The 57,671-nt window shown below is 48.5% G+C and carries 47 protein-coding genes, 7 tRNA genes and 1 riboswitch (1 of these 55 running past the window's edge); of the genes, 11 read left to right on the top strand and 43 right to left on the bottom strand.

The genetic code is table 11. The features are described from left to right. Positions 1–1,168, bottom strand: the 5' portion of a protein-coding gene (locus tag ACFQZE_RS00270; protein WP_379352440.1) for a sensor histidine kinase. The gene continues 581 nt to the left of window position 1, outside the view; 1,168 of the gene's 1,749 nt are visible here — the first part of the coding sequence; its start codon is at positions 1,166–1,168; its stop codon lies beyond the left edge, outside the window. A 329-nt stretch (positions 1,169–1,497) separates the two neighbouring features. Here ACFQZE_RS00270 and ACFQZE_RS00265 point away from each other — a divergent pair, with 329 nt between their 5' ends. After that, on the top strand, positions 1,498–3,096 hold the full coding sequence (locus ACFQZE_RS00265; protein ID WP_379355427.1) for a catalase: 1,599 nt from the start codon (positions 1,498–1,500) through the stop codon (positions 3,094–3,096). Between the two features lie 107 nt (positions 3,097–3,203). Then, positions 3,204–3,479, top strand: coding sequence for an HPr family phosphocarrier protein (locus ACFQZE_RS00260; RefSeq protein ID WP_379352438.1), 276 nt, complete (start codon positions 3,204–3,206; stop codon positions 3,477–3,479). On the opposite strand, the gene ACFQZE_RS00255 is transcribed toward ACFQZE_RS00260, so the two are convergent. From ACFQZE_RS00255 to ACFQZE_RS00195, 13 genes are all read right to left on the bottom strand, one after another. Further along, complete coding sequence (locus tag ACFQZE_RS00255) at positions 3,476–5,266, bottom strand: sensor histidine kinase (RefSeq protein WP_379352436.1); 1,791 nt, start codon at positions 5,264–5,266, stop codon at positions 3,476–3,478. The two genes, ACFQZE_RS00260 and ACFQZE_RS00255, sit on opposite strands and share 4 nt — an antisense overlap. Before the next feature lie 11 nt (positions 5,267–5,277). Beyond that, complete coding sequence (locus ACFQZE_RS00250) at positions 5,278–6,858, bottom strand: response regulator (protein WP_379352434.1); 1,581 nt, start codon at positions 6,856–6,858, stop codon at positions 5,278–5,280. A 36-nt stretch (positions 6,859–6,894) separates the two neighbouring features. After that, on the bottom strand, positions 6,895–8,571 hold the full coding sequence (locus tag ACFQZE_RS00245) for an extracellular solute-binding protein (RefSeq protein ID WP_379352432.1): 1,677 nt from the start codon (positions 8,569–8,571) through the stop codon (positions 6,895–6,897). A gap of 187 nt (positions 8,572–8,758) precedes the next feature. Further along, entirely contained in the window at positions 8,759–10,435 is a 1,677-nt protein-coding gene (locus tag ACFQZE_RS00240) for an extracellular solute-binding protein (protein WP_379352430.1), read from the bottom strand. 80 nt (positions 10,436–10,515) lie between these two features. Then, complete coding sequence (locus tag ACFQZE_RS00235) at positions 10,516–11,376, bottom strand: carbohydrate ABC transporter permease (RefSeq protein WP_379355425.1); 861 nt, start codon at positions 11,374–11,376, stop codon at positions 10,516–10,518. Positions 11,377–11,444: 68 nt separating this feature from the next. Further along, the gene (locus ACFQZE_RS00230) at positions 11,445–12,428 is read right to left on the bottom strand and encodes an ABC transporter permease (RefSeq protein ID WP_379352428.1); all 984 of its coding nucleotides are present in this window, start codon (positions 12,426–12,428) and stop codon (positions 11,445–11,447) included. Between the two features lie 549 nt (positions 12,429–12,977). After that, positions 12,978–13,202, bottom strand: a complete 225-nt coding sequence (locus ACFQZE_RS00225) for a helix-turn-helix domain-containing protein (protein WP_006040330.1) — start codon at positions 13,200–13,202, stop codon at positions 12,978–12,980. A gap of 130 nt (positions 13,203–13,332) precedes the next feature. Continuing rightward, a complete protein-coding gene (locus ACFQZE_RS00220; protein ID WP_379352426.1) occupies positions 13,333–14,013 on the bottom strand; it encodes a class D sortase in 681 nt (226 codons plus the stop codon). Position 14,014: 1 nt separating this feature from the next. After that, on the bottom strand, positions 14,015–14,449 hold the full coding sequence (locus ACFQZE_RS00215; RefSeq protein ID WP_379352424.1) for a GtrA family protein: 435 nt from the start codon (positions 14,447–14,449) through the stop codon (positions 14,015–14,017). Beyond that, a complete protein-coding gene (locus ACFQZE_RS00210; protein ID WP_379352422.1) occupies positions 14,442–15,443 on the bottom strand; it encodes a glycosyltransferase family 2 protein in 1,002 nt (333 codons plus the stop codon). Before ACFQZE_RS00210 ends, ACFQZE_RS00215 begins: the two co-directional genes overlap by 8 nt. A 29-nt stretch (positions 15,444–15,472) precedes the next feature. Next, complete coding sequence (locus tag ACFQZE_RS00205; RefSeq protein WP_379352420.1) at positions 15,473–19,279, bottom strand: phospholipid carrier-dependent glycosyltransferase; 3,807 nt, start codon at positions 19,277–19,279, stop codon at positions 15,473–15,475. Positions 19,280–19,471: 192 nt separating this feature from the next. Further along, positions 19,472–20,200: a YhcN/YlaJ family sporulation lipoprotein gene (locus ACFQZE_RS00200; RefSeq protein WP_379352418.1), complete on the bottom strand. Its 729-nt coding sequence runs from the start codon at positions 20,198–20,200 to the stop codon at positions 19,472–19,474. 118 nt (positions 20,201–20,318) lie between these two features. Next, positions 20,319–20,897 (bottom strand): hypothetical protein, encoded by a 579-nt coding sequence (locus tag ACFQZE_RS00195; protein WP_379352416.1) that lies wholly within the window; start codon positions 20,895–20,897, stop codon positions 20,319–20,321. 227 nt (positions 20,898–21,124) lie between these two features. Between ACFQZE_RS00195 and ACFQZE_RS00190 the strand changes: the two genes are divergently transcribed. Further along, positions 21,125–22,135, top strand: coding sequence for a ketoacyl-ACP synthase III (locus ACFQZE_RS00190; protein ID WP_379352414.1), 1,011 nt, complete (start codon positions 21,125–21,127; stop codon positions 22,133–22,135). A 55-nt stretch (positions 22,136–22,190) separates the two neighbouring features. Here ACFQZE_RS00190 and thiO read toward each other — a convergent pair whose 3' ends face one another. The 10 genes from thiO to moaA all read right to left on the bottom strand — a co-directional run bounded on the left by thiO (position 22,191) and on the right by moaA (position 34,393). Continuing rightward, complete coding sequence (thiO, locus tag ACFQZE_RS00185) at positions 22,191–23,321, bottom strand: glycine oxidase ThiO (protein ID WP_379352412.1); 1,131 nt, start codon at positions 23,319–23,321, stop codon at positions 22,191–22,193. Then, complete coding sequence (locus tag ACFQZE_RS00180; RefSeq protein WP_379352410.1) at positions 23,321–24,118, bottom strand: thiazole synthase; 798 nt, start codon at positions 24,116–24,118, stop codon at positions 23,321–23,323. The genes thiO and ACFQZE_RS00180 overlap by 1 nt, the downstream gene beginning before the upstream one ends. A gap of 4 nt (positions 24,119–24,122) precedes the next feature. Then, positions 24,123–25,022, bottom strand: coding sequence for a thiamine phosphate synthase (gene thiE / locus ACFQZE_RS00175; RefSeq protein ID WP_379352408.1), 900 nt, complete (start codon positions 25,020–25,022; stop codon positions 24,123–24,125). Further along, positions 25,006–26,148, bottom strand: a complete 1,143-nt coding sequence (locus ACFQZE_RS00170; RefSeq protein WP_379352406.1) for a ThiF family adenylyltransferase — start codon at positions 26,146–26,148, stop codon at positions 25,006–25,008. Before ACFQZE_RS00170 ends, thiE begins: the two co-directional genes overlap by 17 nt. After that, complete coding sequence (thiC, locus tag ACFQZE_RS00165; RefSeq protein ID WP_379352404.1) at positions 26,141–27,898, bottom strand: phosphomethylpyrimidine synthase ThiC; 1,758 nt, start codon at positions 27,896–27,898, stop codon at positions 26,141–26,143. Before thiC ends, ACFQZE_RS00170 begins: the two co-directional genes overlap by 8 nt. Before the next feature lie 185 nt (positions 27,899–28,083). Continuing rightward, a riboswitch (TPP riboswitch) is annotated at positions 28,084–28,186 on the bottom strand. A 45-nt stretch (positions 28,187–28,231) separates the two neighbouring features. Continuing rightward, a complete protein-coding gene (ytvI, locus tag ACFQZE_RS00160; protein WP_379352402.1) occupies positions 28,232–29,263 on the bottom strand; it encodes a sporulation integral membrane protein YtvI in 1,032 nt (343 codons plus the stop codon). 24 nt (positions 29,264–29,287) lie between these two features. Then, positions 29,288–30,445, bottom strand: a complete 1,158-nt coding sequence (yfkAB, locus tag ACFQZE_RS00155) for a radical SAM/CxCxxxxC motif protein YfkAB (protein WP_379352400.1) — start codon at positions 30,443–30,445, stop codon at positions 29,288–29,290. A 126-nt stretch (positions 30,446–30,571) separates the two neighbouring features. Beyond that, positions 30,572–31,690, bottom strand: coding sequence for an HD-GYP domain-containing protein (locus ACFQZE_RS00150; protein ID WP_379352398.1), 1,119 nt, complete (start codon positions 31,688–31,690; stop codon positions 30,572–30,574). Between the two features lie 154 nt (positions 31,691–31,844). Then, a complete protein-coding gene (locus ACFQZE_RS00145; protein ID WP_379355423.1) occupies positions 31,845–33,284 on the bottom strand; it encodes a bifunctional metallophosphatase/5'-nucleotidase in 1,440 nt (479 codons plus the stop codon). A gap of 110 nt (positions 33,285–33,394) precedes the next feature. Then, the gene (gene moaA / locus ACFQZE_RS00140) at positions 33,395–34,393 is read right to left on the bottom strand and encodes a GTP 3',8-cyclase MoaA (protein WP_379352396.1); all 999 of its coding nucleotides are present in this window, start codon (positions 34,391–34,393) and stop codon (positions 33,395–33,397) included. A gap of 101 nt (positions 34,394–34,494) precedes the next feature. On the opposite strand from moaA, the gene ACFQZE_RS00135 reads away from it, so the two are divergent. The 3 genes from ACFQZE_RS00135 (at position 34,495) to ACFQZE_RS00125 (ending at position 37,458) form a co-directional block, all read left to right on the top strand. Then, positions 34,495–35,229 (top strand): molybdenum cofactor biosynthesis protein, encoded by a 735-nt coding sequence (locus ACFQZE_RS00135; RefSeq protein WP_379352394.1) that lies wholly within the window; start codon positions 34,495–34,497, stop codon positions 35,227–35,229. 18 nt (positions 35,230–35,247) lie between these two features. Further along, positions 35,248–36,285, top strand: coding sequence for a ThiF family adenylyltransferase (locus tag ACFQZE_RS00130; RefSeq protein WP_379352392.1), 1,038 nt, complete (start codon positions 35,248–35,250; stop codon positions 36,283–36,285). Between the two features lie 111 nt (positions 36,286–36,396). Next, a complete protein-coding gene (locus tag ACFQZE_RS00125) occupies positions 36,397–37,458 on the top strand; it encodes an HD-GYP domain-containing protein (RefSeq protein WP_379352390.1) in 1,062 nt (353 codons plus the stop codon). 190 nt (positions 37,459–37,648) lie between these two features. On the opposite strand, the gene sufB is transcribed toward ACFQZE_RS00125, so the two are convergent. The 6 genes from sufB to ACFQZE_RS00095 form a co-directional block, all read right to left on the bottom strand. Then, the gene (gene sufB, locus ACFQZE_RS00120; RefSeq protein ID WP_379352388.1) at positions 37,649–39,046 is read right to left on the bottom strand and encodes a Fe-S cluster assembly protein SufB; all 1,398 of its coding nucleotides are present in this window, start codon (positions 39,044–39,046) and stop codon (positions 37,649–37,651) included. A gap of 5 nt (positions 39,047–39,051) precedes the next feature. Further along, on the bottom strand, positions 39,052–39,480 hold the full coding sequence (gene sufU, locus ACFQZE_RS00115; RefSeq protein WP_379352386.1) for a Fe-S cluster assembly sulfur transfer protein SufU: 429 nt from the start codon (positions 39,478–39,480) through the stop codon (positions 39,052–39,054). Further along, a complete protein-coding gene (locus tag ACFQZE_RS00110; RefSeq protein ID WP_379352384.1) occupies positions 39,467–40,693 on the bottom strand; it encodes a cysteine desulfurase in 1,227 nt (408 codons plus the stop codon). Before ACFQZE_RS00110 ends, sufU begins: the two co-directional genes overlap by 14 nt. Beyond that, a complete protein-coding gene (gene sufD, locus ACFQZE_RS00105) occupies positions 40,690–41,997 on the bottom strand; it encodes a Fe-S cluster assembly protein SufD (RefSeq protein WP_379352382.1) in 1,308 nt (435 codons plus the stop codon). Before sufD ends, ACFQZE_RS00110 begins: the two co-directional genes overlap by 4 nt. Positions 41,998–42,018: 21 nt before the next feature. Next, positions 42,019–42,798: a Fe-S cluster assembly ATPase SufC gene (sufC, locus tag ACFQZE_RS00100; protein ID WP_379352380.1), complete on the bottom strand. Its 780-nt coding sequence runs from the start codon at positions 42,796–42,798 to the stop codon at positions 42,019–42,021. Between the two features lie 141 nt (positions 42,799–42,939). Further along, positions 42,940–43,524, bottom strand: a complete 585-nt coding sequence (locus ACFQZE_RS00095; RefSeq protein WP_379352378.1) for a DUF1802 family protein — start codon at positions 43,522–43,524, stop codon at positions 42,940–42,942. 155 nt (positions 43,525–43,679) lie between these two features. Here ACFQZE_RS00095 and mtnK point away from each other — a divergent pair, with 155 nt between their 5' ends. Both mtnK and mtnA read left to right on the top strand, forming a co-directional pair. Beyond that, positions 43,680–44,900 (top strand): S-methyl-5-thioribose kinase, encoded by a 1,221-nt coding sequence (mtnK, locus tag ACFQZE_RS00090; RefSeq protein ID WP_379352376.1) that lies wholly within the window; start codon positions 43,680–43,682, stop codon positions 44,898–44,900. A gap of 24 nt (positions 44,901–44,924) precedes the next feature. After that, positions 44,925–45,980, top strand: coding sequence for an S-methyl-5-thioribose-1-phosphate isomerase (gene mtnA / locus ACFQZE_RS00085; RefSeq protein WP_379352374.1), 1,056 nt, complete (start codon positions 44,925–44,927; stop codon positions 45,978–45,980). 105 nt (positions 45,981–46,085) lie between these two features. On the opposite strand, the gene ACFQZE_RS00080 is transcribed toward mtnA, so the two are convergent. Beyond that, positions 46,086–46,391 (bottom strand): YunC family protein, encoded by a 306-nt coding sequence (locus tag ACFQZE_RS00080; protein ID WP_379352372.1) that lies wholly within the window; start codon positions 46,389–46,391, stop codon positions 46,086–46,088. A gap of 163 nt (positions 46,392–46,554) precedes the next feature. On the opposite strand from ACFQZE_RS00080, the gene ACFQZE_RS00075 reads away from it, so the two are divergent. Then, the gene (locus ACFQZE_RS00075) at positions 46,555–47,037 is read left to right on the top strand and encodes a hypothetical protein (protein ID WP_379352370.1); all 483 of its coding nucleotides are present in this window, start codon (positions 46,555–46,557) and stop codon (positions 47,035–47,037) included. A 48-nt stretch (positions 47,038–47,085) separates the two neighbouring features. Here the strand turns inward: ACFQZE_RS00075 and ACFQZE_RS00070 are convergent, their stop codons facing one another. Next, positions 47,086–48,984, bottom strand: coding sequence for a putative bifunctional diguanylate cyclase/phosphodiesterase (locus ACFQZE_RS00070; RefSeq protein WP_379352368.1), 1,899 nt, complete (start codon positions 48,982–48,984; stop codon positions 47,086–47,088). Positions 48,985–49,137: 153 nt separating this feature from the next. Then, the gene (locus ACFQZE_RS00065; protein ID WP_379352366.1) at positions 49,138–49,521 is read right to left on the bottom strand and encodes a DUF423 domain-containing protein; all 384 of its coding nucleotides are present in this window, start codon (positions 49,519–49,521) and stop codon (positions 49,138–49,140) included. Between the two features lie 62 nt (positions 49,522–49,583). Here ACFQZE_RS00065 and ACFQZE_RS00060 point away from each other — a divergent pair, with 62 nt between their 5' ends. Then, entirely contained in the window at positions 49,584–50,054 is a 471-nt protein-coding gene (locus tag ACFQZE_RS00060; protein ID WP_379352364.1) for a hypothetical protein, read from the top strand. Positions 50,055–50,115: 61 nt separating this feature from the next. On the opposite strand, the gene ACFQZE_RS00055 is transcribed toward ACFQZE_RS00060, so the two are convergent. Beyond that, a complete protein-coding gene (locus ACFQZE_RS00055) occupies positions 50,116–53,244 on the bottom strand; it encodes an AAA family ATPase (protein WP_379352362.1) in 3,129 nt (1,042 codons plus the stop codon). Continuing rightward, positions 53,241–54,419 carry an exonuclease SbcCD subunit D gene (locus ACFQZE_RS00050; RefSeq protein ID WP_379352360.1) on the bottom strand — a complete coding sequence of 393 codons (1,179 nt, stop codon included), beginning with the start codon at positions 54,417–54,419 and terminating at the stop codon, positions 53,241–53,243. Before ACFQZE_RS00050 ends, ACFQZE_RS00055 begins: the two co-directional genes overlap by 4 nt. Before the next feature lie 196 nt (positions 54,420–54,615). On the opposite strand from ACFQZE_RS00050, the gene yhbH reads away from it, so the two are divergent. Then, entirely contained in the window at positions 54,616–55,779 is a 1,164-nt protein-coding gene (yhbH, locus tag ACFQZE_RS00045; protein ID WP_379352358.1) for a sporulation protein YhbH, read from the top strand. Positions 55,780–55,827: 48 nt separating this feature from the next. Here the strand turns inward: yhbH and pdaA are convergent, their stop codons facing one another. The 8 genes from pdaA to ACFQZE_RS00005 all read right to left on the bottom strand — a co-directional run bounded on the left by pdaA (position 55,828) and on the right by ACFQZE_RS00005 (position 57,537). Next, positions 55,828–56,700, bottom strand: coding sequence for a delta-lactam-biosynthetic de-N-acetylase (gene pdaA / locus ACFQZE_RS00040; RefSeq protein WP_379352356.1), 873 nt, complete (start codon positions 56,698–56,700; stop codon positions 55,828–55,830). A 202-nt stretch (positions 56,701–56,902) separates the two neighbouring features. Continuing rightward, positions 56,903–56,979 (bottom strand) — tRNA-Pro (locus ACFQZE_RS00035). Positions 56,980–56,985: 6 nt separating this feature from the next. After that, a tRNA-Gly gene (locus tag ACFQZE_RS00030) sits at positions 56,986–57,060 on the bottom strand. A 7-nt stretch (positions 57,061–57,067) separates the two neighbouring features. Continuing rightward, positions 57,068–57,143 (bottom strand) — tRNA-Thr (locus ACFQZE_RS00025). A 33-nt stretch (positions 57,144–57,176) separates the two neighbouring features. Continuing rightward, positions 57,177–57,253 (bottom strand) — tRNA-Met (locus tag ACFQZE_RS00020). 10 nt (positions 57,254–57,263) lie between these two features. Further along, a tRNA-Glu gene (locus tag ACFQZE_RS00015) sits at positions 57,264–57,338 on the bottom strand. Between the two features lie 29 nt (positions 57,339–57,367). Beyond that, a tRNA-Ser gene (locus tag ACFQZE_RS00010) sits at positions 57,368–57,455 on the bottom strand. Between the two features lie 6 nt (positions 57,456–57,461). After that, positions 57,462–57,537, bottom strand: a tRNA-Asn gene (locus ACFQZE_RS00005). Between the last annotated feature and the right edge of the window lie 134 nt (positions 57,538–57,671).

The following is a 57,671-nucleotide window of genomic DNA, read 5'->3' as shown; positions in this document are numbered from 1 at the left end:
TGGAATTAAACAAGCTGTTAATCTCGTCCGTATACGTCTCTTGAGCTTCCCGCACCGCTTTATCCCTCGATTGCTTGTAATAGCGCATGGCTACAATAGCCGCCATAAGACTCGCGAAGGTCAGCATAAAAATAATGATGCCCAAATCCAAAAATTTCTGGTTCAGCTTATTTTGGATAATGCCGTAATCGGTAACGATGGAGAGAACGTAGCTGTCAAGCTGCTCGCCAAACTCGTCCGTAATGCTGATTCCCTTCTCTTCAACGAATACTGGAATAAACATCTTGTTGACATGACGGCCGTCTACCTTTTCAACAAAGGAGACCATCTCTTTCGAAGCATACGCTTTGCGAACGGATTCAACGTCGCGTTCCGATTTAATGTTGTATGTACCATACAGATGAGGGCGCTGAACGAGATGCTCCTTCGGATCGCCGTATTTGTCCTTCGACCATTTGCCATCGGGAAACGTTCTCGGGTTGAGCAAAGCGATTTCCAGCAAAGAATCGCCCCTGCGCACCAATTCGTCGATCAGCCTCTCGACGCCGGTAATTTTGTTAAACTCCTCTTGACTTGTCGTATATTCAATGTAAGGGTCGATAATATAATTGGTTGTTCCGTCGTAGTAATAGCCCCATTTGTAAATTTTATTTTTTTCCGTGGACGACACTTCGAACGGACCGCTCCAAAAATGCTCCATCTCTTGGCCGAGCCACTTGTCCTTAATTTCGCCGCCATCCAGCAGCGCATTGAAAATACGATGCCAAGGATCCCATGTTTTGGTGCTCGTGCCGGGCTGGCTTGGGTCGGACGAACGGTAAATAATAATATCGCCTTCTGCCCGCTTCATTAAACTAATGTGGGCAATGCCCAGCTTCTCGCTTAATTCGGCCAACTGCTCGTTAGTCACTTTTTCAATATCGGGATCAAGCGCATATTGCGCTGCTATGGCCGCTGCCCGCAGCTCGCGGCTGATCTGCTCCTCGTAATGCTCCGCCCCCATGCGGGATTGCTCAACGGCGCTTTCAATTTGCTGACCGAGTCTAAGCATCTCTTCTTTATGATCGTTTTCCAACGTTTGTTTGGTCAGAAAATAATAGATGGTATTGTTAATTAAGATCAACGCAATCACTATACTGATTGCTATAAGCCATATATTGCGCTGCATGTACTACCTTTTGCCCCTTTATGGTCAATTACCCGCCGCCCTGAATCCATGAATGGCATCGACTCAGGCTTAACGGGATTGCTGTCATTGTATCTTCTGCATTCGGCTGACCGCCGCTATTCATCCATTCACTCCTCTTCATCCATTATTTATGAAAAGAAATTCAGCACAATCATATCATAAAGCCCACCCTCAATGAGCCTCTAAGATGAATTTCCCCCCTTAAATTTAGAATAATAACCGCTTTTCCGCCCATACTACAAGGGACATATTGCCAACTTTAAATAAAGGTGGAATCAGACCCTGTGACAGGTAAGAAAAACGAGGAAATTGAACCCGCAAGCCATTCCGATCACTACGCCCCAGGTGAATCAGATGAAACATTGACGAACCGCCAAGGTCATCCCATCACCGACAATCAAAACATAAGAACGATAGGAAGCCGCGGTCCTTCTACGCTAGAAAACTACCACTTTATCGAAAAAATAACCCACTTCGACCGCGAGCGAGTTCCCGAACGAGTCGTACATGCCCGTGGAGCTGGCGCACATGGCTATTTTGAAGCTTACGGCAAGCTTGGCAACGAGCCTATTGCCAACTTTACAAGAGCGAAGCTTTTTCAAAAAGCTGGCGAGCGCACACCCGTATTTGTACGGTTTTCCAGCGTTGTTCACGGAGGCCACTCTCCCGAAACGCTTAGAGATCCGCGAGGCTTCGCAACGAAATTTTATACGGAAGACGGCAATTGGGATTTGGTCGGCAACAATTTAAAAGTGTTTTTTATACGGGACGCCATCAAATTTCCCGATATGGTACACGCCTTCAAGCCTGACCCTGTGACGAACGTTCAAAGCATGGAAAGATTTTTTGATTTTGTATCCCAAACGCCCGAAGCTACTCATATGGTTACGTTTTTGTTCTCTCCTTGGGGAATTCCGGCTAATTATCGAGAGATGCAAGGGTCCGGCGTGAATACATACAAATGGGTGAATGAAAAAGGGGAAGCCGTCTTAGTCAAATATCACTGGGTCCCGGCTCAAGGTATTCGCAATCTGACGCAGGAGGAAGCCGAAACGGTGCAGGCCAAAAACTTCAATCATGCTACTCAAGATTTGTATGAAGCGATAGTTCGCGGTGATTTCCCGGAATGGGAGCTGCAAATTCAATGGATGAGCGATGATGAGCACCGCGAGCTTGATTTCGACCCACTCGACGATACCAAGCTGTGGCCGACAGAACTGTTTCCGATGCTGCCCGTCGGCAAAATGATTTTGAACCGCAATCCCGAAAATTATTTTGCCGAAGTAGAGCAAGTCGCATTCGGGACGGGCGTACTCGTAGACGGTCTGGATTTCTCCGATGACAAAATGCTGCAAGGCCGAACGTTTTCGTACTCCGATACGCAAAGATACCGGGTTGGCAGCAATTATTTGCAGCTTCCGATCAATGCGCCTAAAAAACGGGTGGCGACCAATCAAAGAGACGGCAACATGGCTTTTTATGTCGATCTTGCACCCGGTCAAAATCCTCATATCAACTACGAACCTTCATCCTTAGGAGGATTAAAGGAAGCGAGCCGCTCTGGCTTGCCGCATGAGCCGGAATATAACGCGAAATTGACGCGGCAGCCGATCGATCGGCCTAACAACTTCAAGCAGGCGGGAGAAACGTACCGCAGCTTTGAGGCATGGGAGCAAGAAGATTTGATCGCTAATTTGGTCGATGCCTTAAGCACTTGCACCCCTTTTATTCAGGAACGGATGATCCATCATTTTACCGAAGCGGATGCCGATTATGGAAGACGAGTGGCGGAAGGACTCAGAGTTGCCGGCACAAAGGCCGATGAGACTGAGCATGTAGGTACGTTTCCTGCGAACGAAGGGATAGAAATCTCCTCAGAGCTAGGCCATTCTACAGACGGATACTAGTACTATAGCGCCTTAACCATGTTACGGGATCTAATGGGTTTAAAAGACCAACAGATCCCGTAGCGCTGTTCAACGCAGGCATCTCCCAACGAGAGAGGACAGACCGCTTGAAAAAAACGTATACCATTAGAATTCCATTCGGGCTCCAGCCCAGTCCCGCCTTGCGGATTGCTCGTACGGCGAGAACCTTTCCGCAAGCCGTTACGCTTGAAATTAACGGCAAAAGCTATGATGCCAAAAGCCTTGTCCATCTGTTGTCAGCAGGCGCCAAATGCGGAGATATCGTAACCGTTAGCGCGGAGGACGGACAAGCGGCGCAAACGGTAGTCGAAGAGATCGGCACTGTTTTGACGACTGTGAAGCCCCCCGGTTACTCTCCTTAATGGTTCTCATTAAGCTCTTCTATTTGAAAGAGCTTTCTTTTTCTGGCGGGAATACGAATGTTGACGGATGTGCCGACGCCAACCCGGCTAAAAATAGAGACTCCGTATTGTGAACCGTATTGCAATTGAACACGCTGATGAATATTTCTAATGCCATAACCTGTTTCACTCTCATTAGAGGTGTCCATAATTTCCTGAATGCGCTCTTGGCGAACACCAAGTCCGTCGTCGATAATGCGGTACAAGATGTCGTCTCCAACTTTTTCGGCGACAATTCGGATATGAATCCGGTCCCCGCTCCAGGCATGTTTGAGGCAATTTTCGATAAAGGGCTGTAAAATAAGCTTAATGGTCTCATATGGCCAAATGTCTGCCGAAATATCAAAAGTGACTTCCAACCGATGGCCGTATTTTACTTTTTGGATATCTAAATAAGCATTGGACTGTTCTATCTCCGAGTGAACGGGAATAAGCGTCTTGCCCGAGTTGAGCGTCAGCCGATAAAATTTAGCCAGCTCCACGACCATCTTTTGGAGCTTTTCATTTTCTCCAAACTTGGCCAATCGGTTAATGGAGGACAATGTATTGTACAAAAAGTGCGGATTGATTTGCGTCTGTAGCATCTCCAGCTCCGCTTCCTTCTTTTGCAATTGAGTCAAATACACCTTTTTAATGAGCGCCTCGACGTCTTCCCCCATCCCGTTCAGCGCCGTCGCAATTTGAGAAAACTCGTCCTTTCCCTTATATGCAATGCGCTTATGCAAATCTCCGTCCCGGAACGCATTCAGCACAGACACAAATTTGGTAATCCGCTTGGAGAAATAGCGGGAAATAAATACGCCCATAAACGTAAAGAAAATGAAACAAAGAATACAAACACCGATAATAAAAGCTTGCACTCTCTCCGCCTCTTGCTTAATAATCGTGAGCGGGACGTACGCCTCTATCGTCCAATTTTGCTGCGGCATCGCCTCTTCAAGCGGTAAGTAATCACGAGAGTTCGTATAATCAATGGATTCCGAAGGCAGCGATCCAGAGGAAAAAATGACTCTGCCCGTCTGATCTTTTACCGCAAGCATGGAGCCTTTGCCAAGCTTTTCGTAATCGATGCTTGCGAACAACTCTGAAATACGGACGCTAAAGCGCATAAGAGCTACTTCTTTAATATCAAGCGGATCACTCAAATCGACGATTCGGCGAATCATGGAGATCCGGTTTCCTTCCCGATCTTCCTCAACCTGCTTCCAAACCATCGTTTGACGATATTGTTCCTTCGGAAACAGCAAATACCACGCTCTGCTTTCGATATCATTCATATGGTATACGTTGACGATTTGATCCACTGTGCCGATGTCTTCTTCTTTGTTGTATTCCTTATAGGACTCGTTAATAAATTCGTTTTGCAAATAGACGGACAAGATCAAATTCAGGCTAATGGATTTAGCCGCACTATTCAGCTTGGGAAGGATCACTCCCGTATAACTGGCATGCATATCGCCATCCGGCGCAATCTTTTTCAAGTTTTCTACGAACAACTCTTCATCATATAAAGTTGTAGAAATTCTCACTATATCATCCGTTTTGTAAGCCACATTGTCCGTAATTTGTTTAAGCGTCCCTTGCAAATTCGTTCTCGTCTGTTTTCTCATAGATGAATCGTACATGGTATGGGTCACGTAACCGTTTACCGAAACCAGCACCACGATAAACACCAGGTAGGAGAGCATCAGCTTGTATCCGATCGGCAAATATCCGAGACGCTTCTTTTTTTCCCGGATTGGTTTCATCTGTGCCTCCATTATTGTTCTTTTTTCCGGTATTCCAACGGGGTCATGCCGAATTTCTCTTTAAATTGCCTGCTGAAATAAGGCAAATACCGATATCCTACCTGATCAGCAATCTCATAAATTTTCATATTCGGCTGTTTCAGCAGCTCGCATGCCTTCTCCATCCGAATTTGAACGAGCAATTCATTGAACGTATGTCCCGACTTCTCCTTAATCAAGTAGCCCAAATAGCTTGGCGAAAAGGAGAAATGCTGCGCAATATCTTTTAACGTAATATTTTCGCTCATTCTCTCCCGGATCGTCTTCATGACGTTTCGGATAAATTTGCTGTCCTTCGTATTATGCTTCTGATGAAGCCGTTCTGAAATTTCAAATACGCGGTGTACAAGCCATGAGCGAATATCGCCAACCGTTTCAAATTGCATAAGAATATCCAAATTGCGAATATCCATTCCGAGCAGCTCAAATAGGTCTTCATTCATTGCGGTTAAATATTGATCCAGCTTCCAAATGATATAAGAGGAAAGATTATGCACGGTAAATTTGGATCTCAGTCCAGCAACAGATTGAAATAAATTTTCAAACTCGTCATAAATGAGCACCAGCTCATAGTCTTTCATAGCTTTCATTAAAGCGTTCATGCGCGCATCCAGCATACGTGCATCAAGCATGCCTGGCTCCGCGCTTACTTCTTCATATTTGATGATACCGCCTTTGCCCAAAAACATTTTCCCCTCGACCGCTTGAATCGCCTGCTGATAGGAGCCGTGCAGCTTATCAATACTTTGAACAGGAGAACCGATACCGGTCGTCACTTTTACATCCAGTCTGCGCTGTGCCGTTTCCAGCAGATGTTTTACCTTTTGGTCGATATTTTCGTCTTCAAGCAGCAAAGCAATCCGGTGAGACGATAATTTGCAATAAGGAACAACCCCCATTTGACGTACCGCCTCGTTCAGCTGCTGCAAAAAAACACGAGAAATTTCATGCTGGGACGATGTGCTTCTGCCCGCTCCGGTACGGGACAAGCCATCCAGCTCCATTACGGCCGCACGAACCGGCCAGTTCATTGCCTTTAAATTATGTGAAGCAAGCAATCTCGACATAAATTCCTGATCCGTTGTATCTTCACCTTCGAACAATCGCTGCAGCAATTCACTTTTGGCTATTGGGATCATATGCTGATACGCTTCTTCTACCTCGCGCTGCTTGCACTCTTCGTCCAAATCGCGTTTTACTTTCATCAAAGAAGCGACAAGCTCGCTGTCGTCCATCGGTTTAAGTACATAATTGTACGCTTTAAGCGAAAGAGCCTGTTGGACATAACTAAACTCTTGGAATCCGCTCACAAAAATAATGCGCATATTCGGCTTGCGCTGCAAAGCAATACGAGCCAGTTCAAGTCCAGACATATAAGGCATGTTCACATCGCTGACCAAAATATCAATGGGATGCTGATTCAACACCTCGCATGCCGACAAAGCATTATTAACGCTGCCTTTTACCTCCATGCCCAGCTCCGACCAAGGAATAAACTGCTTCATTCCTTCCAAATCCAATTCTTCATCATCCACCAACAGCACGTTGTACATGAAAATATCCCCCCAGAATCATTCATGCGTTGCTAGTTACCCGTTGTTCAGAATTGCTCTATTCTCATGCCATCTTTCTGTAATAAAGTCTAAATAGATTTGAAAGCCTTCTTTCATGGAATCCTCATGCGCCTTATCCAGAATGGCCAGAACTTCGGAATCGGTCGAACCAAACATCGCTGCCGACCTGGCCGCCAGCCAAATATCTTTAATTCTTCTTAAAATATGGCCTTCTTCAGAGCTCGGGTCAGGAATAAGGTTGATGAAAGCCGTCGCATCGCCTTGCGACTTCCATGTAATTTTGTCCTGCCAGTAAGTAGCCCAATTACGCTGCTCTTCCGGTAGTGCCGATTCGAATTCGCTTTTGGTCTTATCCAAATATACCGTATTGCCAACCCACATCATCTTCCCAGCTACTGCCTGAATTTCCGTCAGCTCATCTTGGTCGGTACCGTAACGGCTAGTAAAGTTAGGTGTGATGCCATCCTCTTTAAACCCATTCCAATATCCATCAGCACCTGGTGGCCCCCACATTTGAACTGCAGAGCCTTCCGGCCCCGTCATCCAGTCCAGCATGGCGAATATCGCTTCCGGATTGTCGGCCCCGGTTGTAATAGCCGATACATTCCAGCCTAATAAATTGTATGTACCTGGAAATATTTTACTCTTGTCAAGCCCTTGCTTGTAGATAGGCTCAATAAAAGCGTAGCCGTCATCCGGGCTCGTATCCCGAATATGCGCATCCGCCGGCATAACAAACCGGACGGGATCGGCGCTTGCATATACGGCTACTCTGCCTTCCATCAGCTTTTCGCTAATTTGATCTTCCGTTTGCGTTAGCACATCCGATTTGATTAGCCCTTCTCTCATTAACTTGGCAATATACAAGGCCGACTCTCTAAATCCTTCGTCCTTATATATGGAAGTCAGCTGATCCTCATTAACGACAGAGTAAATTCGGGTAAACCCATAATTCTCCTCTTTAAATGAAGAAAACAGCTGGTCAATGCCGTTGCCTTCGTTGGCCTGCCCTGTTTCAAATGGAATAACGTCAGGATAATTGACTTGAACAAGCTTCAAATAAGTATAAAGATCGTCCGTAGTCTCGAGCTTGGGCGAGCCAAGTTCGCGATATATCTTTTTATTGATGACAAAACCTGCATTTCCGTAAGGTCTATCTGTATAATAATTCGGAAAATAATAAATTTTCCCATCCGAAGATTCCAATAATTTGAGCACTTTTTCGCCGGCCCATTTTTTGAAATTGGGGTATTTATCAATATAATCGTTAAGCGGCACAAGCAAACCCGCTTTTTTCATTCGCTCGAAATCGGAATCCCGATCCCCCCAAATCACATCTGGGAGAGAATTGCTCGCTATCATTTGCTGCAGCTTCTGACGAGCCTTTCCTTCGGCGCTTATTCCTTTTACATTTATTTTAAGGTTATCTTTAATCCATTTGGATGAGGGATCCGCCCCCCATGTCGGCATAGAATAATAACCGTAATGTCCATAAAAAGTAACATTCAGCGGTTCTTTACCAAGCATGTACAGCCCATCTTCAGAATAGACATCCGTTTCGGGCACATCACTTGGCAAAACCTCTTCCCTAGTTCCAATCACCGATGTGTCGACCATGCTGCATCCCGTAAACAAAGTAAAAACTAGCCCAAATAACAGCAACTGCAGGAACATTTTTCTATGCTTGTTCACTGACTTGTGCCCCCCCGGTTGATTGGTAGAATTGACCCTTAATGTCCTAATGATACCAAATATATAAAAATCAATATATAGAAAAGATCGTTTAAAGCAAAAAATATAGAGACATCCCAACGGAGTTCGGGGAAGAATCCGTTGGGATGCGCTCCATTTCTTATTAAAGTTCAATAAGGATTAGAAATTAGTTCAGACCAAGAATTTTACGTTTTTCTTGCCATGCTTGAGTACGGAATTCAAGCAAATCGTTGTAGCCAAGGTCTACAGCGTCTTTTTCAGCTTGATCCAAGATCGCGTCTACATCAGCTTCGCTCTTAGCTTGAGTGGACTCAGCCAATTTTTGCAAGAATAGATCGGAAATGCTTTGCTGAATGTCACCGATATCGCTGTCTGCAGGAGGAGTCAAGTTTTTGTACTCCGTAATGTCGATACCAGTAGGCCATGTCACTTCACGTTGGTACTTCGCTTGCCAGTTTTGCTTGTCTTCTGGCAGGCTTGCTTCGTAGCTGCTCTTCGCAGGGTCGATGTATGCTGCGTTACCTACGATCATCATGTTAAGGTTGTCTGTTTGAATTTGAGCAACTTCAGCTGCATCGTATTGATCTGTAAAGATTGGAAGATCTCCGTTGAAACCTTTCCAGTTTTTGCCTTCTGGACCAAAGAACTGAAGGTTCATGCCTTCTGGACCAGTGTACCAATCCAAGAATGCGAAGATTTTTTCTGGATCTTTTGCTTTTTTAGTAATTACAGCAACGTTCCAACCAAGACGGTCGTTACCACCTGGGTGAATTTTGTTTTTGTCAAGACCTGGCTTGTGGAACGGCCAAGTTACGAAATATCCGTCTTCTGGATTTGCTTTGCTCAGCTCAAGGTTACCTTTGTTCGCTTTGTCCGTTACGTTGGCACTTGCGTATACAGCAACGCGGCCAGTAATAACTTTCTCTAGAACTTGGTCGTCCGTTTGAGTGAACGCGTCTTGAGTCATCAATTTTTCTCTGTACAGCTTGTTAACAAATTTTTGCGATTCGCGGAAAGTTGGATCCGTGAAGATGGAAGTCAACTTGTCGCCGTTTGGTACTGCAAGAAGCTGTCTGCCCAAGGAGTCGTACAATGCGCCTTCTTTAAACGCTGTGTACAATACGCCAACGCCTTGGCCGTCTTCTGCGCGGTCTGTTTCAAACGGGATCACTTGATCGCCATATTTTTCTTTAACTTTTACAAGGTAGCTGTAAAGATCGTCAGTTGTTTCAAGCTTAGGAGATCCAAGCTCTCTGTAGATCTTTTTGTTGACTGCGTAGCCGGCAGTATTCGTCGAGCTGTTTGTGTACCAGTTCGGGAATCTGTACAGCTTGCCGTCAGGATGACGGAGAAGGTCAAGCTTTTCTTTGCCAGCCCATTTCAGAAGGTTCGGGTACTTTTCAAGGTACTCGTCAAATGCAACCAATTGGCCGTTTTCATACAGACGGTCGATGTCTTGGTGGAAACGGTCAGCCCAGATTACGTCTGGAAGGTTGCCGCCCGACATCATTGTCGTCATCAATTCAGTGTTGCTTCCGTTAGCTTGGACAGGAACGATGTTCAGCTTTTTGTTTTCTTTCAGCCATTTTGTAGCAGGATAATCATCCATGCCCAAGAAATCTACCCAGCTGTAGTGAAAGAAGAGAGAAAACTCCAACGGCTCGGAACCAAATTCCCATGCTGTTGTTTCTGGAGCTGCAGACGAGCCTGCATCTGCGCTTGCGGACGGTGAAGTGGAAGCAGATGGTTCCGATTTGTTGCCGGAATTGCTGCACGCCGACAGGATCGTCGACAGAAGCAGTACCGCCGATACGATCAGCAGTAGCGACTTGCTCTTCTTCATTTCTTTTACCCCTCTCAAATTGTAATATATATGTCCAAAGCGGTATCCGCCTTAAACCGAGATGAATGTTTCGCCAAGGCCTACTCTTTCAAAGAACCTACCAATACGCCTTTAACGAAGTACTTTTGTACAAACGGGTACACAAGAATAATTGGAAGGGTGACGACCATCATCGTCGCGCTTACGAGCGACTTGGTTGTGATTTGGGTCGCGTTCTGAATCCGTGACAATGTTCCTGAATCCAGTCCGCTCAAATCCCTCAAGTTTGCGTTGAGCATCCGCTTCAATATGGTTTGAACTGGCAGCAAATCAGGGTTTGTAATATAAATACTTGGTACAAACCAGTCATTCCAATGAGCAATTGCTGTGAACAAACCTAGCGTCGCGATAATGGGTCCAGACAACGGCAGCACGAGCCTGAAATATACGCCCCAAGTGCTGGCACCGTCGATCGCTGCGGATTCTTCCAAGCCGGCTGGAAGGCTTTTGAAGAAGGTTCTGAAAATAATCATATTCCACACGCTGATTAAGGCCGGGATAATGAAAACGAGAAAGTTGTTAAATAATCCCAAGGAACGAATCAACAAAAATGTTGGAATGAGTCCGCCGCCGAAATACATCGTGAAGATAAAGATGAACATGTACGCCTTGCGCCCCATCAAATGAGATTTCGTCATCCCGTAAGCGAGCAAGGAAGTAAAGAAAATTGCACCAATCGTACCTATAATCGTCCGGTAAGTGGAGATAAGAAAACCGTTGAGCAATTTCTCGTCTTTAAATACGACATTATAGTTTTCCATTGTGAATACCCTTGGCCAGAACGTAACGCCGCCTTTTGCCGTATCGATGCCTACGTTAAAGGATACAGCGACAGCGTTCCAAAAAGGATACAGTGCAGAAAAAGTAAGCAGTGTCAACAGCACATATATCGAAATGATCATGATTCGGTCACTTATTGCGAGTCTCTTCAGTCTCAACGCCAGTCAACCTCCTGTTTGAATAAATTGTCCTACCACAAGCTGTTTCCGCTTGCGCGACGAGCGATATAGTTCGCCATGGTCAGTAAGCCGACACTGATAATCGCCTTGAACAAACCAACCGCAACCGCAAACGAATATTTTTGGTTCTGCAAGCCGACTCGGTACACATACACGTCGATGACGTCCGATACAGGCCGCAGCAGCGGATTTTCCGCTAGGATCAAAATATCCTCAAATCCCGCATTCAACAGGTTGCCCATCGCCAAAATCATGAAGATCAGAATAACCGGCATGATCGTTGGGATCGTAATCAAATAGATTTGTTTAAATTTGCTTGCTCCGTCGATATCGGCAGCTTCGTACATATGCGGATCTACGCCGGCAATAGCGGCCAAATAAACGATGGAGGCAAATCCGATTTCTTTCCAGACGTTAGTTGAAACCAGAATCGTCCAGAAGTAATCCTTAATGGACAAGAAGTTTACAGCTTCGTCAATGGCGCCTATGCTTTTCAGCAAAATGTTAACGCTACCATTATCTGTGGAAAGCAAGGACATTACGAGGCCGCCTACGATAACCCAAGACATAAAGTGCGGCAAATACGTAATCGTCTGAACGAACCTTTTAAATACCATGTGACGTACTTCGTTAAGCATTAGCGCCAATATAATTGGTGCAGGAAATCCAATAACAAATTTCAGTAAACTGATGACGATCGTGTTTCTCATAATCGTATCGAAGTTCGGGGCATTAAAGAAGGCTTCGAAATGTTTAAATCCAACCCACGGATTTTCAAAAATTCGATGTGCTGTGAAAACGTTGTAATCCATAAAAGCAGTTAAAATTCCGTACATCGGGATGTAAGAAAACACAATAACTAGCAAAAGTCCCGGCCACACCATGAGCTGAACATCTATTTGCTTCCAGAATCGCTCGAAAGCGCTTTTTTTTCTAGTCAGCCCTTGCTGCGGCGGCGTCGATGCATACTGCTTGTTCGTCGTTGTCTCCGACATGTTTCTCCTCCTATTGTTAAGTATGGACTCAGCGAGCCGTCTCTCCTCGATTTACATTCATTTTACCGAAGGGACTGTAACGAAACGATATAACAGAAACCCGATTTCTTATAAATCGACATGAAGTTCATTTTGCAAAAATGATACTTATCCACGTTTTCATACAAGTATTACGGAAGTGCATCAAAGTGGACAATTTACCCGTCCTTCGGAATATAAAAAAGCCGCAATACAAGCGGCTTTTTCTGGTCTTTTTTTTCATGCTGCAGTATAGACAAACAAACAAATAGACCGCTTATGGCTATGCGGTCTTTATTACTTTTGATAGATTGGCATGGATAAAGAGAGAAAGTTCTGACAATTAATTGGAAGAGCTATCCGTATTAAATTTAAAATCTCCAAGATTATTATCATTTTTAATTCGCTTTTTGACACTGAACTCAAAAGAAACAGACAGCATATTGCTATGCTGTCCACAACCTTTTTTATAGATTGGCATGTAGAAAGGGCAAAAGCCCTGACAAACGAGAATGGAGAGACCTAATTATGTTAGATTTGCAACTCCCCAAGCTTAATCAGCTCGACAACCGCTTGCGAACGACCTTTTACATTTAATTTTTGCATGACATTCGAAATATGGTTGCGAACGGTTTTCTCGCTGATGAATAATTGCTGAGCGATATCTCTAGTCGTTTTGTCTTGGACGAGCAGCTCGAATACCTCTCGTTCACGATGTGTCAATAAAAACTTGCTCTTATGGTCGCTTCCCTTCAATGTTTGTCACCCCTCCTTGCTCGGGTTTTTATGGTATAACAAGGGCAAGGGATACAGTCAACTTATCATATGAAGGGGGCGTATCGATGGTGCTGAGTATGAATAAAATGGGCGCTTTAGAACCGCAAACTTATTTCATTTCGGCATGCACAATGAGACGATGGGTCGGATTGACGACGGGATCGCAAGTGATCAAAGTTAGACGTTTGTCCGTTTTATTATAGTTAAGCACGGATACATCCGTCGGCTCGACGATGGATACTTTAGTTACGGTATAAGTAAACGTTTTGGCTTTCGTATCGATAACAATTTTGTCTCCGACCTTCACCTCGTTCAGCCGGTTGAACAGCTTGCCTTTGGCCCTCATCCGGTGCGCGGCGATGGCGGCATTGCCGACTCCGCCGATGGGCGTCGTCTCCTTCAAATGCGCTGCGGCATACTTCATGTTTTTTTGCGTTGCCCCTTCAAGCACAGGCAGCTTCAATTTGATGCTCGGAATTTTGATCGTTGCGATTGCATTCAGCTTAGGCGCTTCTTGAGTCGGTTCAGGAGCTGCGGAAGGCTCCTCTGAAGCGTTCTCCTGAGTCGTAGGTACGGTTCCCTCCGAATTACCGGGCTCTTCCGCGAACAACGTCGTAAGTCCGTCGTACTGCTCCCTGGCCCCTTGCTCCGCCGTCTCGTCCGCCATCGTTTCTTCCCACTGCGCCATCAGCTTTTCCTGCTTCTTGTTTTCATACCATTCACTGGCCATGGGATATAAAATAATGGCAACACCGACTAATACCAAAATATAAGCCGCAACCTTCTTCATGTCATCCCCCCGATTCAGCCGCTTTTTTGCTTACAAATACCCATTTTTTGCTGCCGTAAAAGTTTAAAAAAACGATAAGTCCCGTGACGACCGCTTTTGCGGCCATTTCGGACAATCCAAACAGCTCTGTTGCAATCGATAGCAAAATAATCGACAGCGTCAGCATCGCACCGTTCCAGAGTAGAAATCTGAGCTTCCTGCTCCACGATTCCGCCCTCGTTTCCGGCCTGCCCGCCGTACGAAACGTAATAGCGCTGTTCATTAAATAACTATTGGTCATTCCTGCGCCATATGCCGCCAGTTGAGCCGCCGCATAATGTACGTTAAAGGAAATCAATAATGCAAACATACCGATATCAATTGCTGTATTCAGCAGCCCGATCAAGCTGAATTTCATAAATTGCGCCATCCAGGCGCGCTTGCTGCCTTCAAACATATTGTTTTGTACGCTCCGTTTTGTCTTTTTCGTAGGTTTGGCCCTCTTCAGAATCAGGATAACCTGTCACTTCCCTAACGATATAGAGGGGCCTGTCTTTCGACTCATCATAAATGCGTCCGATATACTCTCCAATTACGCCAAGCAATATTAAAATAATCCCGTTAAACAACAAATTGAGCGCCACAATCGTCGTCCAGCCCGTCTCCGTCGTTTCCGTAAAAAGGCGTTGATAAAGGACAACGAGCAAATACAAGAAGCTGCCGAGGGACAAAAAGAAACCTAAAAAAGTGGCAATTTTGAGCGGCTTATAAGAAAAGCTCGTAATGCCGTCCAGCGCAAACCCGATCATCTTTTTCAGAGGGTATTTCGTTTCGCCGGCAAACCGCTCTTCCCGAACGTACTCCACGCTCGTCTGCCTAAAGCCGATCCAGCTGATCAACCCCCGCACAAAGCGGTTTTTTTCCTTGAGGCCGCGCAGCACGTCGCAAACTTTGCGGTCAATGAGCCGGAAATCCCCCGTATCCAAAGGAATATCGACATTGGTCATGCTCCGCAAAAGACGATAAAAGGCCTTTGCCGTTATTTTTTTAAAAAACGTTTCGCCCTTCCGCTTTAATCTACGCCCATAAACGACTTCATAGCCTTCCCGCCACTTCTCGATCATGGCAAGAATGACTTCCGGCGGGTCTTGAAGATCGGCGTCGATGACGACGATCGCATCTCCGCGAGCATAGTCCATCCCGGCGGAAATGGCGATTTGATGACCGAAATTGCGGGAGAAATCGATGAGCCTTACCTTTTTGTCCGATGCTGCAACCGCATGCATCAGCTCCATCGTCCGATCCCGGCTGCCGTCGTTGACGAATATTAATTCGTACCGCTCGTTAGTTGTATCCATCACTTGCTTCAGCCGGCCATACGTATGCTCGATTACGGCTTCTTCATTGTACATCGGAACGATGATGCTGTATTTGACATCACTCGGGCTCATAATCATGCTCCTAACATTCGAATTTCGATTTAAAACACCCAGCTCGGGAACCAGCGCAGCCATATATCGACGTACCATGCCGGCACAGTCATGCCGGAAAGCGCGGGATAAAACAGCACAAACAATGCGGCGGCGGCAGCCATAAACCCATTCCGTATTTTTGAAAATGCCGGTTTGCGCTCTTCCATCCGCTTAAAGATATACACAATACACAGAATCAAGAACGGAACCATCGCAAAATAATGATAGAGGAAGGTTTCCCTTGGAACAAGCATCCACGGCACATACTGGGCGAAAAACGCGATCCATACCATATAGACGCTTTTATCCTTGCGTTTGATGCTTCCCCATACCGTAAGCAATACCATAAAAATGCCGACCCACCAAATAAGCGGGTTGCCCATCGCTACAATGGTCGATTTCATCCCGGCGGCAAGCTCGCTTCCGGAATAGTACCAGACCGGCCGCTTCATAAACGGCCATTCCCACCACGACGATGAAAACGGATGGGAAGAAACGAGGTTGCTATGGTAGTTGTACATATTGACTTGGTAGTCGATCAGCGCTTTAAGCGTATAGCCGCCTTCCATCACCGAAAGTACGGGAATATAAGACAGAGCGTAAATACCGGCCGGTACAGCCAAATAAAACAGCAAGCAAGACAACAGCGTAATGACGGTATATTTCGGGAAGACGGAAACGATACGCTTCAGCGCAGCTTCGTCAAAGCCGCCCCCGAGCCCGCCGTCCTGTTTCAGCAGCCGTTTTGCCGCCAAATATTGTTTCATTCGGTCCCATAAAGATAGGAACAGCATCACGGCAAGGCCCGCTCCTCCATAGAGCACAATCCATTTGGAAGCGACGCCGAGGCCAAAAAACAGTCCCGCAAGTCCCAGTGGTACTAGTGTCGCCATTAGTTTATCCTTATAAAAATTCATTGCAAAATATTTGTTCATAAAATAGAACATCAACATAATAAAAAATACGCCGTACACGTCGATAGTTGCTATTCTGGTTTGCGTAAAATGCATAAAATCGACGGCCAACAGTCCAGCGGCGAGCGCTGCATAAGCGGTACGGCCAAATATCCTTTTGGCCATCAAATACATGACCGGAATCATGGCGATGCCGATCAGAGTGCCCGCAATCCGCCAGCCAAACGGATTTAAGCCAAATAGCTTAATGCCAATTGCCAAAATGATTTTCCCCAAAGGAGGGTGAGTATTTTCATACGCCACAATTCCTTCAATATGCTCGTAAGCAGTCCGGGCATGATAAATCTCATCGAAATAGCTGCCCTTCATATAATTGTGATTGTAGATCATCAATTGCTGCTCATCAAACAGCTGTGAAAGCTTCCCGCGCCTAGGCTCCGCATTTTCTTCGTCTACGACAGCCGCGATAGGGAGCGGGGTTTTACTTCCCGTTTCATAAAATGCCAGCTCATGCATCGAAAAACCAGGCTCCGTTACGGTCAGCTTCACATAACGCGCCTCTTGGGCGATTTTTTGGCTTTTCCATGAAAATACCGCCACATGGCTGTTGTCTACTTCAATCGGATTCGTCCACTCGCCTGGCGACAATCCAAATTCATATTTGTACTTTCCGGTTCCCACCCCGCCAAAGCTTGTAATACGCTCCAGCGACTTGGCCTGGCCTAAATCCACATAAAAGCTGTCACCGGTACTGTCAGGCTGCCAGACCGTAACGGGTCCTTTTAACGAACCTAAGCCTAGCAAAGCGACAATGGCGTATACGGCCGTTATGCTTCCCATCCATATCCAGTCCGCACGTCCCAGTCGGAAGCGGCTTCTCCGCTCCGTCTCTCCTGTTCCCGTTCGGAACGGCTCCAACGTTTCCTCGTCCAATAGACGCTTGTCCTCTTGCCCTATAACAGCAAGCGCGACAGTCCTCCCTTTCGCATACCGGTCATAGCCGATATAGAGCATGTAGAGGAATAAAGCTAGATTGGTAATCGCAACAAGCAGGGAAACGCCATCGGCGGGTACATTTGTTGTTGTTTTGCTGTAAGCCAGAACATAACTCATATTGATAAAGTTCGTAATGGAGAAACCATAAAATAAATGAAGCAGTCTACGGTCTGCCGATTGTATAAATGCAAATAAGCTCAGCAGAATAACCGGGAACATGTAGCGCTCATGCATTTTCGTCACAAACAGGAATACGACGGAGATCAAAATCATAGCGGCAAAAAAGGAACGATCGCCTTCTTTCCCCCCTCTTTTGCCAGCAAAAGAATACCATATGGCTAATACAACCGCGGCCAAAATAAATACATTGCCCCACTGGCTATAGCTCAGGAATAGAAACCCTTCCGTTAACGGCTTCCAGTTGCCTCCAGTCAATGTATATAGGTTAAATGCGTTAAGCGTCGCATACGGATATGAGGACAATGTTCCGCTGTATAGCTCATAAAGTCCTTTTAGCCCGCCATGCGTCCAAAAAAACGGCAGCGCCAGCAAAATAAACGTCGCAAAACCGTAATAGGCGCTTACCGCTACATCCTTCCACTTCCTGTTCGCCCATAGAGCGACCAGCAGCACCGGCATAAAAATAAACGCCTGCGGCTTAATAAGCGCCGCAATCGCATACCATACCGACGCTCTGCCGAAACGGCGTTCAGTTATACCAATGATGGCCAGCACTAGCGGCAGCGCAAACACCGAATCCACTTGCCCCCAAGCTGAAGAATCCAGGATGACCGCAGGATTGAACAACCAAACGGCGGCTAGCCCGAACGCAACGGATGGCGCGAACTTTTTGAGCGCAGTTCGATACAGAAGCGCAGCGGCTCCAAGATCAGCGGCAATTGCAGGCAGCTTGTACAGCAGCATCGCCGCATCGCCATCGAGACCAAGCATATTTTTGAGATGACCAAGTACAAAAAGAATATAAATATATCCCGGCGGATAATCGACAAAGATGTCCGTATGATAAAAGTTAGAGAGGCCGACATTAACCGCATGATCGGACCAGGACATAAACAAAGCGATATCGTTGGCGTAACCGCCATGGGAGAGAGCGATGTACAAGCGCAGTGCCAAAGCCGCGGCAAAACTTCCCGCTAGCAGCAATGGAAGCGAGCTTTTTCGAGAAACTAAGCCAAACTGCTCTTTAAAGCATTTAGTATAAATAATTGCAAACAACATCGTAAATAAAACCGCGTACAAAAGTGTCGAGGCGATAGATACTTTCTCAGGCTCTCCCTCCACCTGACTTTCGACAGTTGTCTCCACCAGCGAAAAAACTTCCGCTCCGTCCGGGGCGGACGAAACATTTTCAACCGTTAAGGAATCAAACCAGGCTTTGCCCGAGGTCACGCTGCCGTATCCACCAAGGCTTGCCCCAACGGTCAGTTCTGTTTGTTTTTTACCCGTTTTTCCATAAAACTCAAGATAAGACCAAACCCCTGCCGTATCGTGTATTTGCGGATAATGAACAGCAACCCCGTCCACAAAAAAATGAGCTCCCGAAGCGGCTGTATTTAAACCTTCTGTTTTTATATAGCCGGAAATCCGGTAAGTACTGTCGGCCTTTACTTTAATCGGCTGGACGAACCGGGCGTGATTATCTCTTAAATTATGTATATAAGCGGATTGTTTCCCGGAATAAGCGACTTCCTGGTCGATGCCGTAATCGGTTGCGTCCCTGTCCTGAACCCACGCTTCGGTATTCCAGCCGTCCGGCATGGAATTGTTCGCCCCTTCAAAATCTCCGTTGACCAGCATATTGTCCGCCGCATTTGCCGCCAATCCCGGAACAGCTAGAAACAAAACGAATAGAAGCATGGCTGTACGGAGGAATCCTTTGCTCATTTTCATCACATTTCCTTTCAATACCCGATAACTTGTCTTTATTAACAGCTCATAATCACTTTATCGAATGCACCCCACGAGGTCAATGAAATTAACAAAAATTATGTTAGACGATTCCAATTTCCAAACGGGAACTTAAACATCGAAAAGCCGGCCGGCATTCGTTGCCGGTCGGCTTGCATTCGGCCTATTTTATTGAAGCAAACCAGATCGGCGCACCTTTTTGTTTTGCAATGTTTCCGTATTTTTATTGACGACCGGAAACACTCTTTCGGCGAGCGCATTAAATTCCATAATATAGTTTTGCACGGGATAACCGAGCTCCGCATCGTTCATATACGCGTTCATCCGGCCGACAAACTCAGGATTGGCGGATATATAAATATGTTCTGTTTGCGGCCTGTGTTCCCTAATCACTTTTGCAATTTTAGCTTCCAGCTCCGGCGTAAGCTTATTCTCTCCTGTCGATAAGCTGCTCATCTTTTTCCCTGTAGCTGCGCCGTCTTTTCCGAATAAACCGATGTGGGTCCGGCTCATTTCTTTAGAATGAGCCTTCGGCTCGTATTGATCCAAAGAAACGGCAACATAAGCGTTTCGATCGGCCAACATAACGGAAGACGACTTCATTTCCCGAATGCCCATTATTTGGTCCCCGATTTGCCTGCTCATTTCAAGCCGGTTATTTTTATGAGAACCGATGGCATTAGTATGGTTAAGGGACTTGCCGGTTACCCGGTTTTTTTCATTCAACCCGTCGTCCGCTACTCGTTTGTCCGTAATCATATTTCCGCTCGAATTGTATTTTATTGCGTTTGACCTTATATTTTTGTTGCCCAAATCGCCCTGATATTCCATTCCGCAGCCGCCAAGCATGAATCCGATCAGCGCCATCGCCGTCAAAGCCGCCCAGTTTGCCCGCATTTCATAGCCCCCTTTAACGATATCGTACTTGCTTATCGTTAGCTACAACATGCGAGGCTATTCAGCTTGGAAACCGTCAGATTGAAGGCGGAATGGATTGGGGGCTGTTGAAGTACAGTTACCCGCCTTGCTGGTCTATAACGATACCTTCCTTGGATAAACCTCTAATGATGAATTCCTCTCCTATTTGCAAAAAGTACCTTTTCCCTTCACTCGAAATGATCGTTGCTTTTTTGAAGGGATCTGTTTCGTTTGTTTTTGTTTCCATTATTGCAATTTCATCATTATTGATTTCACCGTAAACGACATAGAAGTGGTGTCTTACTTTACCTTGCTGATTAGCATCAAAAAGCCTTTTCACATACATAGTAAAATTAGGGTTCTCGTAATGATCCCAGCCGCTAGGACCGATATTTTTCCATCCCTTTTTTTCATCCCCCACAAAAAAAGAAACTCCTAGCGCATCGTAATCGGCAATCGGGAATGACTTGCGGTCTGGCTTCGTTGTATACATGACAACCGTTACTCCTTCAACCAGTTGGGTATGAACGACGTCTTTTGTTTCGTAAGGAATTCCTTTATGAACAGCTTCCTCAAAGCTGTCATAGTTGCCGAGTTCAAAATCAGATAAGAGCAGCCACCCTATACTAATGACGGCAATGATCAAAACAACCGCGATGCCGTACCGCTTCTTCATCCCAGTCTCCCTTCACTCTCAATAAAAGATTTATGGCTGCACATGAGAAGTGACTACATTAAAATAACGCAGCTAGATACGTAAATGTTGCTTTTTCCGAAAATGGCCCCTCTATCACATTCAAACTTCGTCTTCATTGCTTTTATTGACAAGAGCATGAGCTTTCATTATGATTAGTATCAAGTTTTAGTATCTGGTACTAATTATAATGAAATGAGGTGCTTTTAATGACGCTTGATTTCAACCGTTCCATCTCCTCCAACTCAATCATTACAGCAATCGGCTCTTACGTTCCCGAGAAGAAACTTACGAATGAAGATTTAGAAAAAATGGTCGACACATCAGACGATTGGATCCTTCAACGAACAGGAATTAGTGAACGCCGGGTCGCGGCTGAGCATGAATTTACATCCGACCTTGCCATAAGCGCTGTTAAAAATATGATGGAGAGCTACGGCTGCCAAATAAACGACGTCGATTACATTATCGTAGCCACTTCCACTCCTGACACCATATTCCCAAGCGTGGCGGCTAGAGTCCAAGCAATCTTCGCGATTCAAAACTGCGGGGCGATTGATATTAGCGCAGCATGCGCCGGTTTTACGGCAGGCCTTCAGCTTGCGAATGGGCTAATCTTGTCCGGCGCTTACCGAAAAATACTAGTTATAGGCGCAGAAACTTTGACTAAAATAACGGACTACACCGATCGAACCACTTGTATTTTGTTCGGTGACGGAGCGGGCGTGGTATTGCTTGAGCGCGCGGAGGACGGCAAAGGCTCCTTGCTTGCCTCTTATTCCTCTACCGATGGGAATGGCGGCCACCACGTTTATTTAAGCCATTTGTCTGACGCTATCGGCTGTCATTCTATTTCAAGCAAAGGCAAGCTGGTGCAAAATGGCCGAGAAGTTTACCGCTGGGCGGTCAGTCAAGTTGCGGAAGGGGTAACCGATTTGCTCGCTCGAAGCGGCCTAACCGTGGAAGAACTGGATTGGTTCGTGCCTCATAACGCCAATCAACGCATTATTTCTGCCATTTGCGAACGGATTGGCTTTCAAGAGGAAAAGGCGCTCTCCAGCATAGCCCACTACGGGAACACTTCAGCAGCATCCATACCGCTCGCTCTTCACGATGCCGTACGCGAAGGCAAAATAAAAGCCGGGCATACTATGCTGCTTCATGGTTTTGGGGCAGGGCTGACACAAGCGGGCGTCGTGCTTCGTTGGCATTTGGCCTAATAAAGAGGATGTCCGCACTGCAACATGCAGCTTCGGGCATCCTCTTTTACAATATTTAAGCTAATGCAAGTGTAAATCGATCCGGCGAAAAAAGGGTTGGCGTTATGCCACGATCCACGCCCTCTAACATATCTCCAACCATTTTGGATGTAACGGGACTAAGCAAAATGCCGTTTCGATAATGTCCGGCTGCCATCATAATAGTAGGATCGCCCAGTACTCGCCCAATAAGCGGCAGTCCATCAGGTGTAGCTGGACGAAGCCCCGCCCAACGACAAGCCGTTCCTTTGGAGGTCAGCCCAGGAAACCAGCGGTCGCTTGCGCGAAGCAGCCGATTGATGCCCTTTTCCGTCACATCCGTCACGAATCCGGACACATCCTCGGAAGCGCCGCATACAATTTGACCGTTGCGTTTCGCAACCCAATACGCCTGACTGGAAAACACCATATGCCGGATGTCCTCCGAGCCTCCCGGAAAGGAACAAATTTGGCCTCTGATGGGATGGACCGGAATGTGGATGCCAAGCCAGCGCTCGAACTGACCCGACCAGGCTCCTGAACAGAAGACGGCCAGATCGCCGCTAACGGCATCCTCTAACCTTTCCATACGTACCGTTGCGCCCGAGAAGCCATGGACGGTAATTTCCTGTAGCGAGCCCGCCTGTTCATAAATGACCACCCCGCGTCTCCTGCAAGCCGCCTCCAACGCGGCAACCAAAGCAGGTGCAAACACATGGCACTCATGGGGCGAATAAACAGCCGCAAATGCTCGGTTTGCCAATGCGGGCTCCAGCAGTCCAAGCCGACTTCCCTCCACTATTTCCGCTCCTGCGCCCCATTCATTTTGCCAGCGAATTCTAGATTGTGCAGGGAGCAAATCGGCTTCATGCTGCAACAGTCCGATGCTTCCGCTTGGCGACCATTCCGCCGATATGCCAGAGCACCGTTCAATTTCGTTTATCCACTCCGGATATAAATGCAAACTTTCCCGGCATAGATGGAAAAAGGAATCCGGCTGGTCGGTATTTTCCGAGTAGGGCGCCAGCATTCCCGCGGCGGCTCCCGAAGCCTGACCGCCCAGCTTTCCCGGCTCCAACAGCGTTACATTAAAGCCTCTACGCGAAGCCTCATAAGCGCAAGATAGGCCGATAATGCCGCCGCCCAAAACAACGACTGAGCTTGCCATTAGACATGGCTCCAAAGCGATCCCGCTTCATCGCTGCTTGCGGAGGCGTATCGTTTTTTCGGAATACGGCCGGCTTGATAGGCCAGTCTCCCGGCCTCGATAGCCAGCGCGAATGCTTTTGCCATAGCAACCGGATTCATTGCCTTAGCGATCGGTGTGTTGGCTAATATCGCCGAAGCGCCGAGCTCCATCGCCTCCGCCGCATCCTTCGGGGAACCAATTCCCGCATCCACAATAATCGGCACTTTCGCTTCTTCCACAATAAGAGAAAGCGAATACGGATTAAGCAGCCCCAGTCCCGTACCTATTGGAGACGCGCCCGGCATGACCGCAGCAGCCCCCGCTTCCTCCAGCCGCTTGCACAAAATAGGATCGTCAGACGTATAAGGTAGGACAACGAACCCTTCCTTCGCAAGACGTTCCGTCGCTTTGAGCGTTTCTATCGGATCGGGCAGCAGCGTGCGCGGACTGCCGCTAATCTCGATTTTGATCCAATCGCCAAGCCCCGATGCACGCGCCATCCTTGCAATCCGCATAGCTTCGTCAGCCGTTCGCGCACCCGATGTATTTGGCAAAAAGTGAAGCTGCCGATCCATTACGTGCTGAAGGACAGAATCGTCTTCCACTTCCTCCAAATTGACTCTTCTAATGGCAAAGGTGATCACTTCCGTCCCGGAAGCGGCGACGGCTTCTTTCATAACGGCGGGACTTGGAAATCTGCCCGTCCCGAGCAAAAATCTCGATCGGAGCGGTATGCCGCCAATGTTGAGACGATCGGCATTCCCATCTCGCAACATGTCTTTAGCCTCCCCCAACAAATTGAATAAGCTCGACTTTCGCATCGCTTACGAGCTTTGCCGCGCGCCATTTGGTCCGATGGACGATGATGCCGTTTAGCTCTGCCACTATTCGTTTGCCGCTTTGCCCCAGCTCATCGATAAGAGAATCCAAATCGTCTGCCGTCGTCTGCCGTTCCTGCCCGTTTACCCAAATCGTTATGGAGGGCCCGGCAGTTGCCCGTGCATCGCCGATGCCAAAAGGATCGACATTGCCGCTGCTGTAGCCACTTTTTCTAATCGCTGCCAAAAATGAACGACATGTCCCCGCAGGGTCTTCGGAGGCTACAATGGCCGAAACGGCGCAAATCCGCCTCGCGCCCGCCGCTAGCACTTGATCGACATTGCTGAGCGTAATGCCACCAATCGCAACAAACGGTATGCGAATACGGCGCGCCGCCTCCTCTACAAAAGAGGTCGTGACAGCGGAGCGTCCCGGTTTCGTATCCGTCGGGTAAACGGGGCCTACGCCGATGTAATCCGCTCCGGCTTCCTCCGCTGCCAGCGCTTGAGCGATATTATGAGTGGAGATGCCGATAATTTTCCCCTCGCCCATCATCTCTCTCGCTTCCTCGATGGAGAGATCCTCTTGGCCCAAATGGACTCCGTCGGCATCCACTTCAAGTGCGATATCGGGATAATCGTTAACGATAAAAGGCACATCGTACCGCCTGGTCAATTGCCGCAGTACTTTCGCTTCCTCAAGCACTTCCTTGCGAGAGCCGGTTTTATTTCTAAGCTGCAGCATTCCGGCTCCGCCAATGAGCGTCTGCTCCATCACCTCGGCAAGCGACCTGCCCCTATGATGGTTTGCCGCCGTAATGACGTATAATTCAAAATCCCGCCAGCTAACGCACGCCGCCATAGCTCTCCTCCCTTTCATCCGTCCGAGCTAACTTGTCGATCTCTACAACATGACTTAAACATACGCTTAGCGCCGCATCCGGGCTGGACACTCCTTGCACAAGCACCCTGCCGTCCGGGAACAGCACCAGAGCTTCATCATCGTTTAAATGAACCTTTAACAAATAACGGTTGCTTGTCAGGTCCATTCCTAGCTGTATATATCGTTCTTTGAGCCGTTCCAGCTGAAGAGGCGTGCCTAGCGACACTTGATAGGAGTTTCTTCCGCATAAGGCAACCGGGAGGGACGGGGGCTCGCTTTGCACCGAAACATCTTGCCCCTGTTCGACAACACGACGAGTTCTCCCGGCTGGAACGTCCGAGTCCGGTGAACATTGCGGGCAACCCTCTACCGGAGACGGCAGTCGACTTTCCTTCCAGCCAAAATGCCATAAATCGAACGATACCCACGTTCCGCGCATTGCAGCCCGATTGCCGCTCAGCCATTTTAAAGCTTCAATCGCCTGAAGCGAAGCCGCCGTTTCCACCGCTGGAGCGAGTACGCCCCTTATGTCGCAGCTGTCGCCGTCCCCTCCATCCTGTTCGTCTCCTATCAAGCATCGCAGACAAGCTGTTGTTCCAGGCACGAGAACAGCACTCATCCCTTCCGCTCCAGCTACCCCTCCATATACAAATGGAATGCCACTTCTATAACATTCATCGCTGAGGAGCAGCCTTGCGGCGGCATTGTCCGTACCGTCGAGCACGATGTCCGCCTGTGCCAGCAGTATCCCCGCATTATGGCGGTTAACGTCCATAACATGCGGGATAATGGCAACTTCGCTATTAATGGAACGAAGCTTCTCCGCTGCGGCAACAGCCTTTGGAATGGCGGCCAGCGCATCCGCCTCGTTAAACAGCGTTTGCCTTTGCAAATTGCTAGGTTCGACGAAATCGCGGTCCGCAACGGTTACGCTCCCCACTCCCGCCCTTACCAAATGCTGAGCTAGAGATGCGCCAAGCGCCCCGCAGCCGACAATAACCGCTTTTGCCTCCCGCAGCTTCTCTTGTCCTTCGTGCCCGATCGGCGGAAATTTGGTTTGTCTCGAATAGCGATCCGGCCAATGGGCAGGGCCGCCACTAGGCATAGATGGAGCTCCCCGCCGCTTTAAACGCGTCGGATTTCTCTTTCAGACCCGCTTCAATCGCTTCTTTCGTTTCCAGTCCATTCTGAGCTGCATATTCCCGAATATCCTGCGTAATTCTCATACTGCAAAATTTAGGGCCGCACATGGAGCAGAAATGGGCCGATTTGGCCGCCTCCGCCGGCAACGTCTCATCGTGATAAGCCATCGCGCGCTCCGGATCAAGCGACAGGTGGAACTGATCCCGCCAGCGGAATTCGAACCGAGCTTTGGACAAAGCGTCGTCGCGCATTTTGGCACGGGGATGTCCTTTTGCCAAGTCGGCGGCATGCGCTGCGATTTTATACGTAATGACCCCTTCTTTGACATCCTCTTTGTTCGGCAAGCCCAAATGCTCCTTCGGCGTTACGTAACAAAGCATTGCCGTACCAAACCAACCGATCATTGCCGCACCGATGGCCGATGTAATATGATCGTAGCCCGGCGCAATATCGGTCGTTAGCGGCCCAAGCGTATAGAATGGCGCTTCGTCGCAAACGGCGAGCTGGCGAGTCATATTTTCCTGAATCAAATGCATCGGGACATGGCCCGGTCCTTCAATCATGACCTGCACATCGTGCTTCCAAGCGATTTTGGTCAATTCGCCAAGCGTATCCAGCTCGGCAAACTGCGCTTCATCGTTTGCATCCGCAATCGATCCCGGCCTGAGGCCGTCCCCAAGCGAAAACGAGACGTCGTATTGCTTCATGATGAGGCAAATTTCCTCGAAATGCGTATACAGAAAATTTTCTTTATGATGGGCAAGACACCAGGCAGCCATAATGGAGCCGCCGCGAGATACGATTCCTGTCACTCGTTTGGCAGTTAACGGAATATACCGAAGCAGCACGCCGGCATGAATCGTAAAATAATCGACGCCTTGCTCCGCCTGCTCGATGAGCGTATCGCGGAACACTTCCCAGCTTAAATCCTCCGCTTTGCCGTTTACTTTCTCCAGCGCTTGATAGATTGGAACCGTGCCTACCGGCACAGGCGAATTACGGACGATCCATTCCCTAGTCGTATGTATGTTTTTGCCGGTAGACAGATCCATAATCGTATCCGCTCCCCAGCGCGTCGCCCAAGTCATTTTTTCAACCTCTTCCTCAATGGAGGAAGCAACGGCGGAGTTGCCGATATTGGCATTGATTTTGACATGGAACGCACGTCCGATAATCATCGGCTCGCTTTCCGGATGGTTAATATTTGCCGGAATTATGGCACGGCCCGCCGCTATCTCGTCGCGGACAAACTCGGGAGCCATTCCTTCACGAATCGCAATATATTCCATCTCCGGCGTAATGCGTCCTTGCCTCGCATAATGAAGCTGAGTCACATTGCTGCCTTCCTTGGCCCGCAGCGGCGTCGAACTCGTTTTTGGAAACAGCTCCGCTCCCTTCGAAGCGGCCTTCTCCATCGTTTGAAAGCCGTTATCCTCCGGACGAATTTCGCGGCCGTCGTAACGCTCCACATCTCCTCGTTCAATTATCCAAGCTTCGCGAAGCGGCAACAAGCCGGCCCTAACATCTGCCGTGTACTCTGTATCTGTGTAAGGACCGCTGGAGTCGTATACATGCACAGGCTCATTAGGCAGCGTTTCGCCGTTTCTCCCTTGGCTTTCCGTCAAAGCGATTTCGCGCATCGGTACTGCGATTGAAGGATGAGACCCCTTCACATATACTTTGCGGCTTCCTGGCAATGGGGTTGTAAGCATAACAAAAAACCTCCCGAATGGAATATTGGAAATTCCACCTGGAGGCATACTCAGTCATATTGGAAAAGTTAAGGACGCTGCAAATCTGCTGCATTCGTAATTTGCAGTACCAGTTCCTAGGGAGCGGCATACGGCAAACGAAGCTTATGATCGCAAACGCTTGATTCAGCCGCAAACCTACAACAGGCGGCCGATTCCCACTTTCCTACGCTGGCATGACCCAGATCAGGTTCAAAGGGACCAAAGCGAATGCTTTATCTCAGCCTTGCGGCGCCCCTAGTGGATTTCCTTGTTAGACTATAACGCCAGCGAATCGTCGCTGTCAATCCTTTTTTACAATCGTATCTTGTTTTGGAAAAGGCCCGCTTTTCTGGCAGCCATATAAACAATGACAACAAGCGGTCCAATAAAGACGCCGATAACGCCGACCAGCTTAAAGCCTACATAAAGGCTGATCAAAGCTGGAAGCGCCCCGATTCCAACGGAATCTCCCAAAATTTTCGGCTCAACGATGCGCCTGAATACAGTAATAAACACGAACAAAATGATGAGCCCGATGCCCGTAAATAGATCGCCTGTCAAAATCAGATAAGACGCCCAAGGCACAAGGACGGAGCCCGTACCCAATATAGGCAAAATATCGACTATAATAATGAGCAAAGCGATCGCCATCGGATATTTAATTCCTAAAATAAGCAGGCCTGCGAGCGAAATAACATACGTCATCGCACTCAAAATAATTTGCGACCGAAGAAAACCAAAAATCGATTTTCTCAGGTTGTCCAGCACCTGATCCACTTGCGGACGCGATGACTCTTCAAAAAACGACAGCACCGAAGCTTTCATCGTATTGAGGCTGAAGCTGAACATGTAGACCGCCACCAAAAAGACGATAAAAAAGATAAACATGCCCGGCAAAGTGGAAGCAAACGTCACGATAGTGGTCGACAGCTTTCCAACCATCGCCGTAATCGTATCTGTCAATTTAAGCAAATATTGCTCGAAAGTCGCCACTGCGTCGGGAGGAAGATTTTGATATAGGCCTCTCGCATCGACAAGCAGTTGATCGACAAACTGATTCGCATCTTCAAAAAACTTCGGCACCTTTTGGAAAAAGGCGATGAGCTCGGCTACAATTTTGATGCCAAGAAGCGCAATTAAGCCAAGCAATATAACCGTAAACAAGGTGCTTGAAATGACGGATGCAACAAGCCGGTTAAACTTGAACCGTTTCATCAGGAAACCGTTAAGCGGCTCCAAAAAGATCGCGACGACTAGCGCCAGCAAAAACGGAGCCCCTACCGTAAACAGCAAGTAGATCAGAAATAAGCCGACTGCGATCAGTACGATAGTCCTTATAGACATGCGTTACCCCTCCTCCCTTTACTACTATTCAAGTATGGCGCTGCGCATGTGGAAATTAACATCGTTGTAATACATATCTTTCACAAGCAGGTTCGGTCCGCAGCATGAGGCCGCAGGACAATGGCAATTGACGCTTTGCGCGAGGGAATGGCCCAGCCATCTGTCGAACAGCTCGTCCAGCTTCGAATCCGCAATATTGCCGAATGCGGGAACATCGGAAAAATCGGTCACATATACATCTCCGGAAAATAAATTGACGTTCAGCCGGTTTCGACCGTCTGGGTCGTTGCGGACCGTCACATTGTTCTCGCGCGCAAGCCTTGTTAGCAAGCGGCGTTCTTCCGAATCGTTGCTGCATTGATAAAAAGGCAGCGTGCCAAAAAGCATCCAAACCGACGGGTCCCGCGTATCAAGCAGCAGTTCAATCGACTTCCGCATTTGCTCCCTTGTGATGACAGGCAAATCTTTTGCAAACGAGCTCGGGTACATCGGATGCACCTCATGACGGGCACAGCCCATCTCCACAATGAGCCGATGGATTTCGTCTATTTTGTCGTGCGTGCGATAGTTGATCATCGATTCCGCGGACACAAGCACCCCGGCCTGACTAAGCCTTTGCGCATTTTCAATCATCCGGTTGTACAGTTTGGCTGCCGCGTCGCGGGAAACATGATGACCGGCTTTGGCGAATCCGACCTGATGGAAATCGTCTGCGTTCGTATAGTTGAACGAAATATGCATCACGTCCAAATAGGGCGCAAGCCCTTCATACCGGCTATAAGGAAGCGTGACATTGGAATTGATTTGCGAACGGACGCCGCGGCCGCGCGCATATTGAAGAAGGGGAACCATATAATCCTTAACCGTTCGATCGGAGAAGGTTGGCTCGCCTCCTGTAATGCTTATCGTTTCCAGATGCTCGACTTCTTCGAGCCGATTGATCATGTCCCGCACGGGGATTTTGTCCGGCTCAGTCATTACAAGCGTGTCGCCTACAGCGCAATGCTCGCATCTCATATTGCATAGATTGGTCACAGTCATCTCCACGCTGGTCAAACGGTGTTGTCCATACTGCCGGAGCGATCTTATCGGGTCCCATGGATCGTTCGTCGGGGAGAGAGGGGTAAGCTTTGAGGTCTCTTTGCTTTCGGTCAACTCATTTTTAAAATCTAGCATGTTCATTCATTCAGCACCTGACTTCATAATCTCATAATAACACTTATCTTTTATTGTAATGTCAGACGGGCCGGGAAGCAAATCCAAACGCATAAAAAAAGAGCCAGTAATCGGCCCCCTTCATATTCTCTCTTATATGCCGGATACTAGCGGCACTTCGTTTTCTTGGTCATTGACCCCAACGATCATAACCGTAAGCTGCTTGGACAAGTCGACCTCGTAAGGAATTTTCAGCTCCTCGCCCGCTTCGTTGTACAATACTCTTACGATCGGACGATGCGGATAGCTGTAATTGAGATCCACGACGACGCCTTTTTCACCTGTTTGCAAAGTAACCGTAATTCCAATAGGGTAAATGGCTACCTTATCGCGGAACAGTTGGAGCATACGCTGCTCGTAAAGCGTTCCCGTCCCCGCATACAATCGTTCCATCGCATCATGAGGAAGAATAGGGGAACGATACACCCGGTTTGTCGTCATTGCGTCGTAAGAATCGACCAGACCGATCCATTTGGCATAATCGTGAATCTCGTTGCCTTTAATGCCTCTTGGATATCCGCTGCCGTCAAGCCGTTCATGGTGCTGAAAAGCGCAATGCGCTACGATCAAAGGCAAATTAGGCTCGTCTTTCAGCATTTCAAATCCGATTTGCGCATGGCCTTTCATTAATTCGAACTCGTCCGTAGACAGAGAGCCCGGTTTCTTCAGCACATCGGTTGAAATTTGCGTCTTTCCGATATCGTGCAACAGCGCTCCCATTCCGAGAGTCATCACCTCGTCGCGAGAGTAGCCGTTTGCCATTCCAAGCAAAGTCGTATACACGCACACATTCAGCGAATGCTGGAACAAATAATGATCCACCGTTCCCATGTTCATCAGCATAATCATCGCTTCTTTATGATTGGACAAATCATCGATAATGGAGCTCATCAATTTTCGAAAAGGCTGGGCGATATAAGGGTAAGTAACACCCTTCTTGTTTCTCGGACGATCCATCATATCGCGGAAGCTCGTGCGAATTTCTTTGATGGCCATTCTGAACGTATCCTCGCTAATCAAGGTTGGCGCCTGTATATCTTCCGTCCGGGCATCTTCTATATATACATATTGAACGCCGCATTGCTCCAGCCTTGCAATTAGACGCGCCGTTAGCTCCATATGTTTACCGAGTAGGACGATGCCATCTTCGGAAAAAATCTTTTTGGCGAGCTTCATCCCTGGCTCGCATTGCGAAATGGGCAGCAAACGCATCGTCTCGGTCCTCCCTTTATGACTTCTATACTATATACATCGGAGCAAACCGCTTGTAATGTTAATTTACGTGAAAAACGACAAAACCGCAACCATTTTATACTAATTTTCCGACAAAAACCGCCATTTTCTCCCCTATTTTGTTCACACAAATTTAATTGGTCAACCATCTCGGGATAAGGCAGTTTTGCAGCGTTTGTTCACTCGCCAGTTCAAATGCGACGACATCTCTTAAAAATTCGGGCATAAAAAACTGAAAGCTCTCGGCATCGGCAAGCGATTCGTATCCCGCCCTAAAGCTGAACATGTCAATCGTTCCGACGGAATAAATTCGCTCCTCCCGCAACGGCTCTCCCCCGACCAAAACGGATTCGATTTTGCTCATGGGCGGATGGTCAAAGCGGCAATTGATCGTCAAACCATCTACGGCAAGCGTGCCAAGCCAATCTCCTCGAAAGCCGTAGCCTCTGAGCGGCTTATGTATGTATTCGTCAAGAAGCGATTGTTCGAGGGCGATTTTTAATTGACCGCCTGAAATTCGCATTAAGCAAGGATTAACCGGCGAAGGACACAACGCATGCAGCTCTCCAGCCGTCACGTCGCCGGCCGCCAGTCCTCCGAGCATCTGTCCCGTATTGACCAATCCGATTTCCGCTCCCGTCCAGCGGCGAAGTCCGGCCGCCATCAAGTTGCCAAGCGGAGATTCACGCTCCAGCTTGAACGTGAGGGGATTGCTTAAGCGAGCAACGACCTTTTGCAGCCGCTGCTTTCCCGTCTCCTTGTACTTATGAATAACCGCCGCCGCTTCATCCCGCTCCGGAAACGCTCCAGTCAGGATACATTCCGCCGAAATAGAAGGCGACTTTTGCCCCGGTTCGAAGACAATGACAATACGTCCAACGTAATCACCGTATTTCCCGGCAGCGCAAATTGTCGTCTCTCCTATTTGGATCGGTTCCTCCAGCAAATGGTGGGTATGGCCTCCCAAAATGAGGTCAATGCCCCTGACTTCCTCCGCCATTCTTCGATCCGAAGGTAGTCCTAAATGAGACATCACCACAACCAGATCGCATTCCGATCTGATCTTGTTCACTTCCTCTTGAATAACGGGCACAGGATCGACTGTAGACCAACCAAGCAGCGAATAGAACTCATGGAAATTGGCCGTCGCTCCAATTATGCCGATTCGGATGCCGTTTTTTTCAATGAAGTGATGAGCCTTCATCCAGTCGGGACGCTCTCCCGTCTCCTTCCATTTCATGTTCGCGCATACAACGGCAAAACAAGTCTGTGAGCGATAAAGTTCGGTGAGTACATCGGAAGAATAAGTAAGTCCTTCATTATTGCCCAGCGTCACCGCTTCATAACCCGCCTCGCAAAGCAGCTCAACGTTGACCAAACCTTCGCTGCCTTCCGTCTCCATGCGCATACGATCCAGATGGTCGCCGATGTCGAGAGCAAGCACACGGTCTGCTCCCCATACTCGTCTCTCCTCCGCAATAATCGTTGCGATCCGGGCGGCATTTTCAAGACGGCTATGGATGTCATTGCTATGCAAGAGCACAATCTGCGCTCGCTCGAAATTGTTCACCATCACCCCACGCCTCCCATTGCGGCATTTCACCGTTTTCCGCCAATTTTATATTCGTGAAACGAAAGCTCCGCTTGAAATGCGCACACCTGCGCGTACGCCTAAGCAGAAGCTCAACCTCCGATTTGGGACATTCTTCGATCCGTTGGGACATGGCTTAACTCGCCGTTTGCCAATTTGGCCGCCATTTCATGATTTTCCGGCTTAATGTCCATTGCCTTGGCAAACATATCAAGCATTGCACTCCGATCGCCGAGAGCGCTCTTTACATTTAGTTCATCCACCCAATACAGACAAGGCTTCAAGTTGCCGTCAGCCGTTAGTCTTAACCGGTTGCAGCTTTTACAGAAATGATCGCTAATGGGATGAATAAGACCAAACGAGCCTATGCCGCCTTCCATCGTCCAATCTTCAGACGGCCCGTTTCCTTGCATATCATGGCGCCTTGAAATGCGGTAATGTTCCTCCGCCACTTCCAAAACACGCGTTAAGGGCAAATACGATTTCCGCCAATGATCGTCGGCATGACCGATCGGCATATATTCAATAAATCGGATATGAAGAGGCTGCTCGTAAGCCAGTTTCAAAAACTGGGCAATCTCATCCTCGTTAATTCCTTTCAATAGAACACAATTCAGCTTAATGGGATGAAAGCCAGCCTTTGCCGCTTCCTCAATCCCTTCCATTACCCTTCTAAGCTCACCTCGTCTTGCGATAAAAGCGAACCGTCCCGGGTCCAAAGTATCGAGGCTGATATTGACCCGGTTAAGGCCGGCTGCTTTAAGCGCTGCCGCTTGCTTCGCCAAAAAGATACCGTTTGTCGTCAAAGCTATATCTTCTATGCCGGGAATACGGGACAACCTTGCGATCAATTGATCCAGCCTCGGCCGCACCAGCGGCTCTCCGCCCGTAATTCTAAGCTTGGAAATGCCTAAGGAAGCACCTGCCTCCACCACTTCCACGATTTCATCATAGCTGAGCAAATTGGACGGTTCTTCAAACTCGACTCCATCCTCCGGCATGCAGTACACGCAGCGCAAATTGCATCGATCCGTCACCGATATGCGCAAATAATTATGACTTCGTCCGAATCGGTCCGTTAACGCTGACATGGCTTGCACTCCCTTCATTCGTACCTCTTAGCATAACATTTTTTTTCGATCTATGGTATTCTAGAGTCATCCCTTCCATTACATACGAGAGGTTCCACTCCATGAACTATAATTGGAAAATCAAACTATTTGCCGGCCTCCAAGAACGGCTTGGAAGCCGCGAGCTGCTTCTCACTTTAAGCGAAGAAATCGTGAGCGCAGCCGAGCTGAAAGAACAGATCATTAGCCTGTTTCCCGAACAAGCCGCGCTCGTCCGCGTCTCTTTTGTTGCGCGGAATCACTCTTATGCACCGGATGAGCAGCCGCTTCATGTAAATGACGACTTGGCCTTGCTCCCGCCGGTATCCGGCGGAGAGGAACGCAGCCGCGATCAAATAAATACAGAACAACAGCTTTATACAGTGACAGAGGAGCCTATTGTGTCGGATGAAGTTCTGAATAAAATCATCTCGCCAAAACATGGCGCTTCAATCGTGTTTGTCGGTACGACTCGGGAATGGACGAACGGACAGCAAACCGTGCGGCTGGAGTACGAGGCTTACGAGCCGATGGCGGTTGCAACCATGCGACAAATCGGCAATGAAATCAATGAGCGCTGGCCGGGTGCCTTATGCGCCATCAGCCATAGAGTAGGCGTTGTGGAGCTAGCCGAAATTAGCGTCGTTATCGCAGTATCCGCCCCCCATCGGGAAGGCTGTTACGAAGCTAGCCGCTACGCTATTGAACGGCTCAAACAAATTGTTCCCATTTGGAAAAAGGAAGTTTGGGCGGACGGCTCCCAGTGGATGGGCCATCAGCAGGGACCTTGGAACCCTACTGAGTCTATAACGGACTAACCGGAAGGAGCTTGCGCCATGAATCAGCCTCATGAAAGATATTCCAGACAGATCCGATTTACCCCCATTGGCGCAGTCGGTCAAACGAAATTAGCGGAAGCGAGAGCTGTCGTTATTGGCATGGGGGCGCTAGGCTCTGTGCTCGCGCAGCATTTGGTTCGCTCCGGCGTTGGCTTTGTCCGAATTATCGACCGCGACATTGTCGAATGGAGCAACTTGCAGCGCCAGATGCTGTATACGGAGCAAGATGCGATGGACATGCTTCCCAAAGCGGATGCAGCCGCGGCCAGACTGCGCGCTATCAATAGCGAAGTCGACGTACAGCCTATCGCAGCTGATTTGTCTTCGCTCAATGCCGAGGAATTGTTGGATGGCGCAGACCTCATTTTGGATGGCACCGACAATTTCTCCGTTCGGTATTTAATCAATGACTACAGCGTTAAATATGGCGTGCCTTGGATTTACGGAGGCGCTGTTGGCGCTTCCGGCATGACGATGACAGTTGTTCCGGGCGATACTCCCTGCTACCGCTGCTTGTTCCCCGAACATCCACTGCCCGGCGCAGCCGACACTTGCGAAACGGCAGGCGTTATATCTCCCGTCATCGACGTCATTGCTTCCATTCAAGCAACGGAAGCATTAAAACTTTTGTCTGGCCGGCGGGAAACTCTGCATCGCACTTTAATGCAAATTGACCTATGGAGCCACAGCTGGTTGCCTTTGGCGATTTCGAATTCCCGCCGCCTGGACTGTCCGACCTGCGCGTTGCATCAATTCGATCATTTGTCGCAAAGGCGCCTAGAGCCTATTGCTGCAGCGCTATGCGGTCGACAATCCGTTCATATCACTCCCGCTGTTTTGACGGAGCTTCAATTGGAGGCAATGGAAAACCTTCTGTCCAATGCAGGTGAAGTGACCCGGAACGCCTTTCTTTTAAAGCTTAAAATGTCTAGCGGCATGACCTTTGTTTTATTCCGGGATGGCCGCGCTATCATTCAAGGGACCGAGGATTCGACAAAAGCAAGATCGATTTATGCTGAATTATTAGGTATTTAGCATCATTTATAAGTACCTCATATTGCCATTATGACAATAGATTGCTACTATTAAACATTATAAAAGCTATATACAATTGTTTTGATTGAAATAATTATTAGAGGTGTCTCTATGAGGATTCATGTAACTGATTTGCTAGACGGAGACCAATTGAGCAGCGATATCTTTAATAATTACGGGCTGCATGTGCTCTCCAAGGGAACAAAGCTGTTCAAAACCGAAATTTCTCGATTGCTCCAACATCAAATTGATTACGTAGAAATTGAGAACCGCATAGAACCATCTATGGAGCTAGAAGGCCGCACACTGGAATCTACCGTAAATCCAAAATGGCTTCCTAAAGTGCAGCCGATCTACGAAAACGCTGTCAAAAGCTTCGAAAGCTTTTTTTCTACTGCTCTAGAGACGGGAATAGTTAGCGACAACGACGTTACGGCAGTGCTTCAGCCGCTTCTAAACAACTTGCAGCTTGAGCGGGATGTCGTCTCCATGCTCTTGCTCCTTAATACGCAAGACAATTATACGTATCAGCATTCCGTTCAAGTCAGCATGTTGTCTTATTATTTGGCGACATGGCTCGGTTACACGCAATCCGAAGCAGCTATGATCGGCAAAGCCGGTTTCCTGCACGACATCGGCAAATGCAAAATTCACGATGATATTTTAAATAGGCCGGGCAAACTTTCAAACGAAGAGTTTGAGGAAGTGAAACGCCATACGATCTACGGCCATGATATTATTATGGAATCCTTTAACGACACGACGCTTGCAATCGGCGCTTTGCAGCATCACGAGCGAATGGATGGCAGCGGCTATCCGCATGGGCTTAAAGGCGATGAAATTCATCCCATTTCCAAAATTATCGCTGTCGTCGATATTTACAGTGCCATGATTTCCGCCAGGGTTTACCAGAAAGAACGCGATTTGCTTTACGTTCTTCGCGAGCTGCACCGCCTTAGCTTTGCGGAACTCGACCCTATCACAACCCATACCTTTATCAAACATATGATTCCGAATTTTATCGGCAAACATATTCAGCTCAGCAATGAGCAAATGGGATTAATTGTGATGACTCATCCAACCGAGTTTTTCCGCCCGCTTATTCAAATTGGCGATGAGTTTATCGATATGACGCTGGAACGCGATTATGAAATCAAACATGTTTATTTATAAAAGTTGAATTTGAAAAAATGCCGCTGTGCTCATATTGAGCACAGCGGCATTTTTTCAATAGTACTCGATGTTAGTCGGGCGCATCCAAAAAAAGATGCCCTTTACCTGTACAGCCCAATTAATAAAATAATGTGGGCCAAACATGGGCAAGGGCATCCTTAACCTTTCAAAATCTCCGCAAAATGAACGATTAACCGATACTGCCTTCCATCTCGAACTTGATGAGGCGGTTCATCTCAACCGCGTATTCCATCGGAAGCTCTTTCGTAAACGGCTCGATAAAGCCCATTACGATCATTTGCGTTGCCTCGTCTTCAGAAAGACCGCGGCTCATCAAATAGAAAAGCTGATCTTCGGAAACTTTGGAAACAGTCGCTTCATGCTCGAGTGTAATGTTGTCGTTGAAAATCTCATTGTAAGGAATCGTATCCGAAGTGGACTCGTTATCCAAAATGAGCGTATCGCATTTGATGTTCGCTTTCGCTCCGTCGGAGTTGCGTCCAAAGGAAGCCAGACCGCGGTAAGTAACCTTGCCGCCATGCTTACTGATGGACTTCGACACGATCGTGGAGCTAGTATCCGGCGCCAAATGCGTCATTTTTGCGCCTGCGTCCTGATGCTGGCCTTTACCCGCTACTGCGATGGAAAGCACCATGCCTTTTGCTCCGCGACCACGAAGCACTACAGCCGGATACTTCATCGTCAGCTTGGAACCGATGTTGCCGTCGATCCACTCCATTTGAGCGTTTTCGTCAGCTACCGCACGTTTTGTAACGAGGTTGTAAATGTTCGGTGCCCAGTTTTGGATCGTCGTATAACGAACGCGGGAATCCTTTTTGCAAAGAATTTCTACAACCGCGCTGTGCAACGAGTTCGTGCTATAGATTGGAGCCGTACAGCCCTCTACGTAGTGCACAGAGCTGCCTTCGTCCGCAATAATAAGCGTACGCTCGAATTGGCCCATGTTCTCGGAGTTAATACGGAAATAAGCTTGCAAAGGAATATCGCATTGAACGCCTTTTGGAACGTAGATGAAGCTTCCGCCCGACCAAACCGCGCTGTTCAAAGCCGCAAATTTGTTGTCGTTTGGAGGAATGATCGTTCCGAAATATTCTTTCATCAGTTCCGGATATTCGCGAAGCGCCGTATCTGTATCCGTGAAGATAACGCCTTGCTTCTCAAGATCCTCTTGCATGCTGTGGTAAACAACCTCGGACTCGTATTGAGCGGATACGCCTGCAAGGAACTTTTGCTCCGCTTCAGGAATACCCAGCTTATCGAACGTTTCTTTAATTTCTTGCGGCACTTCTTCCCATGTTTTTCCTTGTTTTTCGGAAGGCTTTACATAGTACTGAATGTCGTTGAAATCAAGATCGTCGAGATCGCCGCCCCAACGCGGATTTTCCATTTTGTAAAACTGCTCAAGCGATTTCAAGCGGAACTCAAGCATCCATTCCGGCTCGTTTTTCATTTCGGAAATCGTACGGACGATTTCAGGCGTCAGACCTTTTCCCGATTGGAAAATGGCCTTATGCTCGTCACGAAAACCGTATTTATATTCTTCCATTTCCGGCATCGATTTTGCCATTGTGCTCACATCCCGTTTTCATTTTCGATCCCTTTGCGCAGCGCGTTCCACGCCAGTGTGGCGCATTTGATGCGTGCAGGGAATTTATTTACACCCGACAATGCTTCAATATCTTCGTTCTCCTCGAACTCTACCGGCTCGCCCTTCATCAGAGCGGAAAACTTCTCCGCCATTCGAATCGCCTGTTCAAAAGAACGACCTTTCACAGCTTCCGTCATCATGGATGCGGAGCTCATGCTGATGGAGCAGCCTTCCCCCGTAAACTTAGCATCGATCACTTTGCCGTCTACCACTTGCAGCTGCAGCGAAATGCGGTCGCCGCAAGTCGGATTGTTCAAGTTGATCGTTACCGCATCGTCCGCGAGCGTCCCTCGGTTGCGAGGATTTTTATAATGATCCATTATGACTCTGCGATACAAATCATCCAATTGCATAACCGAAGAACTCCTTTGTTTGAATTAGTGCGTCAGCCAAACGGTCGACGTCCTCTTCGGTGTTGTATAGATAAAAGCTTGCTCTAGCCGTAGCCGAAACATTCAGCCATCTCATAAGCGGCTGGCAGCAATGGTGGCCTGCTCTAATCGCGATCCCTTTGGAATCGAGCACCGTTGCGACATCATGCGGATGAACGTCTTCCAGATTGAAAGTGACGAGTCCTACCCGATTTTGCTTCGGACCGTAAATCGTAATTCCGTCGATGGATGTCAGCTTATCGTAAGCATATGCCGCGAGCCGCTGCTCATGACGGTCGATTTCCTCCATGCCGATGCTCTCCAGAAAATCGATTGCCGCGCCAAGTCCGACTGCCGCCGCGATCATCGGCGTTCCGCCTTCAAATCGGTAAGGGATTTCCTTCCAAGTCGACTCATACAAATCGACAAAGTCGATCATCTCGCCGCCGTACTCGATAGGCTCCATATTGTTCAACAACGATTTTTTCCCATAAAGAGCGCCAATGCCTGTCGGACCGCACATTTTGTGACCGGAAAACGCATAAAAATCAGCGCCTAAGTCCTGTACGTCGACACGTTTATGCGGTGTGCTCTGCGCGCCGTCCACGACCATAATGGCTCCGTTTCGATGCGCGATTGCCGCAATTTCTTTAATGGGATTGACAACTCCAAGCACATTGGAAGCATAAGTGACGGATACAACCTTAGTATTCGGCGTAATCGTACTTTCTACATCCTCTAGCGAAATCGTGCCGTCAGGCTGCAACGGAATATATTTCAGCGTAGCTCCAGTCGCCTTGGCGGCTTGCTGCCAAGGGATCAGATTGCTGTGATGCTCCATAGGCGTAATGACAATCTCGTCGCCTTCGCCGCAGACCGATCTAGCGTAACCGGAAGCTACCAAATTTAGAGCGGTAGTCGTTCCTCTTGTAAAAATAATTTGCTCCGGCGTTTCCGCGTTCAAAAATGCGGCTACCTTCGCCCGAGCGCCCTCATAGGCGTCCGTTGCCCGGGAGCCAAGCGTATGAACGCCACGATGGACGTTCGCGTTATCGAGCTCATAGTAACGTTTCACCGCATCAATGACGGAGCGCGGCTTCTGGGAAGACGCCGCGCTATCCAGATAAACGAGCGGATGCCCGTTTATCTCTTGATGCAATATCGGGAACTGCTCCCGTATCGCATTTATATTCATCCTTCAAGCTTCCTTTCGAGCAGGCGCTGAAGCTGAGTCCGAACCGCCTCGACCGAAATTTCCGATACGACCGGAGCCAGAAATCCATAAATAATTAAACGTTCAGCGTCTTGCTTGCTTATTCCTCTGGACATCAGGTAATAAACTTGCTCAGGGTTGACTTGGCCTACGCTCGCCGCATGTCCCGCCGTAACGTCGTCCTCGTCGATCAGAAGAATCGGATTGGCGTCGCCGCGCGCTTTAGGGCTCAGCATAAGCACTTTCTCTGTCTGCACGCCGTTCGCCTTAGTTGCGCCGTGTTCGATTTTCGTGATGCCGTTAATGATCGCCGAAGAAGAATCCTTCATCACCGCACGAGTGATCATGTTGCTGTCCGAGCTCTTGCCAAAGTGGACGGCTTGAGTCGTCAGGCTCATTTGTTGAGCGTTTTTGCCAACACTGATTACTTTCACATCCGATGTAGAGCCTTGACCGTTCATAACGGACTTCGTATCCGACAGCGTATTGCCATCGTTGAGATCGCCGAGAATCCATTCTACGCGGCCATCGTTCTCCACTACGGCGCGGCGAACCGTCATGTCGACGCCGCTTGCTCCCAAGGAATGAACGGAACCGAAACGAACGAGCGCTCCCGGCTTAACGAATACTTCCACGATCGACGGCTGTACGAACTCGCCGCTTACCGCTTCTTTGTCCGATACGACGCAGTCGACGTAAGTGACGCGGCTGTTGGCATCGGCTACGATCAAAATATGAGGAGCGAAAGTAGCTTCCGCACGGTCATTGAACAGAATCGCTTGTAGCGGCAACTCGACTTCCACGTTTTTAGGAACATAGACGAATACGCCGCCGTTCCATAGAGCCGCATTCAATGCCGTAAGCTTGTCTTCATCCTTTTTGATCGCTTGGAACAAATACTGTTGAACGAGTTCGCCATGCTCTTTGCATGCCGTCTCAAGGTCTGTAAAAATTACTCCTTTGGCCGCAAGCTCTTCGGACAACTGCTTCCATACAGCGCCGGAATTGCGCTGAACAAGCAAGTTTTCCGTTCCTTCCGACACCAGTTCCTGCACAGTGGCAGGTAGCTCTGCAAGCGAACTTACCGCCGCAGGAGCCTCATAGTTTCCGACAGCCGTTAAATTCCAACGCTCGATGCGAACCTTCTCAGGCTTCGGCCAAGCGATCGTGCCAGCCAGCTCGGCAGCTTCGCCGCGCAGCGCTACGAGCCAATCCGGCTCGCCTTTGCTGCGGGCAATCGCTTCTGCGGTTGCACGGTCAGTCGGAGTGGTTAGTTGTGTACTCATTTCAAATGCCCCCTTCTCCGATTATGCCTGGCCAACCGTTTCGTCAGTAATGCCAAGTTCTTCTTTCACCCAATCGTAGCCTTCGTTTTCCAAGCGCTGTGCGAGCTCAGGACCGCCGGATTTAACGATGCGGCCTTGCATCATCACGTGTACGAAATCAGGTGTAATATAGTTCAGCAAACGCTGGTAGTGAGTAATAATCAAAAATCCACGCTCCTCGGAACGCATTGCGTTAACGCCGTTTGCTACGATGCGAAGAGCATCGATGTCTAGGCCGGAGTCGATTTCGTCAAGAACGACGATTTTTGGATCCAGAAGCATCATTTGCAGAATTTCGTTACGCTTCTTTTCACCGCCGGAGAAACCTTCGTTCAAATAACGATGAGCGAACTCAGGGTTCATTTCCAGCTCTTTCATTTTGCCTTCCATTTGGCGAATAAATTTAATCAGCGAAATTTCGCTGCCTTCTTCGCGGCGAGCGTTGATTGCACTGCGCAGAAAGTCGGAATTCGTTACGCCAGGAATTTCGCTTGGGTATTGCATAGCAAGGAACAGACCCGCGCGAGCGCGCTCGTCCACTTCCATCTCCAGCAGGTCTTCGCCGTCAAGCGATGCGCTGCCAGCCGTTACTTCATATTTCGGATGACCCATCAAAGCGGAAGCAAGCGTACTTTTGCCAGTACCGTTTGGTCCCATGATCGCATGGATTTCTCCGCCTTTGATTTCAAGATTGATGCCCTTCAAAATTTCTTTTCCTTCGATCTCGGCTTTGAGGCCGTCGATGACAAATTGTGTTGCCATATTATACTGATCCCTCCAAGGTAGGTTTAACTCATAGAGTTGCTGATTCTCAATGATTCTCAATAATCATTTTAATATAGTTTTTGTTATAAATCAACGCAGGAAGTGTTCCCGCAGTCAGTTTTTACCCGATCAAACCCATTAAATCGACAATGCCAGCATTACCCTTTCAAGCTCAGCTTCGAACTGCTCGTCCGTCAAGACAGGTTTCATACCAGCCATCTCAATCTCATCTTCCAATCTTACCCATGATTTGCATCCCGTATAAGCCGGCCGCATCGGTGCGAAGACGGGCTCATCCAGCAAATATACTCGAAGCAGCAGCAGATGCAGCGGCTTGGTCCGCTTCCATTTCAATCTTTCTTCCGCAAACGTATCCGTCCAAATATGAAGCCCCCGCAGCTTGTCCAGCGTTTCTTGATCGCGAATTTCAATGTCGCGAACCGCTTCAGCATATGCCGAAAGCTGAATGAACTCCGCCTCAGGAGACCATTCCGAAAGCGTATCATCCATACCGTCTTGGTAAGCTTCTTTTAAAAGTTCCTTTTTCTGATGCTCATATGCGGGCATTAAATAGAAACTTGGGCTCAGCAGCTGAAAATCCCGCGTCTCCTCTATAATGCCGCCCTTGCGCATCACCATGATCTGTTTTCCATCGTATAGCGCTTTAACGGATACCGCCCATTCCTTAAGCGCAACTTTTTGGCGCAGCTCAGTTTCTGACATCCATTCTCCTCCATCCGTATGACTACCCTCTATTTTGAAAAAAACCGCCCGCGAAGTCAATCATTGATCCTTCTAGGTATTCCATGGCGAAATAATATCCATTATACTAGTAGGCATGGTGTCTGAACGACAAGAAAATGCGGAGGTGGACATGCATGTCAGCGTATCATCCTTTAACTGAACTCGAAGCGGTCGAAATCGCTCGCGGGATCGATGGTTTCTTCCCCGAAGGCGCATCACTCGGATGCAGGGAAATTGGGGACGGCAACTTGAATCTCGTTTTTCATATTTCGGACAGCGCAAGTGGAAAAAGTCTTATTATGAAACAAGCTTTGCCTTATGCAAAAGTAGTAGGGGAATCGTGGCCATTAACGCTGGACAGAGCCCGCATTGAAAGCGAAAAGCTAATGCTGGAGGGACAGCTTGCTCCCGGACTCGTTCCGGTTGTATACAAATACGATCCCGATTTGTACCTGACGGTTATGGAAGATTTAAGCGACCATATTATTATGCGCCAAGGACTCATTAATCGTACCGAGTACCCGCTTTTTGCGGATCACATTTCCACCTTCATGGCGCGGACTTTATTTTTCACCTCCGATTTAGGCATGAATCAGCAAGAGAAAAAGCTGCAGGTTAAAGCTTTTATTAACCCGGAGCTTTGCAAAATTACGGAAGACCTTATTTTCGACGATCCGTACACCGATTCGCCTAACAACAATATTCCGGAAGCGATTAAGGATGCCGCCGCTGCGCTTCGTTCCGACGGCCCGCTGCAACTGGAAGTAGCCATTCTTCGCGAGAAATTTTTAACGAATGCGCAGGCGCTTCTGCATGGCGACTTGCATACGGGAAGCGTGTTTGCTACCCCCGCCTCGACCAAAATAATCGACCCGGAATTTGCCTTCTACGGCCCGATCGGTTTTGATGTGGGAGCCATTCTCGCCAACCTGCTGCTGAACTACGCGGGTCAAGAGCATTGGAGCGCTGACGAGAGCAGCCGGAACGATTACCGCAATTACCTCCTTCAAACGATTGAAGAGGTGTGGAACGGTTTCGAAAGCAAATTCCGCGCTTTATGGAACGAGCATGGAAGTGACCGGATCGCTTCCGCCGCACCGGGATACCAAGACTATTATATGAAGCGTCTGCTTCAGGACTCCATCGGTTTTGCCGGATGCAAAATGGTGCGCCGCATCGTAGGACTTGCCCATGTAGCGGACATTGACCGGATAACTAACGATTCGGAGAGAGAACGGGCACAGCGGCTCGCGCTGCAAATCGGCACCGGACTCATTACTTTAAACCGTTCCGCCCAATCCATTAAAGAACTGGCCCAAATTGTCGAACAAGCGGTTAAACCGCTTCAGAACTAGCATAAGCAGAGAGGAACGAGACGCATGACAGGAAAATACGCCGGCTTGCAGTCCGTCATTTGGACGGGAGACAAGCTAGATTTGCTCGATCAAAGATTATTGCCGGAAGAAATCGTTTATTTGCCCCTTGTGACATCGGAAGATGTATGGGAGGCCATTCGTCACCTAAAAGTTCGCGGGGCTCCTGCTATCGGGATTGCCGCCGCTTATGGAGTTGTGCTGGGAAGCCGCTCCGCTGCCACCGTTAAGGATTGGAGCGATAGCGTGCTGAAGGAAGCCGAATATTTGGCCACTTCTCGCCCAACGGCAGTCAACTTGTTTTGGGCGCTGGACCGGATGAAAGAAACGGCTGTCCGTTTGGCTGGAGAAGGCTTGCCCCTGGACGCGTGCAAAGCCGCGCTTGCCGATGAGGCTGTAGCGATTCAGAAGCAAGATGAAGAAACAAACCGCCTTATTGGCGAACATGCGCTTTCCTTGTTCGAGGACGGCATGGGCGTACTCACGCACTGCAACGCGGGCGGTCTTGCCACAGCGAAATACGGTACGGCGTTAGCGCCGTTTTATCTTGCTTTGGAGCAAGGCATGAGCTTGAAAGTATTTGCGGATGAGACTCGTCCCGTCCTGCAAGGCGCAAGGCTGACCGCCTTTGAATTGCAGCAAGCCGGCGTCGATGTTACTCTCATTTGCGACAATATGGCCGGTATGGTTATGTCCAAAGGCTGGATTCAAGCGGTTATCGTCGGAACAGACCGCGTCGCGGCCAATGGCGACGTTGCCAACAAAATCGGCACTTACAGCGTTGCTGTTCTTGCAAAAGCCCATGGCATTCCTTTTTACGTCGCTTGTCCGCTTTCCACAATTGATCTTGCTACTCCAACGGGCGCGGAAATTCCGATTGAGGAGCGCCAAGCCGAAGAAATTACTGAAGGGTTTGGCAAGCGGACTGCGCCGCAAGGCGTTAAAGTATTCAACCCGGCTTTCGATGTGACGCCTCACGAATATGTAACGGCCATCATTACAGAAAAAGGCATTATTCAGGCGCCATACGAAGAAAATCTTCGCAAACTGTTTCAAGCTTAAGTTCCGAAACCTATTAAGCATTAGTTGATGCTACTTCGAAAATACCGCTTAAAGGGGCTTTTTCGCTGCTATTTCATGCAGACGAAAAGAGCCCCTTTTTATAAGCTATACCATCCTTCGGAGAGCCTCAAAGCCCTTCATCCCGGCAACGATACCAAGGGATTCCGCCTTATGCGTAACCGATTCGAGGGGCGCTTCCAACAATTCTTCCAGCGTTCGTACACCAACAGCGCGTCCAGCGACGATTTCACGATCCCTCAATCGATCATTGAGGAGAGACACATCTAAAGCGCCGCACATAATATATCCCTTATCCGTCGAGATTGAAAGGAGAGTCGTTTTCGGAAGCTTTACTTCAACGCCGAGTACGGTTTCTCCGCTCTGGAGTACAAAAGGGACCATACGCATCATCTCGCATCCACCTCCTTCGGACAGTCCATCTAAACGATAAACTGCACAACCAGTATATGCGGTTCGCCTCGTCCGGTGTCGATTTTTGGTGATATTTAGGCCTACATGACTAATCGAAAAAATGGTATAGTAGTGATATCTATCACAGCGCGGAGGCAGGAAAATGACTAAGCAACAGCAACCATCCACGAAACAACAACGCTCATTTGTATTCAATGTTGAGATTATGCTCGAAGACGAGCATCACGCTACCGCTCTTGAGAAGCTTTTGCACGGGTTAAACAGCTGCGATTGGAGAGACTACCGAGTGACGTCCGGTATTCAGCTTGGCGAATTGATTGAGGAGCAGACAGCTAAATCTGGTGCAGCAACCGAGATTCCTGTAGAAATCAGCAAGCCTTCACCTGAGAGCACGGAAGCCAAACTGCAACCATCGGAAGCTGCCGGCTTGGATCATATTAAAGGGTTTATGAAAAATAATGTGCTGATTCGGCTTATTGTGAATCGGGGGCTAGGCATTAAACTTAATATCCCATGCCGGATTATTAATATGGATGAAAGTGAAAGCCTGATTACGGTTTATCATGTGGATGAGAAACAAGTGTACACCTTCCGCTTAAATGAAATTGAAGACTTTATTGGCTAACAAAAAAGACGGCTGGCCGGGAACTCTTTCCCAGCCAGCCGTCCTTTTTTAACCCGCTTTAAGCATTTCTTCAATATATTCGCTGGATACAGGCGGACTCCAAAAAAATCCTTGCATTTCATCACACTGATGTTTGCGCAAAAATTCCATTTGTTCTTCCGTCTCTACTCCTTCGGCAATGACTTGAATGTTCAAATTATGGGCCATAGCGATAATCGCGGCCACAATTTCGGCGTCGCTTGGATCTTGCTGAATATCGCGTACAAAAGAACGATCGATTTTCAGCCGGTCTATCGGGAAATTTTTTAAATAATGGAATGAGCTATATCCCGTACCGAAATCGTCAACGCTGATGCCTACTCCAAGATCCGTAATCGCCAGCAAGCAGCGGGATACATGGCCTACGTCAATCGTCATCGACTCCGTAATTTCCAAATCTAAATATTTGGCCTCAAGCCCGCTCTTCTCCAATACCTCTGCAATACGGCTAGCCAAATCATGTTGCAGAAATTGGCGTATCGACAAATTGACGGACACCGGCATTGGCGTTAAACCCGCATCCTGCCATGCTTTGTTTTGCCGGCACGCTTCCTGAAGCACCCAATCGCCGATCTGCACAATCATGCCGCTTTCTTCCGCAAGAGGGATAAACACTCCTGGAGAAAGCAAACCTCTAACGGGATGTTTCCAGCGTACTAGCGCCTCCACGCCGACCATACGGCCTGAGACCAAATCATATTGCGGCTGATAGTGGAGGACGAACTCGTCGCGCTGAATGGCTCTGTACATTTCATGCTGCAGCTTCAGCCGTTCAAAAGAGGAGTTGCTCCAGCTATCGGAATATAGCAAGCAGTCGTTTTTCCCGCTCTCTTTTGCTTTGACAAGCGCCATATCCGCCTTTTTGAACAGTGTATATCCGTCATCCTGCTCGTTTTGGTTTGTGACGAGGCCAATACTGGCCGTAATATGGAGCGGAAAGCCTTTCAGCTCATACGGCTCCTCAATCGACTTCAAAATCTGTCTGGAATACTCCAGCAGTTGTTCCTCGGACGATATGGAATTCAGCAAAAGCGCAAATTCATCGCCTTCCATTCGAGCTACGAAATCTTGCTCCGACAGCCCTCTGTTTAGCCGCTCCGCCACCTGCATCAGCAGCATATCTCCGAATTCACGGCCGAATGAAGCGTTAACTAGCTTGAACCGATCCAGGTCCAAATAACAAATGCCGATCAGCCGCTCCTCTTCTTTCGCTCTGGACAAACTTTCCGTCATTTTCATCTGGAACAGCGTGCGGTTCGGCAAACCGGTCATATCGTCATAATAGGCCATATACCTGATGCGCTCTACATTTCGTTTCCGATCGCTGAGGTCATGACTGATCATTACCGTCCCAATGACCTCTTCATCTTGAATCATAGGCGCGCATACGACCTGCAGCTCCAGCGGAAAGCCTGAGCGATGCGTAATGCTGACGTTGCTTTGGTTTGTTTCGCCGTTTAGGGCAAGTTCCAAACAGTCTTGCAGCTGCGATCTGCTGCCAGGGTCGATCATCCTCATCATCGGCTCGCCTATCATATCCGTTCGATGGTAGCCTAACATCCGGCTGGATGCCTCATTCATCTCCACAATGTTCGCATTCCGGTCCAAAATGGTAAGCGGCACAGCTTCAGACTTTAGAAGCGTTTCAACAATTGCGGTATGATATTTGTGGAAGTTGCCAAATGGATAGCGCTTTACAAAAATAATAATTGCCGTAGCCAATAAAGAAATTGCAACAGCCAGAAACGCCCATCTATACATCGTATTCGAAATTACCAAAAAAGAAGCCGCGATCCAAACCGCCGCAAGCGCCGCTAGCGCGGAGCTAAGTCCCCAAGGATTGCGTAGGAACTGCAGCGTGTGCCGCTGCGTCTTCGATTCCGGATGTTCATCCATTCGTCTCGCCACACACAAACTTCCTTCCTCTTAAGTCGGTCAAGTGATAGCTAGGTACATTATAAACGATATAGATGATTTGTCATAGAAATATTTACTAACCGGGATACTTTTTTGCGAGAAATAATCGAATTATGTCGAATTAGTGCGAAATGACGTCATAAATCAAGATTTTGGAACTTGCTTAACCGCCCCTGCGATAACAAAGCCCCAGCCCGTCAGCATCGCAACGCCGCCAATAGGGGTAATCATACCTAATTTAGTGATATCGGTAAGGGCCAAAATATACAAGCTGCCGCTAAAAATGACCGTTCCTGCAAATATAAGCCTGCCCCCCGTCAAAATGCTGCGGTTGCCCCCTACCGCCTTGTAGAGCAGCGAAATAAGCATTAGTCCCAGCGCGCTGTACATGTGGTAACGCACGCCAGTCTCAAACACTTCCAAGTAATGCTCCGACAGCATTTTCTCCAAACCATGCGCTCCAAAAGCGCCAAGTGCGATCGCAAGAGCCGCATTTACGGCTCCGATTGTAAAATATTTAGGAAACATGAGTTTTCAATCCTCTCAGTATTGTGTATAATTTTCCCAAACAACAAAAAGGGAGACTTACAATGACAATCGATCACCAGCAAAATGGACAGAATCAACAATTTTATCCTCCTAACGGCTCAGAGACTCCAATCTTTCAGTCTCAACAACAGCCTTACGGAGGTCAAGCACCTCTGATCAAAAAACATTCAGGGCCCGGCATTGCATCCTTTATAATTGGACTACTGGCTATTGTCGGATTAATTATTGCCATCATTATGTCGGTAGCTGCAGCAGGCAGCCTTGGCTCAACCGATCCTCTAGCCATCGAAGAAGAAATGTTGAATGGCGGTGCTTTAGCTCTCGTTGGCGCAGGCCTGCTTATGATAGGATCAATTGTCCTTTCACTGATCGGACTGATTTTAGGCATCATCGGTGCCGTACTGAAAAACCGCAAGCAAGTATTCAGCATTATTGGAATTATCCTTAATGTGTTGATTATTGGCGGTTTAATTATACTTATGATCATTGGGGCAGCTGTCGCTCCCGTCTAAGCGTCATCGCCGTATAAAATCCGCTGTTCGCTTTTGCGAAGAGCGGATTTTTTTCGTTCCGCTAATTTTTAAGGATGATTTCCGTGCGGCTATAGCCGGCCTTTGTTTTACTGACGGAGAGACAAGCCGGGAAGGAATCCTTTAGTTCGCCCACATGAGAAATAACGCCGATCATCCGTCCCGCCTTTTGCAAATCGATTAGCGCCGATACCGCCTTATGCAGCGATTCTTCGTCCAGAGAACCAAATCCTTCGTCAATGAGCATCATTTCAATGGAGACGCCCCCTTGATGCGCCTGAATAACATCCGTCATACCGAGCGCGAGACATAATGAGGCGTTGAACTTCTCGCCCCCAGACAACGATTTGACATCCCGATTCTGCCCCGTATACGCATCGTATACGTCGAGCCCTAGTCCGCTTTGTTTGCCCCTCGACTCCAGTCTATCGCTTCTCTCAAGCCTGAATTGGCCGTTCGAAATATCCCTCAGCCTGACGTTCGCCATCGTTAAAATCTGCTCCAAATATTCAATCAAAATATATCGCTCAAAAGACATTTTCAGCTCGTTGTCGCCTTTCAGCATAGAGTAAAGATCGAGGACGCCCTCCAGCTCCTCCTCCAGCTTCACCATAAGCGCTCCCGACTTATGAACCGAATCGGCCAAACGGGTTGCTTCTTCGGCAAATCGTCTCGAGGAGCCTTCTGAGTCTAGAGCCGCTTCATATTGCGCTTTCCACTCTGCAATCGTCACTAAGACAGGCTCCGCACTTCTCCTGTCCATTCCTTTCAGCTCCAGCTCAAGCGATGCGATTTTTTCAATCAGCACTCCCCATTCGGTCCGATAGGCAACGATAACGTCCTTCATTCGCTTGGACTCTTCATCGCTTATGAGCGCTTCTTGATAGGTTTCAGCAGCGGCAAATCCCGCTTTCGCCAGCTCTTGCTCATAACGAGCCATTGAACGCTGCTCAAGCCCCTCTGCCTCGCTCCGTCCTTCCATAGCCTGCTCGGCGTAAGCGCGGCTCTCTGCCGCTTTTGAGGACGTCTGCTGAAGCCGCTCTTGAACCGCTTTCCAAACTTGCTCCAAAGCTTGAAATGCGGTTTGCCGCTCATTTATGGTCCTTTTAAGAGCATCTGGGGAACGAAGCGGCTCGGGAATACGCTCCAATTCCTTCTGCAAGGCGGAATTCGCGGCGGTCCGCTCTACCTCTAGCCGCTGACCTTCCCTCCGTGCCATGTCCGCCTCTTTTTCCTCGGAATCAAGCTCTTTTTCGGTATGCTCCAACACATTTTTTAGTTCCGCGTGCCGCTCAGCCGATCGCTGCAAATGATCAGCGGCATCCTTTAGGTCGCGCCACATGACTCTAAGCTCCGTCTGCCGCTGCTGCAGCCTCTCCTTCAAGCCTGAGCCGTTTTCACCACCTTCATGCTGGAATCCCGCTTCTTCCAGTTCCTGAAGCATGACGGCTTGAGAGGTCAGGGCTGACGCAGCTTGCGCCTTTGCCGTCATCAGCTCGTGCTGAACATGCGAAAACACATTTTTAGCTTCCTGCAGCTTTTCCTTCGAGGGAGCTTCTTCACTGCTGGCATGCGCTTTATCTGGGTGAGATTCGCTGCCGCAGACGGGACACGGCATCCCGTCTTGAAGATGTGCGGCAAGCAAGCTTGCCTGCCCCTCAAGCCAAAGCCTCTCCCATTTTTCTTGTTCTGCGGCTGCCTGCTTAAAGGCCAACTCCCGCTCTCTTTCCCAATGCGCCAGCCGCTCCGCCTCTTCCGTAAGCTCCAGAAGCCGCTTGATCGTCTTTCCTTGCTGCTCGACCCCTTTAAGCCGGTCACGCTTCTCATGCAAATGCAAGGCCGCATTTTCCGTCAATTTGATTTCAGCTTGCAGCTCCAAACGTTTTGATTTCAATTCGGCAATATTCTGGTCAAGCGCGGCAAGACGTTTAAGTGCCGCTTTGGCGGAATGTTCAAGCTGCAGAGCGGTGCCCCGCTGGGATTCCAGCGAGCTAACTCCGGGAACAAGCTCTTGAAGCCTCACAAGCTCACGCTCCGCCTCGCGGCGAATGTCCTCCTTCTCGGCTTCCTCGCGGTGCTTAATCATTGCCTCGGCGTAGGCTTGCTCTGCTGCCTTCCGCCTCTCCTCCAACTCGATCCAGGCATTCTCTTTTGCCCGTTTATTGCGGAGAGCCTCACGCCACTGCTCTTCATATGGCAAAATACCGGAAGCCTTCACCGCCAGCTCTAATCGCTTCTCCTGCCGGACGATATGCCCTTCTTGCTCCGCATACCGCTCGCGCTGTTTTTTTCCCGTTTCGAGCTCGTCATGCTTCGCGTTTAGGCTTTGAATTTCTCTTAGCTGCTCTTGTGCCGCATCAAGCTCCAGAGAAGCTTTAGCTTTAACTGTGCCTGCATCTTCCATCTGTTTTTTATAAAAGTCAGCTTCCTGCGATAAAGAAGCCGTCACTTGTGACGCACTATATACCTCTTGGCGAAAGGTCGACGCAAGCAACCCCTCCTCACGCCTTGGCAAAGCTTCTTCGGCCTGCCGCATAACGGCTGCTGCTGCTGCCCTTGCCTCCTTCAGGCGGTCTTGAAGCTCTCTGTTTCGCCGCTGGAACCGCTCCTCCAACTTCTCGTACAGCTCGGTACGGAATATTTTTCGCAAAATGTCTTCCTTATTGTCTGTATCAGAGGTGAGCAGCTTGCGGAACTCTCCTTGCGGCAGCATAACGATTTGACTGAACTGCTCTTTAGTCAAACCGATAATGGACAGCAGCTTCGCGTTTACTTCCGTTGTCATAAAACGATCAACGGCCGGAATGACTTTTTCGCCATCAAGCTCGAATAATTCCGCCTTTTCTCCGGTTTCGCTCCGATTGTTGCCCTTCCTGTGCTTCATTTGACGAAAAACCCGGTACTGCCTGCCTCCCACCGCAAAATCGAGCTCCACTGAAGTATGATCGTTCTCATCCGCAAACTGGCTGCGGAGCATGCGAATATCGAACCGGTCTTCGCCGCTCGCCGTCCCATAAAGCGCATAGCATATCGCGTCAAAAATCGATGTTTTGCCGGCACCCGTATTGCCTGATATGACAAACAATCCGCGGCTGCCAAGAGTGCCGAAATCAATCGACTCCACGTCCCGGTATGGGCCGAACGCCTTCATCGTCAGTTTTAAAGGCCTCATGCCCCGCCTCCTTCCTCTTTGAGCAGCGCTCCGTATTCCAAAGCGAACAATTCCTTTTTCGCCTCCGAAAGCGGCCTGCCCTTTACTTCCAAATAAAAGGAGGCAAACAGCTCGGCAGGATCGATTTCGCTTCTTCGCAATTTCTTCCCATCTCCGGCCATAGAAGCGCCGTCCTCTCTCGGATCAATACGAGTTAGCGGCTTCTGCTCTACATGCAGCGCGTTAGGATATATCGTCCTTACTCTTTCCATCGGAAATAAAATCGTATGGTCGCTCAGCAAGGTGACATAAACGTAATCATCGCTTCTGGCATGCTTCGCCAGTTCATCAACCGTTGTTTCAATTCGCCGCATATCCCGCTGGGGCTTCAATTCCCGCTTTTCGATATTGGCAACGCCACTGCCGTCGAGCTCCACTATATAGTAGCCTTTGATATGCTTTTCTTCCGATATGGAATACTTCAGCGGAGATCCGGCATATCGAATGTTATCGTTTTTAACATAATGAGCCTGGTGTAGATGGCCCAAAGCTGTGTAATGAAACGGAGCAAAATAATCCGATCTTACATGCTCCGCCCCGCCTATAGACAAAGGCCGCTCCGATTCGCTTGTATTTGCGGCAGACTCTCCTCCTGGCGTTACAAAAGCGTGCCCAACAAATACATGTCTAGCTTCAGTGTCCAACCCCGCCGATATTCGGTGAACGATCGCTTTAACCGCATCGTCATGGGAACGGATAGAATCATCTTCTAACACATGCCTTACCATAGAAGGGTCGGCATAAGGAATCAAATGAAAATGGACCTCCCCGTATTCGTCACAAAGGACTACGGGCTTTGAATCCGGCCGCAATTGACCGACTAAATGCAGCCCTCGGCTTTCCATCATGCGTGTGCCAAAGTTGATGCGATCCGGACTATCGTGGTTGCCCGCTATGGCGAGAACAGGAGTTTTCAACTCCAATACAATCGTTTCCAAAACATGATCAAGCAACTCAACCGCCTCTGTAGGGGGCACGGCTCGATCATACAAATCTCCAGCTATAATAACGGCATCCGGCTTTTCGTTCCGGATTTCCTCCATAAACTGCTCAAGCACATATTTCTGATCCTCCGTCATATAGACGCCTTGAACCAATTTGCCAAGATGCCAGTCCGCCGTATGAAACAGCTTCATGAGCTCCCTCCTTTGCAGCGGGTCATAAGGCCCGCACATTCCCTCTCTATTCTATCATTGCTCTATCGGCAGCCGCTATACTGCAGCACAAAAGATAGAAAGTTTGCTAGATTGGGACTTATTTCGTTCACATAACCGTAAATCAAATGAATATATTGAATAACAGACAGCCAAAAAAGCGAGGAGGTGCTCCGAAATGAAACCGGAAGACAACGGCATGTTCATCGTTTCAAGGGAGGACTGGTCCCTTCACCGCAAGGGATATCAAGATCAGGCACGACACCAGCAAAAAGTGCGAGAGGCCATCAAACAAAATTTGCCCGATCTCGTCTCTGAAGAAAGCATCGTGATGTCTGACGGCAAACAGGTTATAAAGGTGCCGATTCGGAGCCTTGATGAATATCGGTTTGTTTACAACTACAACAAGAACAAGCATGTGGGGCAAGGCGACGGAGACAGTCAGGTGGGCGATGTGCTCGGCGTAGACCCGCAAGCGGCCAAAAAAGGCGGCAAAGGAGAAGGAGCGGGCGACCAGCCGGGCGAGGACGTTATCGAAGCTGAAATATCGCTTGCAGAGCTGGAAACGATGCTGTTTGAGGAGCTGGAGCTTCCCTTTTTGAAGCGCAAAGATAAAGATCAACTGGAAACAAGAGAAATTCGGTTTAACGATATTCGCAAAAAAGGGATCATGTCCAACATCGACAAAAAAAGGACGATTCTGGAAAACTTAAAGCGCAATGCCACATCCGGTCAACCCGGCATTCACCGCATTAGCCCCGACGACCTTCGTTACAAAACATGGGAAGAAATTGTGAAGCCGCAATCCAATGCGGTTATTCTGGCTATGATGGATACATCGGGCTCAATGGGCTCGTTTGAAAAATATGTAGCGCGCAGCTTTTTCTTCTGGATGACTCGTTTTCTGCGTTATCAGTACGAAAAAGTCGAAATCGTATTTATCGCTCACCATACGGAAGCGAAGGAAGTGACCGAAGAGGAGTTTTTTACACGAGGCGAAAGCGGGGGCACCATTTGCTCCTCTGCTTACATGAAGGCACTTGAGATTATTGATTCCAGATTTAACCCCAGCATCTACAACATCTATCCATTCCACTTTTCCGATGGGGACAACTTAACAAGCGACAACGAGCGCTGTGTCAAGCTGATCGGAGAGCTGCTAAAACGCTCCAATCTATTCGGCTACGGCGAGGTCAACCAATACAACCGTTCCAGCACGCTTATGTCCGCTTATAAGCACATTAACCTTCAGCATTTTATGTATTATGTTATAAAAGAAAAAGGCGAAGTCTACAGCGCCTTAAAATCCTTTTTCCGCAAGCGCGAGGGCGTTCCCGGCTAAACAAAAAATCCCTAGCTCATTCGAGCAAGGGATTTTTTATATGTTCAATTACGGTGTATGCGTGGCTGAAGGCGTCTGAGAACTTCTTGGAGCTTCAGGAACTGGCGCAGTTGGATTTCCTTCTGAAGGATCACCTTCCGGGGCAGTAGTCAGCTCACTTAGGCTTTTAAATTCATAACCTTGCCTTCTGGCTTCATCGATAATCGAGCCAAGCGCATCCGCATTGTCTTGGGACACGGAATGCAGCAGCAAAATCGCACCCGGATGCAGCTGCTTGGTCACTTGCTGAAACGCATAGGACGCTCCTTTTTGAGCACGTACATCCCAGTCCTTGTAGGCAATTGACCAGAATACGCTTGTATAACCCGAATTTTTGCTTGAGGCGAGCACCTTTTCGTTAAAAATGCCACGCGGTGGCCTCAAATAGTCCATTTGCTGCTGGCCCGTAACAAGCGTTACCTGCTCCTTCACTTTAGCCAGCTCGCTTCGAATCATCTCGTCGGTTAGCTGAGTCATATCTGGATGGCTCCATGAGTGGTTGCCTATGATATGACCTTCTGCTGCCATCCGCTTTAACAGCTCTGGCTGATCTTTAATGTAATGACCCGTGACAAAAAAAGTGGCGGGCACTTGCTTCTCTTTTAACACATCCAATATTTTAGCCGTTAAGCCGTTTTCGTACCCGTTATCGAAAGTTAAGAACAGATCCTTGCGCGACGTATCGCCAAGAAACAATGCTCCGTGCTTCGTAATAATCGGTTTAAATCCTTCTTCGTCAATGGACGGCAGTCTGCCTTCCACACTTTTTTTGAATCCGAAATGAAAAGCGCCCGGCTGCGCAAAAATAGCTTGCGGACCCCATATGGCCGCCAGCACGAAAGCTGAAGCGATTAACAACCCGCTAATTCTTTTTGTTCGCAAAATGACTCTCCTCCCTCGTTCTATTGTCCATCCGATTGTTGAAGCTTCCTGTTTCCTTGACATGGATTTACTATTTCCTTTAAAAGCGCGCAATATTCCACTTCGTTCTCCGTTCAGTACTGTCAGGTAAAGCTTAACAAAAAAATACTGCCGCCCAATTTGGACGACAGTATCTATAGTTAAGTTGATTTAGTTTTGAAAATGGTCGGGATGACACGATTTGAACATGCGACCCCCTGGTCCCAAACCAGGTGCTCTACCAAGCTGAGCTACATCCCGAATGAATGGAGCGGAAGACGGGAATCGAACCCGCGACCCTCGCCTTGGCAAGGCGATGCTCTACCGCTGAGCCACTTCCGCAAAAAAATGGTGCCGCCGAGAGGACTTGAACCCCCAACCTACTGATTACAAGTCAGTTGCTCTACCAGTTGAGCTACAGCGGCAAATAAATATGATTATGTTCCGATTAATCGGATTGGTTGCGGGGGCAGGATTTGAACCTGCGGCCTTCGGGTTATGAGCCCGACGAGCTACCGAGCTGCTCCACCCCGCGAAAATAATAATGGTGACCCGTAGGGGATTCGAACCCCTGTTACCTCCGTGAAAGGGAGGTGTCTTAACCCCTTGACCAACGGGCCTAACGATCTTACTTATGTAGCTTGAGCTACGGAGAAGGAGGGATTCGAACCCTCGCACCACTTACGCAGTCTAACCCCTTAGCAGAGGGTCCCCTTGAGCCACTTGGGTACTTCTCCATGAAATGGCTCCCCGAACAGGACTCGAACCTGTGACAACTCGATTAACAGTCGAGTGCTCTACCAACTGAGCTATCAGGGAATAATGCGTCAGAAAAGACGCTTCAATGTTTGCACATTGAAAACTGGATACGAAAGTTGCTGAAACGCTTTAGCTGTTTGTTAGGATAAGCCCTCGACCGATTAGTATTCGTCAGCTCCACACATTGCTGTGCT

It is taken from the genome of Paenibacillus sp. GCM10027627 (genome assembly GCF_042675505.1).
Lineage (GTDB): Bacteria > Bacillota > Bacilli > Paenibacillales > Paenibacillaceae > Pristimantibacillus.
The sequence above is the reverse complement of the archived record's forward strand: the minus strand, read 5'-3'. Positions and strand labels throughout refer to the sequence as shown.

What these genes read in the sequence shown, in the direction of transcription:
- ACFQZE_RS00255 (WP_379352436.1), bottom strand. Translation starts at nt 5,266, where the DNA reads ATGAAACCAATCCGGGAAAAAAAGAAGCGTCTCGGATATTTGCCGATC.
- ACFQZE_RS00250 (WP_379352434.1), bottom strand. Translation starts at nt 6,858, where the DNA reads ATGTACAACGTGCTGTTGGTGGATGATGAAGAATTGGATTTGGAAGGA.
- ACFQZE_RS00240 (WP_379352430.1), bottom strand. Translation starts at nt 10,435, where the DNA reads ATGAAGAAGAGCAAGTCGCTACTGCTGATCGTATCGGCGGTACTGCTT.
- ACFQZE_RS00235 (WP_379355425.1), bottom strand. Translation starts at nt 11,376, where the DNA reads ATGATCATTTCGATATATGTGCTGTTGACACTGCTTACTTTTTCTGCA.
- ACFQZE_RS00230 (WP_379352428.1), bottom strand. Translation starts at nt 12,428, where the DNA reads ATGTCGGAGACAACGACGAACAAGCAGTATGCATCGACGCCGCCGCAG.
- ACFQZE_RS00220 (WP_379352426.1), bottom strand. Translation starts at nt 14,013, where the DNA reads ATGAAGAAGGTTGCGGCTTATATTTTGGTATTAGTCGGTGTTGCCATT.
- ACFQZE_RS00215 (WP_379352424.1), bottom strand. Translation starts at nt 14,449, where the DNA reads ATGTTTGAAGGCAGCAAGCGCGCCTGGATGGCGCAATTTATGAAATTC.
- ACFQZE_RS00210 (WP_379352422.1), bottom strand. Translation starts at nt 15,443, where the DNA reads ATGAGCCCGAGTGATGTCAAATACAGCATCATCGTTCCGATGTACAAT.
- ACFQZE_RS00205 (WP_379352420.1), bottom strand. Translation starts at nt 19,279, where the DNA reads ATGAGCAAAGGATTCCTCCGTACAGCCATGCTTCTATTCGTTTTGTTT.
- ACFQZE_RS00200 (WP_379352418.1), bottom strand. Translation starts at nt 20,200, where the DNA reads ATGCGGGCAAACTGGGCGGCTTTGACGGCGATGGCGCTGATCGGATTC.
- ACFQZE_RS00195 (WP_379352416.1), bottom strand. Translation starts at nt 20,897, where the DNA reads ATGAAGAAGCGGTACGGCATCGCGGTTGTTTTGATCATTGCCGTCATT.
- ACFQZE_RS00190 (WP_379352414.1), top strand. Translation starts at nt 21,125, where the DNA reads ATGACGCTTGATTTCAACCGTTCCATCTCCTCCAACTCAATCATTACA.
- thiO (WP_379352412.1), bottom strand. Translation starts at nt 23,321, where the DNA reads ATGGCAAGCTCAGTCGTTGTTTTGGGCGGCGGCATTATCGGCCTATCT.
- ACFQZE_RS00180 (WP_379352410.1), bottom strand. Translation starts at nt 24,118, where the DNA reads ATGTTGCGAGATGGGAATGCCGATCGTCTCAACATTGGCGGCATACCG.
- thiE (WP_379352408.1), bottom strand. Translation starts at nt 25,022, where the DNA reads ATGGCGGCGTGCGTTAGCTGGCGGGATTTTGAATTATACGTCATTACG.
- ACFQZE_RS00170 (WP_379352406.1), bottom strand. Translation starts at nt 26,148, where the DNA reads ATGCCTAGTGGCGGCCCTGCCCATTGGCCGGATCGCTATTCGAGACAA.
- thiC (WP_379352404.1), bottom strand. Translation starts at nt 27,898, where the DNA reads ATGCTTACAACCCCATTGCCAGGAAGCCGCAAAGTATATGTGAAGGGG.
- ytvI (WP_379352402.1), bottom strand. Translation starts at nt 29,263, where the DNA reads ATGTCTATAAGGACTATCGTACTGATCGCAGTCGGCTTATTTCTGATC.
- yfkAB (WP_379352400.1), bottom strand. Translation starts at nt 30,445, where the DNA reads ATGAACATGCTAGATTTTAAAAATGAGTTGACCGAAAGCAAAGAGACC.
- ACFQZE_RS00150 (WP_379352398.1), bottom strand. Translation starts at nt 31,690, where the DNA reads ATGCGTTTGCTGCCCATTTCGCAATGCGAGCCAGGGATGAAGCTCGCC.
- ACFQZE_RS00145 (WP_379355423.1), bottom strand. Translation starts at nt 33,284, where the DNA reads ATGGTGAACAATTTCGAGCGAGCGCAGATTGTGCTCTTGCATAGCAAT.
- moaA (WP_379352396.1), bottom strand. Translation starts at nt 34,393, where the DNA reads ATGTCAGCGTTAACGGACCGATTCGGACGAAGTCATAATTATTTGCGC.
- ACFQZE_RS00135 (WP_379352394.1), top strand. Translation starts at nt 34,495, where the DNA reads ATGAACTATAATTGGAAAATCAAACTATTTGCCGGCCTCCAAGAACGG.
- ACFQZE_RS00130 (WP_379352392.1), top strand. Translation starts at nt 35,248, where the DNA reads ATGAATCAGCCTCATGAAAGATATTCCAGACAGATCCGATTTACCCCC.
- ACFQZE_RS00125 (WP_379352390.1), top strand. Translation starts at nt 36,397, where the DNA reads ATGAGGATTCATGTAACTGATTTGCTAGACGGAGACCAATTGAGCAGC.
- sufB (WP_379352388.1), bottom strand. Translation starts at nt 39,046, where the DNA reads ATGGCAAAATCGATGCCGGAAATGGAAGAATATAAATACGGTTTTCGT.
- sufU (WP_379352386.1), bottom strand. Translation starts at nt 39,480, where the DNA reads ATGCAATTGGATGATTTGTATCGCAGAGTCATAATGGATCATTATAAA.
- ACFQZE_RS00110 (WP_379352384.1), bottom strand. Translation starts at nt 40,693, where the DNA reads ATGAATATAAATGCGATACGGGAGCAGTTCCCGATATTGCATCAAGAG.
- sufD (WP_379352382.1), bottom strand. Translation starts at nt 41,997, where the DNA reads ATGAGTACACAACTAACCACTCCGACTGACCGTGCAACCGCAGAAGCG.
- sufC (WP_379352380.1), bottom strand. Translation starts at nt 42,798, where the DNA reads ATGGCAACACAATTTGTCATCGACGGCCTCAAAGCCGAGATCGAAGGA.
- ACFQZE_RS00095 (WP_379352378.1), bottom strand. Translation starts at nt 43,524, where the DNA reads ATGTCAGAAACTGAGCTGCGCCAAAAAGTTGCGCTTAAGGAATGGGCG.
- mtnK (WP_379352376.1), top strand. Translation starts at nt 43,680, where the DNA reads ATGTCAGCGTATCATCCTTTAACTGAACTCGAAGCGGTCGAAATCGCT.
- mtnA (WP_379352374.1), top strand. Translation starts at nt 44,925, where the DNA reads ATGACAGGAAAATACGCCGGCTTGCAGTCCGTCATTTGGACGGGAGAC.
- ACFQZE_RS00080 (WP_379352372.1), bottom strand. Translation starts at nt 46,391, where the DNA reads ATGATGCGTATGGTCCCTTTTGTACTCCAGAGCGGAGAAACCGTACTC.
- ACFQZE_RS00075 (WP_379352370.1), top strand. Translation starts at nt 46,555, where the DNA reads ATGACTAAGCAACAGCAACCATCCACGAAACAACAACGCTCATTTGTA.
- ACFQZE_RS00065 (WP_379352366.1), bottom strand. Translation starts at nt 49,521, where the DNA reads ATGTTTCCTAAATATTTTACAATCGGAGCCGTAAATGCGGCTCTTGCG.
- ACFQZE_RS00060 (WP_379352364.1), top strand. Translation starts at nt 49,584, where the DNA reads ATGACAATCGATCACCAGCAAAATGGACAGAATCAACAATTTTATCCT.
- ACFQZE_RS00055 (WP_379352362.1), bottom strand. Translation starts at nt 53,244, where the DNA reads ATGAGGCCTTTAAAACTGACGATGAAGGCGTTCGGCCCATACCGGGAC.
- ACFQZE_RS00050 (WP_379352360.1), bottom strand. Translation starts at nt 54,419, where the DNA reads ATGAAGCTGTTTCATACGGCGGACTGGCATCTTGGCAAATTGGTTCAA.
- yhbH (WP_379352358.1), top strand. Translation starts at nt 54,616, where the DNA reads ATGAAACCGGAAGACAACGGCATGTTCATCGTTTCAAGGGAGGACTGG.